Origin of the sequence: Gemmatirosa kalamazoonensis (genome assembly GCF_000522985.1) — a bacterium.
Taxonomy (GTDB): Bacteria; Gemmatimonadota; Gemmatimonadetes; order Gemmatimonadales; family Gemmatimonadaceae; genus Gemmatirosa; species Gemmatirosa kalamazoonensis.
Map to the genome: position 1 here is coordinate 1 of NZ_CP007130.1, position 57,671 is coordinate 57,671.

Consider the following 57,671-nt stretch of genomic DNA (forward strand, 5'->3'; position numbering starts at 1 on the left):
AGGTGTCGCACTGATGCCCCGGCCGCTCCCCGACGGAACGTCGCTCGTGTACGCCGTCTCTCGCTCCGGTGCCGCGAATCCCGCGAGCCTGAGCCTCGTGTCGCTGGCGACGGGCGAGACCACGCCGTTGGACGTGAGCGCATACGCGCCGTTAGGCACCCGCGGCGCGTGGCTCCTCGTCGAGCGGCGCGACGGCGTCACGGGGAGCATCGCGGCGGTGCCGTTCGACGCGCGGCGCCGACGGGTCGGGACGACGTCGGTGACGCTCGCGCAGGGGCTGACGTTCCGGACGACCGTCGGGCTGAACGCGTCGCTCGCCGACGACGGCTCGCTGGTGTACACGCGCGGCGTGCCGGGCCGCCGACTGGCGATCACCGACGCCGGCGGCGCGATCACCGCGACGTTCCCGGAGACGCGCGGCTTCTTCGACCCGCACGTGTCGCCCGACGGGCGGCGCGTCGCGGTCGTCGTGGCCGAAGCGGGCGGCGCCGACGCGCCGACGGCCGACGTGTGGGTCTACGACGTGGGGTCGGAAACACCCAGCCGGCTCACCGCCGGACAGCTCGTGCGCTACGTCGCGTGGGCGCCCGGCGGGACGCGGCTCGTCTACGTGCAGAACCCCGTGCGCGGACCGTCGGAGATCTGGACGGTGTCCGGCGACGGCAGCGGCGCGGCCGAACGGCTCTACGCCGCGCCCGAGGGGGTCCGCATCCAATCGCCGCCGTCGTACGTCGACGACGGACGCGCCGTGATCTTCGAGGCCATCGACCAGCGCACCCGGCGGCACGAGATCTGGCGCGTGCGCCTCGACTCCGCCGGCGGTGCCGCGGGCGCGCCGCTCCTGCGCTCGCCGTTCGACCTCGAGGACCCGCAGGTCTCGCCCGACGGCCGTTGGCTCGCCTACAGCTCCGACGAGACGGGGCAGCTGGAGGTGTACGTCCGCGCATACCCCGCGCTCGACCGGCGCGTGCGCATCTCCGCGGCGGGCGGCATCGCGCCGACGTGGGCGTCGGACGGGCGGCGGCTGTTCTATCAGGAGTCCGAGACGAGCGGCGGCCTCCTCGCCGCCGCGGTCGCGGCGGCGAGCGGGTCGCTCGCGGTGACGGAGCGTCGCGAGGTGCTGGCCACGTCGGGTGGCGAGCGGCCGATCGCCGGGTGGGGGGACTACGACGTGCGGCCCGGCGGCGCGGGGTTCGTCCTCGTCCGCCCGGTCGAGGAGCGCGGCCAGGAGCTCGTGCTCGTGCAGCACTGGGACCGCGAGCTGCGCGCACGCGCCGGCGGACGATGACGGACCGGGAGACCCTCGACATGCCTAACGACGACCCGTACCTGCGCGGCAAGCACGCGATCGTGACCGGCGGCAGCCGCGGCATCGGCGCCGCGATCGCCGCCGAGCTGGCCCGCGCCGGCGCCGACCTCACCATCCTGGCGCGCTCCACCGCGCGCCTCGACCAGCAGGCCGAGCGCCTCCGGGCGCTCGGCGCGCAGGTGACGGCGCTCGAGTGCGACATCGCCGAGGAGGCGAGCGTGCGCGCCTGCTTCGCGCGCGCCCGCGACGAGCGCGGCGACGCGTACGTGCTCGTGAACAACGCCGGCATGGCGGAGGCGGCTCCGTTCGGCGCGACGTCGCGCGAGCTGTGGGACCGCACGCTCGCCGTGAACCTCACGGGCGTGTTCACCTGCACGCAGCAGGTGCTGCCCGCCATGCTGCGGGCGCGCGCCGGCCGCGTGGTGAACGTGGCGTCGACGGCGGGGCTCCGCGGCTACAAGACGATGTCCGCGTACTGCGCGTCGAAGCACGGCGTGGTCGGCCTCACGCGCGCGCTCGCCGCCGAGACGGCGAAGCACGGCGTGACGGTGAACGCCGTGTGCCCCGGCTACGTCGCGACCGACATGACCGAGCACGCGGTGTCGAACGTGGTGCGCGCACTCGGCAAGTCGGAGGAGGACGCGCGAGCGATGATCGTCGGCACGGTGCCGCGCGGCTCGCTCATCACGCCGGAGGAGGTCGCGAGCGCCGTCCTCTGGCTCTGCCGGCCGGAGGCGGGCGCCGTGAGCGGCGTGGCGCTGCCGATCGCCGGAGGAGAGATGCCGTGAGCGACATCTGGCCGCACCACTTCGCGTGGCGAGTCGAGGGACGCGTCGGCGTCGTCACGTTCGACCGCCCGGAGCGCAAGAATCCCCTCACGTTCGAATCCTATCGCGAGCTCACCGACACGTTCGTCGCGCTGCGCGAGGCGCGCGACGTGCGCGCGGTCGTGCTCACGGGCGCGGAGGGCAACTTCTGCTCCGGCGGCGACGTGCACGAGATCATCGGCCCGCTCGTCGCCATGAAGCGCGCCGGCGACGACGCCGGGCTGCTCGCGTTCACGCGCATGACGGGCGACCTCGTGAAGGCGATGCGCGCCTGCCCGCTGCCGATCGTCGCCGCGGTGGACGGCGCGTGCGCGGGCGCGGGCGCGATCCTCGCCATGGCGAGCGATCTGCGCATCGGCACGGCGCGCAGCCGCGTCGCGTTCCTGTTCGCGCGCGTCGGGCTCTCCGGCGCCGACATGGGCGCGTGCGCGATGCTGCCGCGCATGATCGGCTTCGGGCGCGCGACCGACCTGCTCCTCACCGGCCGCGACATGAAGGGCGACGAGGCGCAGCAGTGCGGCTTCTACAATCGCCTCGCGGCGCCGGAGTCGCTGCTCGACGACGCGCTCGCGCTCGCGCGGTCGCTCGCCGACGGCCCCGCGGCCGCGCACGCGGTGACGAAGCGCTGCCTGCACGAGGAGTGGGACATGGACATCGAGTCGGCCATCGACCACGAGGCGCGCGAGCAGGCGGCGTGCATGCGGCACGAGGACTTCGAGCGCGCGTACCACGCGTTCGTCGAGAAGCGCGCCCCGGACTTCCGAGGCGACTGACGTGCGGCGTCGTCGCATTCACGACTCCACTCCGGCGTGTTCTCATTCAACGAATTCTCGGAATTCACTGAATTGAAACCCCACGTCGTGGAATCTTTCCAGCTGCGAGGAAGCCTGCCTGTGGAAACGCTCGGCTGGCCGTTCTTCGAAGACCGCCACCGCGCGCTCGCCGCGGAGCTGCACGCGTGGGCCGAGCGCGAGCTGCCGGCGCAGCACGGCGACGTCGACGCGGCGTGCCGAGACGTCGTGCGCCGGTTGGGCGACGCGGGCTGGCTGGGCCACGCCGTGCCGCCGCTCGACGTGCGCACGCTCTGCCTCGTTCGCGAGACGCTCGCCCGCGTCGACGCGCTGGCCGAGTTCGCATTCGCGATGCAGGCGCTCGGCAGCGGGCCGATCTCGCTCTACGGCACGGCGGCGCAGCGCGAGCGGTGGCTGCCGCGCGTCGCGCGGGGCGAGGCGATCGCGGCGTTCGCGATCTCCGAGGCCGACGCCGGATCCGACGTCGCCGCGATGCGCACGGTCGCGCGTCCTGACGGCGACGCGTGGATCATCGACGGCGAGAAGACGTGGATCTCGAACGCCGGCATCGCCGACCAGTACGTGGTGTTCTGCCGCGTCGCGGATGCCGAGCGCGCGTACGTCGCGCTCCTCGTCACGCCGGACGACGCGGGGTTCTCGGTGACCGCGCGCATCGACACCATCGCGCCGCACCCGCTGGGCACCGTGCGCTTCGACGGCTGCCGGGTCGACGCGGACCGCGTCGTCGGCGAGCCCCGGAAGGGGCTGCGCGTCGCGCTCGGCACGCTCGACGTCTTCCGCACCACGGTCGGGGCGGCGGCGCTCGGCCTCGCGCGGCGCGCGCTCGACGAGGCGCTCGCGTTCGCGGCGGCGCGGCGCATCTTCGGCAAGGCGCTGGCCGAGCATCAGCTCACGCAGGCACGGCTGGCGCGCATGGCGACGGAGATCGACGCGAGCGCGCTGCTCGTCTACCGCGCGGCGTGGACGAAGGATGGCGGCGCCGCGCGCGTGACGCGGGAAGCGGCGATGGCGAAGATGTACGCGACCGAGGCCGCGCAGCGCGTGATCGACGACGCGGTGCAGCTGCTCGGCGGCCGTGGCGTGACGAGCGGGCATCCGGTGGAGCGGCTCTACCGCGAGATCCGCTCGCTGCGCATCTACGAGGGCACCACCGAGGTGCAGCAGCTCGTGATCGCGCAGCAGATCCTGGAGGCCCACGCGAACCCGATCGAGCGATGACCACCGGTCACGTGGACACGTTCTGCGCCGACAACCTCCCGCCGCGCGAGCTGTGGCCGGTGCGCGACTGGACCGGCGTGCCGGAGCTCGCGTATCCCGCGCGGCTGAACTGCGCCGCGGAGCTGCTCGACCGCATGGTCGCGACGGGGCACGCGGACCGCGTGGCGCTGCGCTGGCCCGGCGGCCGCTGGACCTACGCCGAGCTGCTGGAGACGTCGAACCGCATCGCGAACGTGCTCGTGAACGACCTCGGGCTCGTGCCCGGCAACCGCGTGCTGCTGCGCGGGCCGAACGCGCCGATGCTCGCCGCGAGCTGGCTCGCCGTCGCGAAGGCGGGCGGCGTCGTGGTCTGCACGATGCCGCTGCTGCGCGAGCGCGAGATCCACTACATCGCCGAGAAGGCGAACGTCCACATCGCGCTGAGCGACGCGCGCGTGGCACCCGAGTGCGACGCCGCGTTCGCCGGCATCGGCACCGTGACGTGCTACGGCACGGACGACGGTTCCGGGCTCGAGCGCCTCATGCGCCGCGCGCCGTCGACGTTCGGGAACTGCGACACGGCGGCCGACGACATCGCGCTCATCGCGTTCACGTCGGGGAGCACGGGGCAGGGCAAGGGCACGATGCACGAGCACCGCGACGTGCTCGCGATCACCGACTGCTTCCCGCGCTACGTCTTGCAGCCCGACGCCGAGGACGTGTTCTGCGGCTCGCCGCCGCTCGGCTTCACCTACGCGTTGGGCGGGCTCCTCCTGTTCCCGCTGCGCGTCGGCGCGAGCGCGCTGCTGCTGGAGCAGGCGTCGCCGCCGCACCTCGCGAAGGCGATCGCCGAGCACCGGCCGACGGTGTGCTTCACCGCGCCGACCGCGTATCGCGCGATGTGCGGCATGCTGGGCGAGCACGACGTGTCGAGCCTGCGCAAGTGCGTGTCGGCCGGTGAGACGCTGCCGCGCAGCGTGTTCGACGCGTGGAAGTCCGCGACGGGGCTCGACATCATCGACGGCATCGGCGCGACGGAGATGCTGCACATCTTCATCAGCGCGTCGGGCGCCGACATCCGCCCGGGCTCCACGGGCCGGGTCGTTCCGGGCTACGAGGCGCGCGTGGTGGACGACGACGGCGACGAGGTGCCCGACGGCACCGTCGGTCATCTCGCCGTCCGCGGTCCGACCGGGTGCCGCTATCTCGCGAACCCGGATCGACAGCGCGAGTACGTGCGCGACGGATGGAACTTCACCGGCGACTCCTACCGGCGCGATGCGGACGGCTACTTCTGGTACCAGGCGCGGACCGACGACATCATCGTGTCCGCCGGCTACAACATCGCGGGCCCGGAGGTGGAGAACGTGCTGCTCGAGCATCCCGCGGTGGCGGAGTGCGCGGTGATCGGCGTGCCCGACGAGGAGCGCGGGCACATCGTGAAGGCGGTCGTCGTGCTGCGCGGCGCGCACGACGCGGGCGCGGCGATGGCGGCGGAGCTGCAAGAGTTCGTGAAGGCGCGCATCGCGCCGTACAAGTATCCGCGCGCGGTGGAGTTCGCGCACTCGCTGCCGCGCACGTCCACCGGCAAGCTGCAGCGCTACCGGCTGCGGGGAGGGGAGCCGCGCGCATGACGGGGTCCGATTCCGTACCGCTCCGCCCACGCGACTGGGCGGCGCCGCGCGGCTACACCGACGGGATCGTGGCGAGCGGCCGGCTGGTGGTGCTCGCCGGACAGATCGGCTGGAACCCACAGACCGCCGCGTTCGAGACGGACGACTTCGCGACGCAGGTGCGGCAGGCGCTGGCGAACGTCGCGCGCCTGCTCGACGAGGCGGGCGCGCAGCCGCGCCATCTCGTGCGTCTCACCTGGTTCGTCACCGACCGCGCCGCGTTTCTCGCGTCGCGCCGCGACGTCGGGGCGGCCTACCGCGAGCTGTTCGGCCTGCACTACCCACCGATGTCGGTGCTGTTCGTGTCGTCGCTCGTCGAGGAGCGCGCGAAGGTCGAGATCGAGGCGACGGCCGTTCTTCCCGATTGAAGTGATCGACGGCATCCGCGTCACCGACTGCCACATCCACATCCACCCGTGGCGCGAGCTGCGCGACGACGTGCTGGAGGTGCTGCGCCGCGGGCAGGACTTCGAGCGGCTCGTGGAGGTCATGTACGACCCGCGGCTGCTGCTCGAGATCATGGACGCCGAGGGGATCGACCGCGTGGGGCTCGTGAACTATCCCGCGCCGGAGGTGATGGGCACCGACCTGCGCACGATCCTGCACGCGGCGCGGTACGCCGAGTCGGCGCCAGACCGCATGATGTGGTACGGCGGCGTACACCCGCGCCACACCACCGATCCCGCGGGCGACGTCGACCGGCTGGTCGAGATGGGCATGCGGATGCTGAAGGTGCACCCGAACCATCAGGCGCTCCCGGCGAACGCCTACGCCGACGGGCTCGACGCGCAGGCCGAGATCTACCGCCGCTGCGAGGCGTTAGGCATCCCGGTGCTGATCCACACCGGCACGAGCGTGTTCCCGCGCGCGCGGTGCAAGTACGGCAACCCGCTCGAGATCGACGACGTCGCGATCGACTTCCCGGATCTCCGCATCGTGCTCGCGCACGGCGGCCGTCCGTTCTGGATGCGCGAGGCGTTCTTCGTGCTGCGGCGGCACGCGAACGTGTGGTTCGACCTCTCCGGCATCCCGCCGAAGCTGCTCCCCGAGTGGTTCCCGAAGCTCGCGGAGCTGGAGCACAAGCTGCTCTGGGGGAGCGACTGGCCGAGCCCCGGCGTGACCGGCATGCGGCGCAACGTCGACCAGTTCCTCGCGCTGCCCTACGCGGCGTCGCTCAAGCGCGCGGCGCTGGAGACGAATCCGGAACGGCTGCTTCCGCCGCTGCCTCTGACGGGCGGCCTCGGGTCGCGGTAAGTTCGCGGTCCCACCCGACATCCGGGCGCGGACCGCCGTCCCACGAGATGCACCTCGGAGGGAAGCATGCGCCGCCTCACGCACCTAGCCGTATTCTGCCTCGTCGCCGCCGTCGCCTGCGCGAAGAAGGACACCGCCGCGAACTCGACCGCCGCCGACACGACCACGCCCGCTGCGGTGGCCGCCCCCACGCCTCCGCCCCCGGCGCCGCTCACGCTCGCCGACGTCGCCGGGAAGTGGAACATGCGCGCCGTGCCCGACAGCGGCGACACCACCGCGACCACCTACGTGATGACGGCGACCGCCGACTCCACGTGGACGCTGCAGTTCCCGAACGGCCTGAAGGTCCCCGTGAAGGCCATGGCGTCCGGCGACAGCATCACCGTGCACGCGGGACCGTACGCGAGCGTGCGCCGCAAGGGCATGCAGGTCACCACCGACGGCGCGTTCCGGCGGCAGGGCGACCGCCTCACCGGAACGTCCACCGCGCACTACAAGACGACGCGTCCCGACTCCGTGCTGCACCTGCGCGTCGAGGGAACGAAGGCGCCGTGAGGCCTGGCGCGCCGGCGCGTCACCGCGCGCCGGCGCTCGCCGGCTCGACGCGAACGGGCACCGACTTCGAGATCGGTGTGTTGCTCCGCTCCGCCGTGCGCTCCACCGGCACGAGCACGTTCGTCTCCGGGAAGTACGCCGCCACGCAGCCGGCGGGGATGTCGTAGGGCACCACGCGGAACCGCCGCGCGCGCCGCACGCGCCCCTCGCAGGTGCTCGTGACGTCCACCGCCGCGCCTGCCGCGAGCCCGCGCGCGCGCATGTCGTCGACGTGCATGAACAGCACTCGGCGCCCGCCGCGGATGCCGCGGTAGCGATCGTTCGGCGCGTAGACCGTGGTGTTGAACTGGTCGTGGCTGCGCACCGTCGTCAGCAGCAGCTCGTCGGGCGCGAGCTCGATCCGCGGCAGCGCGTGCGTCGTGAAGTGCGCGCGTCCGGTCGCCGTGACGAACCGCCGCTCGCGCGCCGCGTTGGGCAGATGGAACCCGCCGTCCTGCCGCACGCGCACGTTGTAGTCCGCGAACCCCGGGATCACGCGCTCGATCGCGTCGCGCACGCGATCGTGGTCGGCGGCCATGCCCTCCCAGTCGACCGTGGTCCGCGTGCCCAGCACGGCGCGCGCGAGCCGCGCGACGATCGCCGGCTCGCTCAGCAGGTGCGGCGACGCGGGGTCCAGCGTGCCGCGCGACATCTGCACGACGCCCATCGAGTTCTCGGTGCTCACGAACCGGTCCCCGTCGCGCTCCGACCGGCCGAGGCACGGCAGCAGCAGCGCGCGCCTGCCGGCGACGAGGTGCGCGCGGTTCGGCTTCGTCGCGACGTGCACCGTGAGCCGGCAGCGGCGGAGCGCCTGCGCCACGTACTCGGTGTCCGGCGTCGCCTGCAGGAAGTTGCCGCCCATCGCGACGAGCACCTTCACGCGGCCGGCGTGCATGGCGTGGATCGTGTCCACGGTGTCGAGCCCCGCGGAGCGCGGCGGCGTGAAGCCGAACTCCCTGCCTAACGCGTCGAGGAACGCCGCGCGTGGCCACGCCGTGATGCCGACCGTGCGGTCTCCCTGCACGTTGCTGTGGCCGCGCACCGGACAGAGCCCCGCGCCCGGCACGCCGATCTGCCCGCGCAGCAGGTGCAGGTTCACGATCTCCTGGATGTTCGCCACCGCGTGCACGTGCTGCGTGAGCCCCATCCCCCAGCACGTGATGGTGCGGCGCGAGCGCGCGAACACGTCGGCCGCGCGCTCGATGTCGCCGCGCGGCACGCCGCCCGCCTCCACGATCGCGTCCCACGGCGTGTCGCGGATCGCCTCGACGTACGCGTCGAAGCCGTGCGTGTGCTCCGCGACGAACGCCTGGTCGATCGCGCCACGATCGAGCACCGCCTTGCCGATCCCCTGCAGCACCGCCACGTCGCCGCCCACGCGCACGCGCAGGTGGAAGTCGGCGAGCGGCGTGCCGCGGCCGAGCAGGTCGCGCACGTCCTGCGGGTGCTTGAACCGCTTCAGCCCCGTCTCCACGAGCGGGTTGATCGCGACGATCGTCGCGCCGCGCCGCTTCGCCTGCTCCAGCGTGGCGAGCATGCGCGGGTGATTCGTCCCCGGATTCTGCCCGACGATGAAGATCGCGTCGGCGCGCGCGAAGTCCTCGAGCGTGACGGTGCCCTTGCCAACGCCGATCGTCTCACCGAGCGCGGCGCCGCTCGACTCGTGGCACATGTTCGAGCAGTCGGGCAGGTTGTTCGTCCCGAACTGCCGCGCGAACAGCTGCCACAGGAATGCGGCCTCGTTGCTCGTCCGGCCGGACGTGTAGAACGCGGCCTCGTCGGGCGACGCGAGCGCGTGCAGCTCCCCGGCGACGATCGCGAACGCGTCGTCCCAGCTCACGCGCTCGTAGCGATCGGCGCCCTCGCGCAGCAGCATCGGCTCGGTGAGCCGTCCCAGCTCGCCGAGCCAGTGGTCGCTGTGGTCGGAGAGCTCGGACACCGTGTAGCGCGCGAGCACCTCCGGCGTCGCGCGGCGCGTCGTCGCCTCCCACGCGACGGCTTTCGCGCCGTTCTCACAGAACTCGGCCACGTGGCGCGGCCCGTCGGGATCGGGCCACGCGCACGACTGGCAGTCGAAGCCGCCCTTCTGGTTCACGCGGCGGAGCGTCCGCACCGCGCGTGCGGTGCCCATCTCGTCGCGCGCGTAGCGCAGGCTCACGGTGATGCCGGGCAGCCCCGCCGCGACGTCGGCGGGCGCGCCGACGCGGATGGCGTCGAGATCCTCCTCCGGTGGCTGCGCGCGGACGCCGCGGTCGTCGGTCATCCGTACGTCGCCGCGGCGGGATTCGGGAAGACGTCGGCGTCCTCGCTCGGCCGATGCAGGCACGCGAAGTCCTTCTCCACCGCGATGCGCAGCGGCTCCGCGGATCCGTTGGGCTGCTCCACCTCGATGCCCTCGTCGTCGCTCGTGATCCAGCGGCGCGCGGCGGCGTCGGGCAGCGCGACCCGTAGGCGGCAGCCGTCGAGGTCCGCGCGCGCGGCGTCGAGCCCCTCGCGCACCTCGACCGCGTAGTGCAGCGCGACCCCGGGGGCGAACGCGACTTCCTCTTCCACCCGGCCGGACTCGTCGAGCAGGGCGATCTCGCGCTGTGTCAGGCGCACGCGCAGCGTGTTCCCCTTGATGCGGAGCTTCATGGGAGTGACATGGCTGAGGATCCGACGACGGCGCCGCGCACCCGGCCGGCGCCCGCGTAGACGTTGAAGCGGCCGTCGCGCACGAAGCCCAACAGCGTTAGGCCGCTCTCCGAGGCGAGCGATACGGCGAGGCTCGACGGCGCGCCGACCGCGGCGAGCACCGGCACGCCGGCCATCACCGCCTTCAGCACGAGCTCGAAGCTCGCGCGCCCGCTCACGAGCAGCACGCGGTCGCGCGCCGGGAGCCGCCCGGCGAGCAGCTCGGCGCCGACCACCTTGTCGACCGCGTTGTGCCGCCCGACGTCCTCGCGCAGCGTGAGCAGCGTGCCGTCGGCGGCGAACAGCGCGGCCGCGTGCAGACCGCCGGTGCGCGCGAACACCGCCTGCGCGTCGCGCAGCGCCGCCGGCAACCGGTGCACGACGGCGGCATCGACGCCGGGCTCGCCCGCCGCGAGCGGCCACGTGGGGATCGGGCGCAGCGCGTCGATCGACGTCTTGCCGCACACGCCGCACGCCGACGTGGTGACGACGTGTCGGTCGAGCCGCGACAGGTCGGGGGCGCCGCCGAGCGTGACGCGGATCGCGTTAGGCACGGGACGCGACACCGGGCCGCAGCGTCGCACGTCGAGCACCTCGGCGCGGCCGCGCACGACGCCCTCGCCGACGAGGAAGCCCACCGCGAGCTCGGCGTCCTCGAGGTCGCCGCCGGGCGTACGCATGGTCACCGAGAGCGTGCGCGGCGGGCCGGCCGCGTGGCGCCCGAGCTGCACGCGGATCTCGAGCGGCTCCTCCACGGCGAGCACGTCCAGCTCCTCCCGCCGCTCGTCGCCGCGGACGCGGTCGATCGGCACCTCGATCACGCGCTCCTGCCTCATGAGTGAACTATACGATGCGCCCCTCGTCGCGGGAGAGCGACTCGGCGGCGGCGAGGTCCTCGGGGGTGTTCACGCTCAGCAGCAGGACGGCGGGATCGCCGTGGCGCGCCACCTCGTCGGCGTCGAGCCACGCCGTGCGCACGGACTCGGCCAGCGCCCGGGCGCGCCGCTCCCCTGCGTCGAGCAGCCGCTCGGCGGCGCCGAGACAGGCGCGCGTGTAGAGCGCGCACAGCGGCTCCGCCCCGTCCGGGCCGCGCGGCACCACGGCGTCGACGTCGGCGCGCTCGCGGTCGCGCAGCTCGCGCAGCAACGCCGATGTGACGAACGGCATGTCCCACGCGACGACGAGCGCCGCGTCGGGGGCGTGCGTCAGCGCGGTGTGCAGCCCGCCGAGCGCGCCGAGCGCGGGGCGGACGTCGCGCACCACGCGCACGTCGGGAAGCCACGCGCGCGCGTCCTCGTCGTTCGCGACGAGCAGCAGCTCGTCGCACGCCGGACGCAGCGCGCGCGCGATGCGATCGACGATCCGCTCGCCGCCGACGCGTGCGAGCCCCTTCGGCGCGCCGCCGAAGCGCGTCGCGCGACCGCCGGCGAGGATCACGCCCGTGACCGGTCGAGCGAGCACGCTCAGCGCTCCGGCACGCGGAAGCGCACCGAGCGCAGACGGAAGATCCCGTCGCGCGCGTCGGGCCACACCGCGACGAACTCGCTCGCGCCGACCGCCGCGAGCCCGTGATACTCGCCGCCCGACGGGAACCGATCCACCACGCCGGCGCCGCTCGCCGCCGCCGTCGGGCACGACGCGGCGCTCGACAACCGCTGCGCCGGCAGGAACGTCGCGCCGCCGTCGCGCGACGCCGTGCCGTAGAGGTGCCAGCAGCGCCCCGTCGCGTCGTCGCGCGCGTCCACCCACGTCACCGCGAGCACGCCGCTCGCGCTCACCGCCATCGTCGGCGTCTTCGCCCACGCCGAGTCGGCGCCGCCGTCGATGCGACGCACGGGCGTCCAGCGCTCGCCGCGGTCGTCGGAGCGCGCGAACAGCACGCCGTGGTTGCCGTTCGCCTCGCAGGTGAAGAACAGCCGCTCCGGCACCGCGTCGCGCCGCGGCGACGCGGCGAGCGACGGCCACGCCGTGTTGCGCGTGCGCGAGCACGACTCGGCGATCAGCAGCGGCTCGGTGAACGTCGCGCCGGAGTCACCGGAGACGACGAGCCACGCGCGTCGCCGCTCCAGCCGCCGCCCGCTCGCGTCGCCGTGGTCGATCGTGCCGACGACGAGCGCGCCGTCCGCGAGCACGAGCGGCGTGATGGCCTCCTGCTCGACGTTCGTGAGCACGAGCCGACACCGCTCGACGAACGTGCGGCCGCCATCGGTGGACCGCGCGACGTACACCGCGGGACGCGGCCGCCGTCCCGGATCGCGCCGTCGCGCGGAGCCGACGAGGTACACGGTCTCGCCGCGTGCCGCGAGCATCGCGTGATCGAACCATCCCGGCACGGCGAGGCTCGGCGCGCTCCACGTCCGGCCGTCGTCGGCCGAGCGGCGCACGACCGTTAGGCTGTCGGCGCCGTACGACAGCAGCGCCGATCCGTCGCCGGTTGCCGCCGTCCACGCGTCGCCGCACCCCGTCGGGCCGCTCAGCCCCAACCGCGTCACGGTCCACGATCGCCCGCCGTCGGTGCTCGCCAGCGCCATGCAGTCCATGCTCCCGTCGTCCGCGGAGAGCGGCACCATCGCACCCACGACCAGTCGACGCGGGTCGCTCGGCGCGGTCGAGAGATGCGGCTCGACGACCGGGTACGCGAGCGGCGGTCCCACCGGCCGGTCCGGCTCGACGACGAGCTGCGCGCGAGCGGCACGCGCGTGGGCGAGCACCGCGAGCGGCACGAGAGCGATGAGGTGTATGCGCATACGTTCGTGAGACGCCGTGAGCTAGACTGTGGTTCGAAGCCTATCGCGCGCGCCCCCCGAACGCCTTCACCACCGCGCATGACCCCCGAAGAGTTCCGCGCCGAGGCGCACCGGCTCGTCGACTTCATCGCCGACTACCGCCGCGACGTCGAGCGCCACCCCGTGATGGCGCAGGTCGCGCCGGGCGACGTGCGCCGCGCGCTCCCCGCCGAGCCGCCGGAGCGCGGGGAGCCGTTCGACGCGATCCTGCGCGACGTCGAGCGCGTGATCGTGCCGGGACTCTCGCACTGGCAGCACCCGCGCTTCTTCGGCTACTTCCCGTCGAACGGCCTGCTCGCCAGCGTGCTCGGCGACTTCCTGAGCACGGGGCTCGGCGTGCTCGGGCTCTCGTGGCAGTCGAGTCCCGCGCTCACGGAGCTCGAGGAGGTCGCGTGCAACTGGGCGCGCCGGATGTTAGGCCTCTCCGACGCGTGGAGCGGCGTGATCCAGGACACCGCGTCGACGAGCACGCTCGTGGCGCTGCTCTGCGCGCGCGAGCGCGCGTCCGACTTCTCCGAGGCGCGCGGCGGGCTGCAGGAGACGGGCGCCGCGCCGCTCGTCGTGTACTTCTCCGAGCAGGCGCATAGCTCGGTGCAGAAGGCCGCGCTGCTCGCCGGCTTCGGGCGAGCGCATCTGCGTCTGATACCATGCGACGCCGCGTACGCCATGCGACCCGACGCGCTGGCCGAGGCGATGGCGCGCGACGTCGCGGCCGGGATGCGCCCATGCGCGGTCGTCGCGACGACGGGCACGACCACCACCACCGCGCTCGACCCGCTCGCGCCGATCGCCGCCGTCGCGCGCGCGCACGGCGTGTGGCTGCACGTCGACGCGGCGATGGCCGGGTCGGCGATGATCCTGCCCGAGTGCCGCTGGATGTGGGACGGGGTGGAGAGCGCCGACTCGCTCATCGTCAATGCGCACAAGTGGCTCGGCGCGGCGTTCGACTGCACGCTGTACTTCGTGCGCGACCCGCAGCACCTCGTGCGCGTGATGTCGACGAACCCGAGCTACCTGCGCTCCTCGGCCGACGCGGAGGTGAAGAACTTCCGCGACTGGGGGATTCCGTTAGGCCGCCGCTTCCGCGCGCTGAAGCTGTGGTGCCTCGTGCGCGAGCAGGGAGTGGAAGGGCTGCGGGCTCGCCTGCGCCGTGACCTCGAGAACGCGCGGTGGCTGGAGGCGCAGGTGCGCGCGGACCGCGACTGGCGCGTGCTCGCCCCGGCCCCGCTGCAGACGCTGTGCGTGCGCCACGCGCCCGCGGGCCTCGACGGCGACGCGCTCGACCGGCACACGCTGGCGTGGGTCGAGCGCGTCAACCGCTCCGGCGAGGCGTACCTCACGCCGGCCATGCTCGACGGGCGGTGGATGGTGCGCGTGTCGATCGGCGCGTACCCGACGGAGCGTGCGCACGTGGACGCGTTGTGGACGGCGATGCGCGCCGCCGCTCACGCCACCGACGAGACCCAGGCCGCCTCGTAGTCGCACGTCGGGTGCTTCGCGCACCGCCACACCGCCTCCGCGGGTACGGCCGTCGCGTCCGGCGTGACCCACCGCTCGAGCACCACGCCGCCGCACTTCGGGCACCCCGCCTTCCGCCGCCGCGCGCCGACGGGGAGGCGGAACCGGCACTTGCGGTCCTCGCACGCGTAGAACGGCGCGCCCGCCGCCGGATCGTCGGGCGTGAGGATCCCGAGCTTCGCCGCGCCGCACTTCGGGCACGTCTTGTCCGTCGCCTCGCGCCGGAGCGCCGCCTTCTTCGATCCCGCCGTTCGCGCTGCCGCTTTCGATGCCGCCTTCTTCGATTCCGCCGTTCCCGTCCAGTCGGCATACGTGCACGGATCGGGGTCCGCCCCGTACCGCACGCATCCCCAGAACGGCGCCTTCTTGCCGATCTTCTTCTCGATGAGCGCCGAGCCGCACGTGGGGCACGCGCCGGGGCGCACCTTCGCGCGCACGTCGCGCGTCATGCGGCACGCGGGACACGCGAGGAAGCTCCCCTTGCCGGTCTTGCGCGCGATCTTGCGGTAGTTCGCCTCGCCGCATCGGTCGCAGCGCGTCGTCGTCTCCTCGCCGCGCCCGCCGCCGGTGCCATCGGCGCGCCCGCGCGCGCGCAGCCCGTGGGCGGCGCGGTACTCGGCGCCTAACGCGTGCGCCCGCCGCATCGCCTCGCGGAACGCGTCGTACCACGCGCGCAGGTACGTCGGGCGCGTCGCGTCGCCGCGCTCGATCGCGTCGAGCTGGCCCTCCATGTCGGCCGTGTAGCGCTCCGTGACGAGCTCCGGAAACGCGTGCGACAGCAGACCGTCGACCTGCATGCCGAACTCGGTCGGCTGCAGGAACTTCTTCCCGCGTCCGCCGGCGATCTCCTGCACGTACTGCCGCTCCAGCAGCGTCGCGATGATGCTCGCGAACGTCGCCGGCCGGCCCACGCCGCTCGTCTCGAGCTTCTTGATCAGCGCGCCCTGGTCGTAGCGGCTTGGCGGCGTCGTCTGCTTCTCGTGCACGAGCAGGTCGGTCGGCGACAGCACCTGCGCCGGGGCGAGCGCGGGCAGCTCCACGTCCTCCTGCCGTGTGTACGGGCCCCAGAACACGAGGAACCCCGGGTCGCGCAGCACCGACCCCTCGGCCGCCCACGGCACCGGGCCGGAGTCGATCATCACCGTCGTGCGGTCGAACGTGGCCGGCTTCGACTGCGACGCGAGGAAGCGCGCGCGGATCATGTCGTAGAGCTGCTTCGCCTGGGCCGGCGCGCTCTCGCCGTTCGGCGCGAGCTTGGTCGGACGGATCGCCTCGTGCGCGTCCTGCGCGCCGGCCTTCGCGCGCGCGCGCGGCGCGCTCGGGGGGAGTGCCTCGGGATGGTGCGCGCCGATGAACGCGCGCGCCATGTCCACCGCCTCGTCGCCGACGCGCGTCGAGTCGGTGCGGTGATACGTGATCATCCCCGCCTCGAACAGCGCCTGCGCCGCGTCCATCGCCTGCTTCGCCGAGAGCCGCAGCTTGCGGCTGGCGTCCTGCTGCAGCGTCGACGTCGTGTACGGCGGCGGGGGGCGCCGCTCGGTGCGACGCGCCTCCACGCTCCGTACCTGGTGCGCGTGCCTGCGCGACTCGGCGAGGGTGGCCTCGGCTTCCTCGCGCGACGCGAACTGCTTCGGGACGAGGCGGGACTCTGGACTCGGGACTCGGGACTCGTCCCCCCCGAGTTCCGAGTCCCGAGTCCCGAGTCCAGAGTCCTGCGCGGCGGGGACGAACGCCGTGAACCCCTCGGCGTACTGCGCCTCGAGCGTCCAGTACGTCCGCGCGGCGAACGCCAGGATCTCGCGCTCGCGCTCGCACAGCATGTGCAGCGCCGGCGTCTGACAGCGGCCCGCGCTCTGCGCCCCCGCCGGCCAGCAGATCTCCTTCGAGCAGTCGAAGCCGACGATGCGGTCGAGCACGCGCCGCGAGCGCTGCGCGTCGACGCGCCGTGCATCGATGGCACGCGGCTGCGCGACGGCGCGCTTGACCGCGCTCTCGGTGATCTCGCGGAACTCGATGCGCGACGACGCGCGCGCCGGGAGGCCGAGCCGCTTCGCGAGGTGCCACGCGATCGCCTCGCCCTCGCGGTCGGGGTCCGAGGCGAGCAGCACCGCGTCGAAGCGCCCCGCCTTCACGTCGCCCTTCAGCGCCTTCACGACGTCGGCGCCCTTGCCGCGCAGCACGTACGACTCCTCGAGCGTGGCGAGGTCGACGCCGTACTCCTTCGGCGGCAGGTCGGCGATGTGGCCGAACGACGCCTTCACGACGTAGTCGGAGCCGAGGAACGAGGCGAGCTTCTTCGCCTTGTTCGGCGATTCGACGATGACGAGAGTGCGGGGCACGACGGAGCTGCGGTGGGCCATCAGGGCCGTTCGACGCCGCCCTCGTAGTACGGGGTTCGTTCGGGCGTCGCTGGAAAGCTAGCCGACGACGCGATCCCCGGCAAACGCACGCGTGCGGTCAACCGTGCTCGACGAACCGCCGTTTCACGAGCGGCAGCAGCTCGTCGAGCGGCATCGCCCACACGGCCTCGTTGAAGATCTCGACCTCGATCGGCCCCATGTAGCCCGCGCGCTCCACCGCCGCGCCGATGCGCGCCAGGTCGATCACGCCGTCGCCCATCATGCCGCGGCCGAGCAGCACGTTCGTCTGCGGCACGAGCCAGTCGTTCACGTGATACGCCACGAGCCGCGGCGCCGCGGCGTCGAGCTCCTCGTACAGCTCGGGATCCCACCAGATGTGATAGACGTCGGCCACGACGCCCACGATGCCCCGTGGGAAGTGCTCGGCCAGCCGCCGCGCCTCACGCAGCGTGGTGATGCACGACCGCTCCCCGGCGAACGCGGGATGCAGCGGCTCGATGCCCAACGTCACCCCGCGCTCGGCCGCGTACGGCACCACGGCGGCGATGCCGTCGGCCACCATCGCGCGTGCCGCGCCGATGTCCTTGTCGGGCGCCGCGCCGCACACGAGCACGAGCACTTCAGCGCCTAACGCCGCGGCCTCGTCGACCGCGCGCAGGTTGTCCTCGATGCGCCGCGCGCGCTCCTCCGCCGTCGCCGCCGGGAACATCCCGCCGCGGCACACGCTCGACACCGTGAGCCCCGCGTCGCGCACCAGCCGCACCGCGACGTCGAGCCCCGTCTCCGCGATCTTGTGCCGCCACAGCGACACGTACGGGATCCCGTGTCGCGCGCACGCCTCCACCACCTCCGGCAGCGAGGCCCGTTCGGCGGTGGCCTGGTTGAAGCTGAGACGCATCATTTCCATTGCGCTACCATGATTTGCAGAGGGCGTAGCACCGAGTCGCTAGGGCCTATGGAGATGATGGTAACGCGATGAACATGATGCGTGATGCCGTTCCTCACGCCTCGATCCCCGCAACGGCGAGCACCTGCCGCATCCGCGTCGCCGCGAGCCCCGGGTCGCGCAGCAGCCCCGCCGCATCGGCCAGCCGGAACAGCTCCGCGAGGTGCGGCACCGAGCGCCAGCTCTCGGCGCCGCCAATCATGCGGAAGTGCGACTGGTGCCCGTTCAGCCACGCGAGGAACACGACGCCCGTCTTGTACGCGTACGTCGGGCGGCGGAAGATGTGGCGCGACAGCGGTACCGTCGGGGCGAGCGCGCAGTCGAACGTCGCGCGGTCGCCGCGGTCGAGCGCCTGCAGCGCGGCCGACGCCGCCGGCGCGATCGCGTCGAAGATGCCGAGCAGCGCGTCGCTGTGCCCGTGCTCGTCGCCGGCGATGAGGCGGTCGTAGTTGAAGTCGTCGCCCGTGTACATGCGCACGCCCGCCGGCAGCCGCCGCCGCATCGCGATCTCCGCGTCGGCGTCGAGCAGCGAGATCTTGATCCCGTCCACCTTCGCCGCGTGCTCGCCGATCACGTCGAGACACGTCGCCATCGCTGCGCTCACGTCGCGCGTGCCCCAGTAGCCGGCGAGCTGCGGGTCGAACATGTCGCCGAGCCAGTGCAGGATCACCGGCTGCCGCACCTGCGACAGCACGCGTCCGTACACCCGGCGGTAGTCGTCGGCCGAGCGCGCCGCGCGGGCGAGCGCGCGGCTCGCCATGAGGATCACGCGGCCGCCGTGCCCCTCCACGAAGCCCACCTGCTCCTCGTACGCGCGCGACACGTCGTCGAGCGTGACCGATTCGTTAGGCACGAGGTGGTCCGTGCCGGCGCCGCACGCCACGGTGCCCCCTTCGGCGCGCGCCTCGGCGATCGAGCGCGCGATCAGCTCGCGCGCCGCGTCCCAGCCGAGCCCCATGCCGCGCTGCGCCGTGTCCATCGCCTCCGCCACCGCGAAGCCGAGCGACCAGAGATGCCGGCGGAAGGCGAGCGTCGCGTCCCAGTCGATCGCCTGGTCGGCGAGCGGATCCCGCGTCGCGAGCGGATCGGCGACGACGTGCGCGGCGGCGTACGCGATGCGCTGCTGGAACGGCCCCGTGGGGCGCGGCCACGACGTCGGCTCGCGCAGCGTGTAGGCGGCGAGTGCGCCGTCGTCGGTGGGAAGGCGCAGCGTCTCAGGCATACGCGCCCACGCCCGTCCCCCGGGCCTCGGTCGGCGCCCCGCCTAACGTCAGCTCCGGCACGTCGAGCCAGCGGCGCTCGGCCCACGACTGCAACCCCAGCTCGGCGAGCTGCACGCCTCTCGCGCCCTCCAGGAAGTCGTGCGGGAACGGCGTGTCCACCGCGACGTGCCGCAGGAACGCCTCCCACTGCACCTTGAACGCGTTGTCGAACGTCCCGTTGTCCGGCACCTCCTGCCAGTGCTCGAAGAAGTCGAACGGGTTCGGGATGTCCGGGTTCCACACCGGCTTCGGCGTGTTCGCGCGGTGCTGCGACTTGCAGCCGCGCAGCCCGGCCACCGCGCTGCCGTGCGTGCCGTCCACCTGGAGCCACAGCAGCTCGTCGCGGTACACGCGCACCGCCCACGACGAGTTGAACTGCGCGACGATGCCGCCCTCGAGCTCGAACGTGCCGTACGCGGCGTCGTCGGCCGTCGCGCGGTAGCGCCGCCCGCGCTCGTCCACGCGCTCCGGGATGTGCGTCGCCCCGTAGCACTGCAGCGCCTTCACCGGGCCGAACGTGTGATCGAGCACGTAGCGCCAGTGCGCGAACATGTCGACGATGATCCCGCCGCCCTCCTCGGCGCGGTAGTTCCACGACGGCCGCTGCGCGGGCTGCCCCGCCCAGTCGCCCTCGAACACCCAGTACCCGAACTCGCCGCGCACGCTGAGGATGCGGCCGAAGAAGCCGCCGTCGATGAGGCGCTTCAGCTTGAGGATCCCCGGCAGGAACAGCTTGTCCTGCACCACGCCCTGCTTCACGCCGCGGTCGCGCGCGAGCCGCGCGAGCTCCAGCGCCTCGGCGGTGCTCGTGGCGAGCGGCTTCTCGCAGTAGACGTGCTTGCCGGCGGCGATCGCGCGGCGCACGTTGTCGGCCCGCGCGCTCGTCAGCGTCGCGTCGAAGTAGATCGGGTCGCGCGCGTCCGCGAGGCACGCGTCGAGGTCCGTGGACCATCGCGCGACGCCGTACCGCTCCGCGAGCGCGCGGATCTTCCCCTCGTTCCGTCCGACGAGGATCGGATCCGGCATGAGCGCGTCGCCGTCGCCTAACGGTACGCCGCCCTGCTCGCGGATCGCGAGGATCGACCGGACCAGGTGCTGGTTCAGCCCCATGCGTCCGGTGACGCCGTTCATGATGATGCCGATGGGCCGCGTGGCCATGCGTGATTCTCGGTGTGCGATGGGAACGACTGTGTCCGCCGATGACGAGCAGTCTCAGGTCGCGCGTGCGGGCGCCGGCTCCAGCACCGGGTCCTGCGCGCGCGCGGGGCGGGGAAGCAGCGCGATCGCGACCGCGCCGGTGAGCGCGAAGCCGATCAGCGCGGCGAAGCCGGACGCGTAGCTGCCGCTGACGTCGCGCAGGCGGCCCACGAGCACGGGCGCGAGCGCCTCCGCCACGCCGTCGGCCGTGAGAATCACGCCCATCGCGCGGCCGAGCACGCGCACGCCGAACAGCTCGGCCGCCATGAGCGGGATCACCATGTACTCGCCGCCGAGCCCGAGCCCGAACACGATGGCGAACGGATACACGGTGCGCGGCGACGCGCCGAGGAACAGCAGCGGGATGGAGCCGGCGACGAGCACGTAGATCAGCAGCATCACGTGCTTCTTCGGCAGCCGGTCGGCGAGCCATCCCATCGCGAGGCGTCCGACGAGGCTCGACGCGAGCACGAGCGACGCGACGCGCGCCGCGTTCCCCTGCGAGTAGCCGTGATCGAGGCTGAGGAACAGCTTCAGGTTCTGGTTCGTCCCGCCGACGGCGGCGATGGAGCACATGCTGCCGAGGAGCAGCAGGTAGAACGCCGGCGCGCGCAGCACGCCGCCGAGCGGTGGCGGCGGCGCGGCGGCCGCGCGCGGGTCGCCCGATGCGTCCGGCGGCGCCTCGCGCACCAGGAGCACCATCGGCATCGCCACGACGACGATGACGATGCCTAACGCGCGCAGCGCGCCCTGCCAGCCGAAGCGCGCCGTGAGCCACACGCCGAGGAACGGCACGAGCGCGCCGCCGAGCCCGATGCCGAGGTACGCGAGCCCCATCGCGCGGCCCCGCGCCGTCGTGAACCAGCGCGACAGCAGCACCTGGTTCGGCAGCGGGCCGCCGCACACGTAGCCGATCGCGTTGCAGAGATAGAAGAAGTAGAAGCCCGTCAGCGACCGGATCGAGCCGAGGCCCACGAGCGCCACGCCGGCGAGCAGCACGCCGGCGATCATGAGCCGCCGCGGCCCGAAGCGGTCGACGAACCAGCCGGCGGCGAACCCGAACAGCGGGCCGACCACGAGCTTGCTGAGCGCGTTCCCCGACGTGACCTGGGCGCGCGTCCACCCGAAGTCCTTCACCATGAAGTCGTAGAAGAACGGCAGCCCGTAGAGCGCCAGGCCGACGATCGCGAACAGCGACAGGAAGGCGGTCGCCGCGGCCTGCGCCTGGCCGCGAGTCGGCGGGCTGGCAGGGACCTGCTCGGGCATGGCGTCGCTCGGGGCGGGGGAGGACGACGACCGTCGTCACACGGGAATGCGGCCGCCTAGCGGTATCGCGGCGGGCACTTCATCGTTTAACCGCGTCGAAGCTCACCGTCCGTCCGGCGTCTCGCAAGAGTGCCACACCGCGCGAACCCAGACTCCGATGCGCCGTCTCGTCACGACCGGACGCACCCTGCTGGTCGCCGCGCTCGTCTCCGGAGCCGCCGGCGCGCAGTCCGTCGCCCCGGCGGACCTCTCGAAGCTCTCCCCGGCCGCGTTCCGCGACGACGAGCTCGATCTGCCGTACTACCTCGCGCACTTCCAGCGGCTCGCGAACGCCGTCGCGCTCGACGGGCCGCGGCGTGGGTTCATCGACGTCGCCGTCTGGCGGAGCCCGAAGGACAACAAGCCGTACAACGCCAGGATCATGGAGAACGTGCTCGCCCTGGCGTACTTCTACACGCTCGACCGGCCGTGGAACCCGTATCGTGGCGACACCGCGGTGCGCGCGCGGCTCGAGGCGGCGCTCGACTTCTGGGTGCGCAGCGAGAGCCCCGACGGACGCTTCAGCGAGTACGCGCCCGAGCAGTGGAGCCTCGCGCCCACGGCGTTCGCCACGAAGTTCATGGGCGAGACGCTGCGCCTGCTGCACGACCCGAAGGCGCCGCGGATCGACGCCGCGCTGCTCCGCGGCGCCGCCGAGGCCGACCGGCGCGCGATCATGGCGACGCTCACGCGCCCCGACCTCGCGGAGCACGGCGCGCGGTACACGAACCAGTTCGGCAACGTGTGGGGCGGCGCGCTCGCCTACCTCGCGCTGTACCCCGATCCGGCGATGCGTCGAGCGTTAGGCGCGTGGCTCGCGCGCGCCGAGACCGAGCACCAGAGCCCGGTCGGCTACTTCTACGAGGCCGACGGGCCGGACTGGGGCTACGACCTCGACACGCACCACAGCGACTTCCTCATGGCGTGGCAGTACGCGCGCGGCACCGACCTCGCGCGCTACTTCGTCGACCCGACGCGTCGCTGGTACGAATGGCTCGGCTACAACGTCGTCCCCGAGCCCGGCGAGTCGGCGCTCACGCTGAACCGCTCCATCGAGTCGCGGCAGCAGCACGCCGTCGTCGACGAGGCGGGGCCGGCGGAGTCGCAGACCGGCAACCCGCTCGCCGAGGTGGTGCTCGAGGCGCGCGTGCTCGGTCCCACGCGCGAGACGCTCGCGCGCCGCGCCGCCGAGCGCCGCGCGGCGCTCGTGCGCGACTGGCCGCGCGTCGACACGCTCGCCGTCGGCGAGTTCCGCGCGTTCTCGCCGTACGCGTTCCTGCACCGCGCGCAGGTGCGCTGGTATCCCACCGACGCGCAACGCGCCGCCGCCGTCGAGCGGCTGCGTCCGGTGTCGGAGTCGCGCTTCACCCATCAGCGGGTCGACGCGCGGCGGCCGATCGTGTTCAGCTACGTGCGCCGTCCGTCGTACTACGCGGCGTTCACCGCCGGCGACGTCGTCACCGCGCAGCAGCGCTACGGGTTCGGGCTGCTGTGGATCCCGGGCGTCGGCTCCGTGTTGCAATCGCAGACCGGCGGTGGCGTCACGGCGTGGGGCACGCGGCGCGCGGACACCACGGTCGTGTACGAGGCCGCGACGTTCGACGCCGCGTACCGCGTGGCCGACAGCACGCTCGGGCCGGCGCCCGGCGTGCGCGACCTGCCGGCCGGCGACCTCGCCGTGACGTATCGGTTAGGCAGCCGCGGCACGAAGCGCATCCTGTTCGACGACCGCGGCGTGCACGTGTCCGTGTCGCACGCCGGCGCGTTCGCCGAGCAGCTCCCGCTGCTCGTGCTGCCGTCGGACTCGGTGACCACGCGGCCGGGGGGCGTGGAGCTGCGGCGGGGCGGGGCGCGCTTCACCGTGCGGTGGGCGCCGGCGAGCACCGCTCAGGTGACCTACACCGACGAGCGGTCGGGCGCGCGTCGTGTGGTCGCGGTCGTCATCCCCGCCTCCGACTCGCTCCGCTACGACCTCGAGATGCTCGGCGCGCCGCCGTGATTCCCTCTTGCCAGTTAAACGTTTCAGAACAAATGTGCAGCACCCCACGCCGAGCCCTGCCCGCCTCATGCCTGCCCTCACCCTGCGCGACGTCGCCACCCACTGTGGCGTCTCCACGGCTACCGTCTCGGCCGTCGTCAACGGCGCCGAATGGGTGTCGCCGGCGACGCGGGTGCGCGTCCAGCGCGCCGTCGACGAGATGGGCTACCGGCCGAACCAGTTCGCGCGCGGGCTGAAGACCCAGCGCGGCTACGCCGTCGGCGTCATCGTCTCCGACCTCACGAACCCGTTCTTCACCGAGGTCGTGCGCAGCCTGAGCCACGCCCTGCACGCCGGTGGGCGCGCGCACTTCCTCTGCGACACCGACCACCGGTCGGATGTCGGCGAGAGCTCGCTGCGCATGCTCGCCGACAACCACGTCGTCGGGCTCGTGCTCATCGGCGACAGCGTGCCCGGCGATGCGGTGCGCCGCTACGTGCGGCGGCGCGGGCACGTCCCCATCGTCGCCATCGAGCGCGACTACGACCTCGAGGGCGTGAGCACGCTGCTCGTCGACTCCGAGCTCGGCGCGTACACCATGGTGCGCCATCTCCTGGGGCAGGGGCACCGGCGCATCGCGCTCATCACCGGCCCGTCGCTCGGCGGCGGCAGCGCGACGTTCGGGCGGGAGCAGCGGCTGCACGGCTACCAGCGCGCGCTGCGCGACGTCGGCATCGATCCCGACCCGGGGCTCGTCGTCGAGGGGAACTTCCGCTACGCCGGCGGGCAGCACGCCATGCGCCGGCTGCTCGCGAGCGGCCGCATCCCCGACGCCGTCTTCGCGTCGAACGACATGATGGCGCTCGGGGCGATGAGCGTGCTGCGCGACGCCGGGCTCCGCATCCCCGACGACATCGCCATCGCCGGCTTCGACGACATCCCGCCGGCCGCGCTCACCACGCCGGGGCTCACCACCATGGCGATGCCGATGAGCGAGCTCGGACGCGCCGCCGCGCAGCTGCTCGGCGAGCGGCTCGTCGGCTCGGGGCTCGACGTGGTGCGCAAGGTGTTCGACCCTCAGCTCGTGGTGCGGCACTCGTCCGGACATCACGCCGGCGCCCGCCAGTCCGCCTGACCCCCTCGCTCGAATCGATGCATCCCATGCCGACGTTCACCACGCCGCTCGCTCGTCGCGCGCCGTTCCGGATCCTCGCCGCGCTCGCGCTCGCCGCGTGCGCCCATCGCGGCGCCACCCCACAGCCGACCGGCCCGAACGCGCTGTCGAGCGCCGAGCGCGCGGCCGGCTGGCGCGCGCTCTTCGATGGCGAGACGCTGCGCGGGTGGCGCGGGGTCGGCTACGACAGCGTGCCCGTCGGGCACTGGCGCGTGGTCGACGGCGCGATCGAGAAGATCGCGACGAAGAACGTCGCGCGACGGCCGGACGGGCTGCCGGTCTCCGGGGGAGACCTCATGACCGTCGACACGTACGGCGACTTCGAGCTGGCGTGGGAGTGGAAGGCGACGCCGGGCGCGAACAGCGGGGTGAAGTACAACGTCTCCGAGGCGCTGTCGACCGGGCCGCAGAAGGACAGCCACTCGGCGATCGGCTTCGAGTACCAGATGATCGACGACGACCGGCATCCGGACGGGAAGCTGATCAGGCACAAGACGGGCGATCTCTACGACCTCATCTCGTCGAACGAGCGGAAGCACGTGCGGCCGATCGGCGAGTGGAACGAGTCGCGGGTGGTGTTCCGCGGCATGCACGGCGAGCACTGGCTCAACGGCGAGAAGGTCGTCGAGTACGACCTCGGCACGCCGGCGATGCAGGCGGCGGTCGCGGCGAGCAAGTACAAGGTCTATCCGTGGTTCGCCGAGCGGCGTCGCGGGCACATCGTGCTCCAGGACCACGGGGACGAGGTGTACTTCCGGCACATCCGGATCCGCGAGCTCGATGGCGCCGGCCGGTCGGCGACGCGCTGATGCGCGGTTCGCCCGCCAGTTCGTGACGGACCGTCGGCGGCCGGGGTCTGCGACCGAGTGAGTGTGTCGCGGCACCCCGCGCGGCGCGCGAACGAGGTTGACGGGAACTGGTTAATCGATAAAGTTGGCACGCGACGCAGCCGACGCCTCCATCCCTACCGTGGTGTGCCGCGTCACTCATCGGCACGTGCTCGACTCCGGCCGGGTCTGGCCGGGAATAGTTAGTTAGACGTACAATACGTGCCGCGTCGCGCGGTCCTGCCGCGCGAAATGGCTGTCCTTCCGGCGAGAACGGGAACTCGCCGCTTCGCCCCGCCGCGTGGAGTCCGGTCCGACGTCGGTCGTCGGTGCCGCCGCCACGCGGCTTCGGATGCGCGAAGCGCGGCCCCCGACCCAACGCATAGATCGTCGTGCCTGCGTCTCACGCAGGTCGATCTGTCCCGACATCGTACGATCCCAAGTCCTTGGGCCCGGATGCCGTCGGGTGTCGTCGCTCACTCCTGTTTCGGAGGAAGGCCACTCATGAAGCGTTGGCTGATCGCCTGCGGCCTGGCGGGTCTCAGTCTGTTCTCGACCTCCTCGCTGCGCGCACAGGGCACGACCGGACGCGTCACCGGCGTGGTCACGTCGAAGGAGTCGGGACAGCCGATCCAGGGCGCATCCGTGGCCATCGTCGGCACCCGCTTCGGCGCGCTGACGAACGACCAGGGGCGGTACACGGTCTCGCTCGTGCCCGGCCTCTACAAGGTCCGCGTGACGCTCATCGGCTACGGCCCCGTCCTCATGGACAGCGTACCCGTCACCGCCGGACAGACCACCACGGCGAACTTCGAGCTGACCAAGCAGGCGCTCCAGCTCACCGCGGTGACCGTCGTCGGCTACGGCACGCAGGCGAAGCGCGACGTCACGGGCGCCATCGCCTCCGTGAAGGCCGAGGAGATCAAGCAGACCCCGACGACGAACGCCATCGAGGCCATCAAGGGGAAGGTCCCCGGCGTGGACATCGTCACCACCGGCTACAAGCCCGGCGACGGCGTGCGCGTCCGCATCCGCGGCCAGCGCTCCATCCTCGCGTCCAACGACCCGCTGTACGTGCTCGACGGCGTGCCGATGGCGGGTGGCATCGGCGACCTGAACCCGGCCGACATCGAGTCGATCGAGGTGCTGAAGGACGCGAGCGCCACGGCGATCTACGGCTCGCGCGGCGCGAACGGCGTCGTGCTCATCACGTCGACGAAGGGCAACGCCGGCAAGACGAAGATCTCGTACGACACGTACTACGGCGCCGAGGACGCCGCGAAGAAGGTCCGCGTCTTCAACGGCCCCGAGTTCGCCGAGTACAAGCGCGAGGCGTACCGCGCGTCGGGCGACTACGCGAAGTGGTGCGGCACGGCGATGCAGTGCGACGAGGGCGACAAGAACATGTTCTACGTCGAGGAATACAACGCCTTCAAGGCGGGGATCTCGACGGACTGGCAGGACCTGATCCTCCGCACCGGCGGCCAGGCCAGCCACCAGCTCTCGATCACCGGCGGCAACGACCGCACGCAGTACGCGGTCAGCGGCAACATGGTGCGCGACAACGGCATCGTCCTCGGTCAGAACTTCGACCGCAAGTCGATGCGCGTGAACCTCGAGACGCAGGCCAACTCGCGGCTGCGCTTCGGCGGCTCGGCGCTCGTGCTGCGCAGCAAGCAGAACGTCGGCCGCGGCGACGGGCTGTACGGCGAGACGCTCGCCGACGCGCCGCTCTCGGTGCCGTACGACAGCGCCGGCAACGTGATCTTCAAGCCGACGCCCGACTCGCAGCGCGACAACCCGCTCAGCGACGTCGTGAACTACATCAACCGGACGTTCCGCACGCGCGCGTTCGGCACGATGTTCGGCGAGGCGAAGCTCGCGGAGGGGCTCAACTTCCGCGTCAACTTCGGCCCCGACATGACGTTCGCCAAGCAGGGCACGTTCATCGGCGCGCAGACGCAGCAGAACCAGGGCTCCGGCGCGAACGCGTCGATCGGTGAGGACCGCGTCTTCGACTGGACGCTCGACAACATCCTCACGTACAAGCGCGAGTTGGGGCAGAACCACCGCATCGACGCGACGCTCCTGTACTCCATCGAGCGCAACACGACCGAGTCGATGGACGAGGGCGTGTCGGGCCTCCCGTACGAGAGCCAGCTGTTCTACAACCTCGGATCGGCGGCCGCCGTCTCGAACATCGGCTCGGGCATCTCGCAGTGGTCGCTGCAGTCGTACATGGGTCGCGTGAACTACACGTTCATGGACAAGTACCTGCTGACGCTGACCGCCCGTATCGACGGCTCGTCGCGTCTCGCCGAGGGACGCAAGTACGCGACGTTCCCGTCGGTGGCGCTCGGCTACCGCGCCGTGGACCGGAACCCGGTGGGGCCGATCAGCAGCCTGAAGCTCCGCGCGAGCTACGGCATCACCGGCAACACGTCGGTGAATCCCTACCAGACGCAGGGCGGCCTCACGCGCACGGTGTACTCGTGGGGCAACACCGGCGCGTTCGGATATCGTCCCGGCTCGCTCCAGAACCTCGACCTCGGCTGGGAGAAGACGGCGCAGTACGACGCCGGCGCCGACTTCGGCCTGTTCAACGACCGGCTGACCGGCACGCTCGACGGCTACATCGCGAACACGACCGACCTGCTGATGAACCGGCAGCTCCCGCCGAGCACCGGGTACTCCTCCATCACGCAGAACATCGGCGCGACGCGCAACACGGGCGTCGAGGTCGCGCTCTCGCACCGCACGCTCGACAACTGGCACGGGGTCCGGTGGACCAACGACGTCACGTTCTCCGTCGCCCGCAACAAGATCGTCAGTCTCACCTACGGCAAGGTCGACGACCCGGGGAACCGGTGGTTCATCGGCCAGCCGATCAACGGCGGCAGCAACAACGTCTGGTACGACTACAAGATGCTCGGCATCTGGCAGCTCGCCGATTCGCTCGAGGCGAAGAAGTACGGTGAGAAGCCGGGCGAGATCCGCGTGCAGGACGTGGACGGCGACGGCAAGATCAACACGAACGACCTGCAGATCCTCGGGAACACGTTCCCGAAGTGGAACGGGAGCTTCAACAGCCGCGTGGACTGGAAGAGCTTCGACCTCTCGGCGCAGGTGGTGACGCGCCAGGGCTTCATGGTCCAGAACACGTTCCGCACGAGCAACAGCACGCTCGCCGGCCGCTACAACGGCATCTGGGTGAACTACTGGACGCCGACGAACCCGGGCGGTACGGACCCGCGGCCGAACAAGAACCAGGAGAACCCGACCTACGGCGGCGTGCGCGCCTACGAGGACGGCTCGTTCACGCGGCTGCGCAACGTGACGCTCGGCTTCACGCTGCCCAAGAACCTGTCGCAGCGCTTCGGCTCGGACCGCACGCGCATCTACGGCACGGCGCAGAACCCGATCACGTGGACGAACTTCACGGGGCTCGACCCCGAGGGTCGCACGAGCGCGGGCACGCCGTCGTACAAGATGTTCCTCCTCGGCGCCACCTTCGGCTTCTGAGGTGACCCCGTGACCACTCCGAAGACTCACTCCGCGATGCAGAAGCTCGCCCCTCTGGCCATCGCCGCGGCGGGACTGCTCGCCGTCGGCTGCGCCGACCTCGCCGAGAACCCCATCTCGGGCATCACCGCCTCGTACTACGCGACGCCGCCGGGTTTCGACGCGGCCGTGAACGCGAGCTACACACCGCTGCGCGACTGGTACGGGCAGCAGATGGGGATGACGTTCACGACGTTCGGCACCGACGAGTTCACGAACGGCTCGGATGGCAGCTACAAGCACTTCAACACGTACACGACGCAGCTCAACGGCGACGACTCGTACATCCGCGACTTCTGGCGGCTGACGTATCGCGCGGTCAACACGACGAACACGGTGCTCGACGCCGCGCCGACGGCGAACGTGCCCGATGCGACGAAGAAGGTGCGCGTGGCGGAGGCGAAGTTCCTCCGCGCGCTCTACTTCTTCAACGCCGTGCGCACGTGGGGCGACATCCCCATGCCGCTGAAGGCGACGGAGGGCCCGCAGACGGAGGCCACGCGCGAGCCGGTCGCGAAGGTCTACGACCAGATCGTCAAGGACCTCACCGAGGCCGCCGCGGACCTGCCGCCCAGCCAGCCGCAGTACGGCCGCGCCACGAAGTACGCCGCGCAGCAGCTGCTCATGACGGTCTACCTGACGCGCGCCGCGTCGGGCGACTTCCAGAAGGCCGCGGACCTCGGCAAGGGCATCATCAACTCGGGCGCCTTCTCGCTGCTGCCGAAGTACTCCGATCTGTGGGTGATGAGCAACGAGCGGAACTCGGAGATCATCTGGTCGGTGCAGTTCACGCCCGACCTGCTGACCACCGGCCCGGGCAACTCGTCGCACCTGTACCACACGATGGCGTACGATCTCGAGGCGGGGATGGTGCGCGACATCGCGAACGGCCGCCCGTTCCGCCGCTTCCGGGCCACGACGTGGATGTACGGCAACTTCGACCGCTCGAAGGACACGCGGTACGAAGACAGCTTCACCTCGGCGTACATCTCGAACAACCCGAACAACATCCCGAAGGACGCGAGCGGGAAGCCGCGGTGGAGCGTCGGCGACACGGCGTTCTACCTGTCGCCGGTGGAAGTCGACGCGGCGGAGCGCGCGAAGCACTCGTACGTGATCTACGCGCCGTCGCAGTACACCGAGGCCCGGTTCCCGTCGTTCAACAAGAAGTTCATCGACCCGCTCCGCGCGCTCGTGAACGACACCACCGGCTCGCGCGACTGGTTCGTCATGCGGCTCGCCGACACGTACCTGCAGACGGCCGAGGCGCTGATCCGCGACGGCAAGAACGCGGAAGCGGTGCCGTTCATCAACACGGTGCGCGAGCGTGCGGCGAAGCCGGGCGTCGCGAAGTCCAGCATGGACATCACCGCCGGTGAGGCCACGCTCGACTTCTTGCTCGACGAGCGGGCGCGCGAGCTGGGCGCGGAGATGACGCGCTGGTTCGACCTCGTACGGACGGGCAAGCTCATCGAGCGCGTGCAGAAGTACAATCCGCAGGCGGCGCCGAACATCAAGCCGACGCACCTGCTGCGCCCGATCCCGAACGAGCAGATCACGCTCACGAGCAACAAGTTCCCGCAGAACCCCGGGTACTGACGGCGCTCCACGGATGACGGCATCGACGGCGGACGCGGAGGCGGGTTCCTGGAGCCTCCGCTCGGCCGAGGCAGGCCGGCGCTGGCTCGGACGACTCGGGCCGGCCGCCGGCCTCGTGCTCGTCGTCCTCACGTTCGCGCTGCTCTCCGACGCGCCGGCTCGCTACCTGTCGCCGTTCAACCTGCGGATCGTGCTCTCGCAGACGGCGATCGTGGCGGTCGGCGCGATCGGCATGACGGCCATCATCGTCAGCGGCGGCATCGACCTCTCGGTGGGCGCGGTCATCGCGCTCACGGGGGTCATCACCGCGCTGACGCTCGGCGCGGGATGGCCGCCGCTGCTCGCCGTGGCCGCGGCGGTGCTCGCCGGCGGCGCGGTCGGCTTCGTGAACGGGCTGCTGGTCACGGGGCTGCGGGTGGTGCCGTTCATCGCGACGTTAGGCATGCTCGGCGTGGCGCGCGGCGTGGCGAAGTGGCTCGCCGGCGAGCAGGCGGTGGACGTCGCGCCGAACCCGGTGAACGATCTGCTCGTGACGGTGCCGCGCCAGCGGTGGATGGTGCTCGCGCCGGGCGTGTGGCTCACGATCGGGCTGGCGATCGTCGCGGCGTTCGTGCTGCGCAACACGGTGTTCGGGCGTCGCGTCTTCGCGCTCGGCTCCAACGAGCACGCGGCGCGCGCGATGGGGATCGACACGGGTCGGCTCACGCGGCTCACCTACGCGCTCGCCGGGCTGCTGTTCGGCCTCGCCGGCGTGATGCAGATGTCGCGGCTGCGCCAGGGCGATCCGACGGTGGCGAACGGCGCGGAGCTCGACATCATCGCCGCGGTGGTGATCGGCGGCGGAAGCCTGAGCGGCGGAGAGGGGAGCATCCTCGGCTCGATGATCGGCGCGCTGATCATGGCGTTCCTGCGCAACGGCTGTCAGCAGATGGGATGGCCGAACTACATCCAGGAGATCATCATCGGCGCGATCATCGTGCTCGCCGTCGCGCTCGACCGGCTGCGTGCGCGCGCCGCGGAGCACGCATGACGGACGCGCACGTGCACTTCTGGGATCCGTCGGCGCTGCACTACCCGTGGCTCGAGGAGCTCCCCGCGCTGCGCCGCGCGTTCGGTCCGGACGAATACGCGACGGCGGCCGGCGACGCGCCGGTGGAGCGGCTCGTGTTCGTGGAGTGCAACTGCGTCGCCGAGGAGAGCGCACGCGAGGTCGCGTTCGTGGAGCGGCTGGCCGAGCGCGAGCCCCGGATCGCCGGCATCGTGGCGTTCGCCGACGTCGCCGCGCACGGTGCGGCGGCGCTCGACGCGCTCCCGGACTCGCCGCTCGTGAAGGGCGTGCGCCAGAACATCCAGGGCCAGCCGTCCGGCTTCTGTATACGGCGTACATTCGTCGACGGCGTGCGCGAGGCGGCGCGGCGCGGGCTCGCGTTCGACCTCTGCGCGACGCACGACCAGCTCGGCGACGTGATCGCGCTCGTCGAGCGGTGCCCGGACGCGCGCTTCGTGCTCGATCACTGCGGCAAGCCGGCGATCCGCGCGCGGGCGATCGACACGTGGGGTCGCGACCTCGCGACGCTCGCCGCGCACGACGGCGTGTGGTGCAAGCTCTCCGGGCTGCTCACCGAGGCGGGCGCGGAGTGGACGCAGGACGACCTGCTGCCGTACGCCGAGCGCGTCGCGGAGCACTTCGGTCCCGCGCGCATGCTCTACGGGAGCGACTGGCCGGTGCTGACGCTCGCGGGCACGTACGCGCAGTGGTACGATTTCACACGGCGCGTGGCGAAGGATTGGAGCGGCCCGGAGCGCGACGCGTTCTATTCGGGAAACGCGGCTCGAGCGTACGAACTATGACATCGAACCGCAGAGGACGCAGAGGACGCAGAGGAAACCGCCGGAAAGGTTCTCCGCTGCGTCCTCTGCGTCCTTCGCGGTGAATACACAGTGACCCACGACCTCACGAACAGGACCGCCGTCGTCACCGGCGCCGCGTCGGGCATCGGCCGAGCAATCGCGCTGCACTTCGCCGCGGCGGGTGCGCGCGTGGCGGCGCTCGACGTGAACGACGACGCGCTGCGCGAGCTGGTCGCGGAGGCGGAGCGCGACGGCGGCTCGGCGGCGGCGTTCCCGTGCGACGTGCGCGAGCAGTCGGCGGTGCTCGAGACGTTCCGCGTGGTGGCCGAGCGGTTCGGGCCCGTCGACGCGCTCGTGAACAGCGCCGGCGTCGCGCACGTGGGCACGGTGGAGAGCACCGAGGAGGCCGACTTCGATCGGCTGTACGCGGTGAACGTGAAGGGCGTCTACAACTGCCTGCGCGCCGTCGTGCCGAGCATGAAGGGGCGCGGCGGTGCGATCCTCAACGTCGCGTCGGTCGCCGCCGTCGTCGGCATCCCGGACCGCTTCGCGTACTCCATGACGAAGGGCGCCGTGCTCACGATGACGTACTCGGTGGCGCGCGACTACGTGGCGCACGGCATCCGCTGCAACGCCATCTCGCCGGCGCGCGTGCACACGCCGTTCGTCGACGGCTTCCTCGCGCGCAGCTACCCGGGCCGCGAGCCGGAGATGTTCGAGGCGCTCTCCCGCACGCAGCCCATCGGCCGCATGGGACGCCCCGACGAGATTGCGGCGCTCGCGCTGTTCCTCTGCTCCGACGCGGCGGCGTTCATCACCGGCAGCAACTACACCATCGACGGCGGGTTCGTCTCCCTCAAGATGTGAGGCCATGAAGCTGATCCGATTCGGCGCGCCGGGGCGCGAGAAGCCCGGCGTGCTCCTTCCCGACGGCCGGCGCGTGGACGCGTCGAGCTTCATCGTCGACTACGACGAGGAGTTCTTCGGATCCGACGGGCTCGCGCGGCTCGAGCGGTGGCTGCGCAACGCCGGCGCGTCGGCGCCCGAGGTGCCGGCCGACGCGCGACTCGGCCCGCCGGTCGCGCGGCCGAGCAAGATCGTGTGCATCGGGCTCAACTTCCGCGACCACGCGGCGGAGACGGGCGCGAAGATCCCCGAGGAGCCGATCGTGTTCCTGAAGGCGACGAGCGCGCTCGCCGGGCCGGACGACGACGTGATCATCCCGCGGCACAGCGAGAAGACCGACTGGGAGGTGGAGCTCGGCGTCGTCATCGGCAAGCGCGCGAGCTACGTGTCGGAGGCCGACGCCATGTCGCACGTCGCCGGCTACGTGCTGCACAACGACTACTCGGAGCGCGCGTTCCAGCTCGAGCGCGGCGGCCAGTGGGTGAAGGGGAAGAGCTGCGACACGTTCGCGCCGTTAGGCCCGTTCCTCGCCACGCGAGACGAGATCGCCGATCCGCACGCGCTCCGCATGTGGCTCCGCGTGAACGGCGAGACGATGCAGGACGGCACGTCGGCGGACATGATCTTCGGCGTACCGAAGCTCGTGAGCTACCTCTCCGAGTTCATGTCGCTGCTCCCGGGCGACGTCGTCTCGACGGGCACGCCGGCGGGCGTGGGGCTCGGCATGAAGCCGCCGCGGTTCCTGAAGCCCGGCGACGAGGTGGAGCTCGGCATCGACGGACTCGGCACGTCGAAGCAGCGGCTGCGCGCCTGCCGGTGATGCCGACGGCGGGCACGCGGCTGCGCGACCGCGCGGTGCTCATCACGGGCGCGAGCACCGGCATCGGCCGTGCGTGCGCGCTGCGCTTCGCGCGCGAGGGCGCGCGGCTCGCGCTCGCCGACGTGCAGGTGGAAGGGGGCGAGGCGCTCGCGCGCGAGATCACCGCGGCCGGCGGCACCGCGTGCTTCGTGCGCGCCGACGTCGCGCGCCGCGCCGACAACGAGCTCGCGGTGGACGCGTGCGTCGACCGCTTCGGGCGGCTCGACGTGCTGTTCTGCAATGCGGGCGTGAACCTGCCGAAGCGGCTTCCCGACTCGGACGACGACGACATCGCCCGCGTGCTCGGCGTGAACGTACTCGGCCCGCTGTACGCGGCACGCCACGCGATCCCCGTGATGCAGAAGCAGGGCGGCGGCTGCATCCTGTTCACGGCGAGCAAGACGGGGCTCGTCGCGCAGACCGACTCTCCGGTGTACTGCGCGTCGAAGGGCGCGGTCGTCATGCTCGCGAAGGCGCTCGCGCTCGACTACGCGACGCAGGGCATCCGCGTGAACGCGCTGTGCCCGGGGATCATCGAGACGCCGATGCTCCGGGAGTTCGCCGACGCGATGGACGATCCCGGGGCGGCGTGGGCGCGCTACTCGGCCGCGCAGCCGATGGGACGGCTGGGCACCGCGGAGGAGTGTGCGGACGCCGCGCTGTGGCTGGTGTCCGACGAGTCGTCGTTCGTCACCGGCGTCGCGCTGCCGGTCGACGGCGGGTTCACGGCGATGTGAGCGGGGATGGACGCATGGACAGGAGACGGCGGCAGATGGCTCTTCCTTTCGTTTCGGACAGGATGAACAGGATGGAGAGGATGACCAACGGCACCAACACCAACAGCAAAGGCACTGCTGTTGGTGTTGGTGCCGTTGGTCATCCTGTCCATCCTGTTCATCCTGTCCGAACGAAGCGCACCAGCATCCTGTCGCTTCTCTTCGCGCTGGTCATCCTGTCGAGCAGCGCGGCCGGCGCGCAGAACGCCCCGCCGTCGGTGGTGGCCGGCATCCCGGTCAACTACGACGAGGCGAAGGTCGGCACGTACACGCTCCCCGACCCGCTCGTGCTGAACGACGGCACGCGGGTGCGCGACGCGATGACCTGGTGGGTGCGGCGGCGCGACGAGGTGCTGCGGCTGTTCGAGACGAACCAGTTCGGGCGCGCGCCCGGCCGACCGCCGGGCATGCGCTTCGAGCTGCTCGACTCGGCCACGACCACGTTCGACGGCTACGCGACGCGTCGGCAAGTGCGCATCCATCTCGCGCCGGGGAACGAGCGCCCGTTCGTCGACGTGCTGCTCTACGTGCCGCGCGGCCTCCGGGCGCGCGTCCCCGTGCTGCTCAACGTGAGCTTCTCGCCGAACCGCAGCACCGTGGTCGACAGCGGCATCGTCGGCGGCGACTCGTCGTGGGCGCGTGACGGCAAGCGCGTGGCGGCGCCGCCCGCCGGCCGCGGCGCGTTGAACCCGCGCCCGTTCCTCGCGCAGGGGATCGGCGTCGCCACCGTGTACTACGGCGACATCGATCCCGACTTCGCGGGCGGGCTGCCGTACGGCGTGCGCGCGGCGTATCTCAAGCCCGGGCAGACGACCGTCGCGCCGGACGCGTGGGGCGCGATCGCGGCGTGGGCCTGGGGGCTGAGCCGCGTCATGGACTACCTCGAGACCGACCCCGACGTCGACGCGAGGAAGGTGGCGCTCGTCGGCGTGTCGCGGCTCGGCAAGACGGTGCTGTGGGCCGCCGCGCGCGACGAGCGGTTCGCGCTCGTGATCGCGAGCTGCTCGGGCGAGGGCGGCGCGGCGCTCAGCCGGCGCGACTACGGCGAGACGGTGGCGCACATCACGCACCCGACGCGCTACGGCTACCAGTTCGCCGGCAACTACGCGACCTACGCGAGCCGCGTCGACTCGCTCCCGATGGATGCGCACATGCTGCTCGCGCTCGTCGCGCCACGTCCGGTGCTGCTGCAGACGGGCGACACCGACTTCTGGTCCGACCCCAGGGGCGAGTTCCTCGCCGCGGTCGCGGCGGAGCCGGTGTTCAACCTGTTGGGCGCGCGCGGGCTCGACACGAAGGAGATGCCGCCGGTGGGGACGGCGATCTTGCACACGTTAGGCTGGTACGAGCACGCCGGCGGCCACGGCACGATCCCGTCGGACTGGGACGTGTTCCTGCGCTTCCTCCGGCTGCACTTCCAGGGCGTCGCGCCGTGAGCCGGATCACGATCACGAGCGTCACGACGCACGACGTCCGCTTCCCGACGTCGCGCGCGCTCGACGGCTCCGACGCGATGAACCCCGACCCGGACTACTCGGCGGCGTACGTGGTGCTCGGGACCGACGCGCCGGGGCTCGAAGGGCACGGGCTGACGTTCACGATCGGGCGCGGCAACGAGCTGTGCGTCGCGGCGATCGACGCGCTCGCGCCGATGGTGCGCGGCGTGACGCTCGACGACATCACCGCGGACATGGGCGCGTTCTGGCGGCGCGTCGTCGGCGACACGCAGCTGCGCTGGGTGGGGCCGGAGAAGGGCGTGCTGCACCTCGCCACCGCGGCGCTCGTGAACGCGGTGTGGGACCTGTGGGCGAAGGCCGAGGGGAAGCCGCTGTGGAAGCTGCTCGTCGACCTGTCGCCCGAGGAGATCGTGCGGTGCGTCGACTTCCGCTACGTCACCGACGCGCTCACGCCCGACGAGGCGCTCGCCATCCTGCGCCGCAACGCCGGCACGCGCGCCGAGCGCGAAGCAGAGATGCGGCGCGACGGGTATCCCGCGTACACGACGTCCGCCGGCTGGCTCGGGTATCCCGACGAGAAGATCCGGCGGCTGTGCGCCGAAGGGGTGGCGGCCGGATGGAACCACTTCAAGATCAAGGTGGGGCGCGACCTCGCCGACGACCTGCGGCGCGCGGCGCTCGTGCGCGAGGCGATCGGTCCCGACCGCAAGCTCATGGTCGACGCGAACCAGGTGTGGGACGTCGGCGAGGCGATCGCATGGATGGGCGAGCTGGCGCGCTTCGACCCGTGGTGGATCGAGGAGCCGACGAGCCCCGACGACGTGCTGGGACACGCGGCGGTCGCGCGTGCCGTCGCGCCGATCGGCGTCGCGACCGGCGAGCAGTGCCAGAACCGCGTCGTGTTCAAGCAGCTCATGCAGGCGAACGCGATCCGCTTCTGTCAGATCGACGCGTGCCGGCTCGGCGGGGTGAACGAGGTGATCGCCGTGCTGCTCATGGCCGCGAAGTTCGGCGTGCCGGTGTGCCCGCACGCCGGTGGCGTGGGGTTGTGCGAGTACGTGCAGCATCTCGCGATCTTCGACTACGTGTGCGTGAGCGCGTCGCTGGACGATCGCATCGTGGAGTACGTCGATCACCTGCACGAGCACTTCGTGCACCCGGTGGTGATCCGCGGCGGCCGCTACGTGCCGCCGACCGCGCCGGGATACAGCATCACGATGAAGCCCGAGAGTCTGCGCACGTACGCCTACCCCAACGGCCCCGCGTGGTCCTCATGAAGACGCTCACACGACTCACCGTCGCGCTGCTGCTCGCCGCGACCGCCGGTGCGCAGCCGAAACCCGAGACGCCGGCCCAGCGCGACGCGCGCATGCAGTGGTGGCGCGAGGCGCGGTTCGGGATGTTCATCCACTGGGGGCTCTACGCCGTGCCCGCGGGCTCCTACAAGGGGGAGCGCCTGCCGAACATCGGCGAGTGGATCATGAACAACGCGCACATCCCGGTGGCGGAGTACGAGCAGTTCGCGCAGCGCTTCGACCCGGAGCAGTTCGACGCCGACGCGTGGGCGCGCACGGCGAAGGCGGCCGGGATGAAGTACATCATCATCACGTCGAAGCACCACGACGGCTTCGCGATCTTCGACTCCAAGGTGTCGCGCTACGACATCGTCGACGCGACGCCGTATCACCGCGATGCGCTGAAGGCGCTCGCCGCGGCCGCGCACCGCGAGGGGCTCAAGTTCGGGGTCTACTACTCCATCATGGACTGGCATCACCCCGACGCGCAGGCGCCGAACTACCCGGAGTACAACTCGCGCACGAAGACGAACCCGAACTTCGCGCGCTACGTCGAGACCTACATGAAGCCGCAGCTCCGCGAGCTCGTGACGCAGTATCCCGAGATCGACGTGCTGTGGTTCGACGGCGAGTGGATCCCCGACTGGAGCGATGCGCAGGGGAAGGCGCTGTACGACTGGCTGCGCACGTTGAAGCCGAGCCTCATCATCAACAACCGCGTCGGCCACTCGCGCAACGGCATGCAGGGGATGAGCGCGAGCGGCGACGCGCCCGGCGACTTCGGCACGCCCGAGCAGCAGGTGCCGCCCGAGGGGCTCCCGGGCATCGACTGGGAGACGTGCATGACGATGAACGACACGTGGGGCTTCAAGTCGTACGACGACGACTGGAAGGACACGAAGACGCTCGTCCGCACGCTCGTCGACGTCGCGTCCAAGGGCGGCAATCTCCTGCTCAACGTCGGGCCGACGGCCCAGGGGCTGATCCCCGCGCCGAGCGTGTCGCGCCTGCGCGAGATGGGCGACTGGATGCGCGCGAACGGTAACGGCGAGTCGATCTACGGCACGACGGCGAGCCCGTTCGGGCTGCCGGCGTGGGGACGGTACACGACGAAGGGCGCGAAGGTCTACGCGCACGTCTTCGACTGGCCGAAAGACCGCAAGCTCACGCTCACCGGCGTGACGAAGCGCCCGTCGCGCGTGTCGCTGCTCGTCGACGGCAAGCCGCTCGACGTGACGCAGGGTGCCGGCGGCGCGTTCGTCGTCACGCTGCCACCGGTGGCGCCGAGCACGATCGCGTCCGTGCTCGTGCTGGAGGGGACACGATGACAGGATGCCGGGCGCTCTTCTTTGGACAGGATGACAGGACGGACAGGATGAGAACCTCTTCTAAGAGAGAGCAACTGCAACAGCCTTCTTGGTGTTGTTCATCCTGTCCGTCCTGTCATCCTGTCTGAACGAACGGCAGCCCGTCCTGTCCATCTTCACGCGCGAGGGGTGATGCGAGCAGCGGTGCTGGTGGACGTGAACCGCATCGAGGTGCGCGACGTCCCGCGTGCCGTGCTCGCGCCGCACGAGGTGCGGGTGCGCGTCGGCGCGGTGGGGCTGTGCGGCACCGACGTGCACATCGTGGAGGGGCACGCGAACTATCACCGCGACGCGCACGGCCGCGTCGTGCCGCTCGCCTCGTGCCCGCAGATCCTCGGCCACGAGATCGCCGGCGAGGTCGTGGAGATCGGCGCGGACGCGCGCGGGGTGCGCGTGGGCGAGCGCGTGATCGTCGACCAGGGACGCACGTGCGTCGGCGAGCGGCGCACGCCGGTGTGCGAGTACTGCGCGACCGGCGACTCGCACCAGTGCGAGTGGTACGCCGAGCACGGGATCACCGGGCTCCCGGGCGGCTTCGCCGAGGAGATCGTCGTGCCGGCGGCGAACGTGGTGCCGCTGGCGTCGGACCTCGACCTCCTGCGCGCCGCGCTGGCGGAGCCGCTGGGCTGCGTCGTGCACTCGACGGAGACCGTGCTGCGCGCGCCGTCGCGCTACCGGCTCGCCGGCGATGCGGCAGCCGTGCGCACGGTGGTGCTGTGCGGTGCCGGACCGTCGGGGCTCCTGTTCGTGCAGTACCTGCGCAACGTGCTGGGCTTCGACGGCACGCTGCTGGTGTCGGAGCCGAGCGCGCGGCGCCGCGTGCTGGCCGAGCGGTTCGGCGGCGAGACGATCGATCCGACGTCGACGCCGCTCGCCGACGCGGTGCGCGACCGCACGGAGGGCCGCATGGCCGAGCTGCTGATCGACGCATCGGGCGCCGGCGCGGTGATCGCCGCGGTGCCCGAGCTCGTGCGCAAGCAGGGCACGGTGCTGTTCTACGCGCACGGCCATGCCGGCGTCGATCTCAGCGTGATGAACGGCGTCCAGTTCCTCGAGCCGACCATGCTCTCCCCGTGTGGCGCGTCCGGCGGCTTCGAGCCCGACGGCCGCCCGACGACGTACGTGCGCGCGCTGCGCATGATCGAGAGCGGCCGTATCGACGTCGGCTCGCTCGTGACGCATCGTTACCACTCGCTCGACGCCGTGCCGCAGGCGTTCGCCGGCGATCACCGGCTGCCGGAGTACGTGAAGGGAGTCGTGGTGCTGTAAACGACAACCGCCGAGCCAACATGACCAGACGATCTCTGATCGCCGTCGCCGTAGTCGCACTGCTCGCCGCCTGCAGCAAGAGCGCCGACAGTGGAAAGGGTCCGCTCACCATCGCGGTCATCCCGAAGGGCACCACGCACGAGTTCTGGAAGAGCATCCACGCCGGCGCCGAGCAGGCGGCGCGCGAGCTGTCGGCGCAGGGCGACTCCGTCGTCATCATCTGGAAGGGCCCCATCCGCGAGGACGACCGCGAGCAGCAGGTGCAGGTCGTCGAGGGATTCGTGAGCCAGGGCGTGAAGGGGATGGTGCTCGCCCCGCTCGACCGGCAGGCGCTCGTCCGCCCTGTCGAGGAGGCGCAGCGCGCCGGCGTGCCGACCGTCGTGATCGATTCGCGGCTCGACACCGATTCCATCGTCGGCTACGTCGCCACCGACAACCTGAAGGGCGGCCAGCTCGCCGCCGACCGGCTCGGCGAGCTGTTAGGCGGCAAGGGCAAGGTGCTCGTGCTCCGCTATCAGGAAGGCTCGGCGAGCACGATGGAGCGCGAGCGCGGCTTCCTCGAGGAGCTGAAGGCGAAGTACCCCGGCATCACGCTCGTCTCGTCGGACCAGTACTCGGGCCCCACGCGCGAGACGGCGAAGCGCGCCGCGGAGAACCTGCTGAACCGCTTCGGCGCCGACCTGCAGGGGATCTTCACGCCGAACGAGTCGTCCACCATCGGCATGCTGCTCGCCCTGCAGGACATCGGCAAGGCGGGCTCGGTGCGGCTCGTCGGCTTCGACGCGGGACAGACGCTGCTCACCGCGCTCCGCGCGAAGCAGATCCAGGGGCTCGTCGTGCAGAACCCGATGCGCATGGGCTACCTCGGCGTGAAGACGATGGTGGATCACCTGCGCGGCCGCCCCGTGTCGAAGCTCGTCGACACCGGCGTGATGCTCGTGACGCCGGAGAACGTCGACTCGGCGCAGGTGCAGCAGGTCGTGAGCCCGCCGATCGCGAAGTACTTGCCGGGCGGATGAGCGACGCCCTGCTCGAGATCACCGGCGTCGCGAAGCGATTCGGCGCCACCGTCGCGCTCGACGGCGTGGACCTCGCGCTGCGCGCCGGCGAGGTGCACGCGCTCGTCGGCGAGAACGGGGCGGGGAAGTCCACGCTCATGGGCGTCCTCGCTGGCGCGCTGCGCCCCGATCGCGGCACGATGCGGCTCGCCGGCGCGCCGTACACGCCCGGCTCGCCGCTCGACGCGCGGCGGCGCGGCATCGCGCTGATCCACCAGGAGCTGTCGCTCTGCCCACACCTCACGGTGGCCGAGAACGTCGTGTTGGGCGCCGAGCCGACGCGGCGTGGGCTCGTCGACCGGGACGCCGCGCGCGGTCGCACGCGTGCGCTGCTCGCCGAGTTCGGGCACCCGGAGATCGAGCCCGATCGACCCGTGCGCGCGCTGTCGATCGCGGCGCGGCAGGTCGTGGAGATCTGCCGCGCGCTGAACGCGGATGCGCGCGTGCTGCTCATGGACGAGCCGACGAGCTCCTTCCAGCGCGCCGACGTCGAGCGGCTGTTCGCGCTCGTCAGGCGGCTCGCCGCGCGCGGCATCGCGGTCGTCTACATCAGCCACTTCCTCGAGGAGGTGCGCGAGATCGCCGACGCGTACACCGTGCTGCGCGACGGCCGATCGGTGGACAGCGGCCGCATCGCCGAGGTGACGAACGAGCGACTCGTCGCGCGCATGGTGGGGCGCGAGATGGGCGGCATGTTCCCGGCGCGCGCGTCGCACGAGCGCGGCGAGGTGCTGCTCGCGGTGGACGGTCTCGCGGCGCCGGGGCTCGCGCACGCGAGCTTCGAGATCCGACGCGGCGAGATCCTCGGCGTCGCGGGGCTCGTCGGCGCGGGGCGCACGGAGCTGGTGCGCGCACTGTTCGGGCTCGCGCCGGCGCAGTCGGGGCGCGTCACGCTCGGCGGTCGCGCGCTGGCGCTGCGCGGCGCGCCGGACCGACGGATCGACGACGGGTTCGGGTATCTGAGCGAGGACCGGAAGGGCGAGGGGCTCGCGCTGCCGCTCTCGATCGCCGACAACGTGTGCGCGACGCGCCTCGACGCGTGCACGCGCGGCGGCGGCATCCTCGACCTCGGCCGGCAGCGCACCCGCGCCCGCCGGTGGATCGACGCGCTCGGCGTGCGCGCGTGGGGGCCGGAGCAGCGGGTGCGGACGCTCTCGGGCGGCAATCAGCAGAAGGTGGCCCTCGGCCGTTTACTTCATCAGGAGGCCGACGTGCTGCTCCTCGACGAGCCGACGCGCGGCATCGACGTCGGCAGCAAGGCGCAGGTGTACGATGCCGTCGCGCGCGCCGCCGACGCCGGCAAGGCGGTGCTGCTCGTCAGCTCGTACCTGCCGGAGCTGTTCGGCCTCTGCGACCGGATCGCGGTGATGTGCCGCGGGCGACTCTCGGCGGCGCGCCCGGTGTCGGAGTGGACGCCGGAGACGGTGCTCGCGGCCGCCGTCGGTGCCGACGCCGCCTGACACGAAGATCACACGGAGGACAATACGATGGACTCGCTGACCCGGCGCCGCTTCCTGGAGCGCCTCGGCCTCGCGCTCGCCGCGGTCCCGTTAGGCGCGGCGACGGCGCGGGCGGCCGACGCCCCGCGGCGCCGCCTGCTCGTGTTCACGAAGTCGAGCGGCTTCGAGCACTCGGTGATCAAGCGCGGGGCCGACGGCTCGCCGTCGCTCGTCGAGCGCGTGCTCACCGAGATGGGCGCGAAGCACGGCTTCGACGTCACGTGCACGAAGGACGGCAGCGTGTTCGACACGAGCGCGGTCCGCGACAACGACGCGTTCTTCTTCTTCACGAGCGGCTACCTCACCGACGTCGGCACCGACAAGCACCCGGCGATGAGCGACGCCGGCAAGGCCGCGCTGCTCGACGCGGTGCGCGGCGGCAAGGGATTCGTCGCGTTCCACGCGGCGACGGACAGCTTCCACACGCTCCCCGACCCGACGGACCGCTCGAACCGCTACGTCGCGCACGGCGACGCGACCGATCCGTACCTCAAGATGCTCGGCGGGGAGTTCATCCTGCACGGCAAGCAGCAGAAGGCGTGGGCGCGCGTCGTCGACGCGAAGTTCCCCGGCATGGACGGCTACGGCGCCGAGCGCGTGGAGCGCATGGGCGAGTGGTACTCGCTGAAGGACTTCCAGCCCGACCTGCACGTGCTGATGGTGCTCGACACGCAGGGGATGGAGGGCGCCCCGTACCAGCGCGGCCCGTATCCGGTCACGTGGGCACGCGCGCACGGTCGCGGCCGAGTCTTCTACTCCGCGCTCGGTCACCGGGAGGAGGAATGGACCGAGACCGCGATGCCGACGATGGTGTTAGGCGCCCTCCGCTGGGCGTTCGGCGACGCGAAGGCGTCCATCCCGCCGAATCTTTCGAGCGTTGCGCCGCGCGCCGCGGAGATCCCGCCGAAGAGCTAGCCGTAGCTGATCGCGCTCCGGCTGGGCTCCACGTACGAGTTCTCGTGGGACTGAAGAAGGACTGAAGGAGGACTGAAGCAGGACAACAACAAAGAAGTTGTGGTTGGTCCTTCTTCAGTCCTCCTTCAGTCCTTCTTCAGTCCTGACGAACCACGTACGTGGAGCCGTGCGCGGCCACGACCGCCGAGAAGCTCACGCTTCCTGACCCCCCGCGGCCGACCCTCGGCCCCTCGTCGCGACCCGCCACGCGGCGTACGCGAGCGCGCCGAGCGGCAGCAGCACGCCGGAGGCGGCGATGGTGCGGGCGAGCAGGATGACGAAGTTGCGCCACGCTTCGCGCAGCGCCTCGGCGAGGGGATGCGGCGTCGGCGACGGGCCGAGGATGGGCGGGCGCTCGTGCACGTTGATGGCGAGGGTGCTCGTCGCCGAGTGCGCGCGCAGCCACCGCATGCGGCCGTCGTAGCGCTCGATCTCCTCGCGCACGCGCGCGAGCTCGCGCTCGACGGCGAGCACGTCGGTGAGCTTGCCGGTGCGCTCGGCGAGCAGCGCGACGAGGCGTGCCTCGAGGCGGCGCGCGTTCGCCTCGCGCGCGGCGACGTCGACGTACTCCTCGCCGACGTCGGCCGCGGTGACGTTCACCGCCTCGACACGCCCGATCGGGCCGAGCGCGTTCACCAGCTCGTCGAAGCGGCCGGCCGGCACCTTCAGCTCGAGCGTGGCCGATCGCACCTGCGCGCGGCCCGCGGCGAGCGACGCGTTCGCGACCACGCCGCCGACCTGCGACGCGATCGTGCGCAGGCGACTCATCGCGATCCGGACCGAGTCGACCTCGATGGACGCGGTGCCGGTGCGCACGACCATCGTCGTCGCGAGCTCCGACGCGGCGGCCGCGCTCGGGAGCGTTGCCGGGCTCTCGGCGTCGGCGTCCGCGGGAGGCGGCGCGGCGGCCCCTGCGGCGGCGAACGGTGCCTCGATGGGTGGCGCGGCCAGGGATGGCATCGCTCGCCGTCGTTCGGCGACGACCGTCTTCGGCGCGGCGTCGGCGGCGACGGTCGCCGCGGGGGTGGCCGCGTCGCCGGCGGCGGAAGGGCCACGATCGGCGGTGCCGCAGGCGAGGGCGACGAACGGCAGCGCGCCGGCGGCGACGCGGCGCAGGCAGGGAGTCAGTGTGGAGGTTCGCATGTCCTGGAGACGTGCGACCCGACGCGGCTTGCACATGGAGAGGGCAGGAGGGCAGGAGGGCAGGAGGGCAGGAGGGCAGGAGACCGTCGTGGCTCTCCTGCCCTCCTGCCCTCCTGCCCTCCTGCTCTCCTGCCCTGTCGCCCTCCTGCCCTGTCGCCCTTACGGCTTCGGCGGCCGCTTCAGGCGGATGAGGATCACGCCGTTCGCGCCGCGCGAGCCGTAGGCGGCGAGCGAGCCGGCATCCTTCAGGACCTCGACCGACTTCACGTCGCGCGGGTCGAGGTCGGTCATGATGGTGCTGCCCGTCATCGGGATGCCGTCGACGACGTAGAGCGGCTCGCCGTCGGACTTCAACGACCGGTCGCCGCGGATGCGGACGGAGACGTTCCCGTTGCCGAGCCGGCGCACCTCGAGCCCCGGCACGTGCCCTTCGAGGAGGTCGGCCATCGTGGTCGCGGTGCCGCGCGGGGCCTTCTCGGCGTCGACCGAGCCGATCGAGCCGGTGACGTTGCGCCCCGCCTGGGTGCCGTACCCGACCTGGACGGAGTCGCTGGTCGAGGCGGGGCTGGCGTGCGCGACGGAGGTGCCGCCCTGATGGCAGGCGGCGAGGGCGAGGGCCGCGGCGGTGGCGGCGGAGGCGAGCCGAAGCCCGTGCGCACGTGCACTGCGTGCACTGCTGGTCATCTGAGCCTCCAGGCTCACGAGACGTCCGGGCGTCGTGGCGCTCGGTGCAGGAAAGTGCGGGCTACGGTATGCCCGCGCCGGCCGGATCGCAATGCATACGCAGCCCACGAGCGCGTTGTTGCGGCCGCTGCGAGCGACGTCGGCTGACGTGCGTCACGGACCGCTCGGGGACCACTATTGCTGGTGCTCCGTACCCCGCGTACATTGGGCGCGCGCCTCGGCTTAATCGTTTAAGCCGCTCACCGCGCCCCCACCCTCCGCGCTACGAGACCCGCGATGTCCGAGGAATTGTTCGTTCGACGTACATTCCTCCGGGTCGCCGCCGCCGGCACTGCCGGCGCGGCCCTCGGCCTCCCCCGCGCCGCCCGCGCGTCCACGGCGTCCGCCGCACCCGACGCCCCATCCGCCGCCGCGCCGGGGCCCACGGCCCCCGTTCGCCTCGGCGTCGCCAGCTACTCGCTGCGGAAGTTCCCGCGCGCGAAGGCGATCGAGATGACGAAGGCCCTCGGCGTGAAGTGGATCAACCTGAAGTCGGTGCACCTCGACTACGATCTTCCCGCGGCCGACATCGACGCGGCGCGCCGGGAGATCGAGGCCGCCGGGCTGACCATCGTCGGCGGCGGCACCATCACGTTCGACAAGGACACCGACGACGGCGTGCGCCGCTACTTCGAGTACGCCAAGCGCGCCGGCATGCCGGTCATGGTCGCCACGGGCGCCCCCGAGGTGATGCCGCGCGTCGAGCGGTTCGCGAAGCAGTACGACATCCAGGTCGCGATCCACAATCACGGCCCCGAGGACAAGCACTTCCCGTCGCCGTACGACGTGCTGAAGCTCGTGAAGAACATGGACCGGCGCATGGGGCTGTGCATGGACATCGGCCACTCGACGCGCGCCGGCGCCGACATCGTGCAGGCTGCCGCCGACGCCGGCCCGCGGCTGCTCGACATGCACGCGAAGGACCTCAAGGACGGCACGGCGAAGGAGAGCCAGTGCATCGTCGGCGAGGGCGTGCTCCCGATCGCCGATCTGTTCCGGCAGCTCGTGAAGCAGCGGTACGCGGGCGTCGTGAACCTCGAGTACGAGATCGACGCCGACGACCCGCTGCCCGGCATGCAGCGCTCGTTCGCCTACATGCGCGGCGTGCTCGCGGGCATCACGCCGTCGGCACGCAAGGCCTAACGCCGAACGAATCCGCGTGGTCTGCGTAATCTGCGGATGACGTGCGCTTCAATGCACGACCCGCAGATTACGCAGATTACGCAGAGTGGACTTCACCCGAGTAGAGGTGCCATGCGCTGGTCCAGCATCGCAAGCCTGGTGGTTCTCGTCGCGCCGGCGCTCGGCGCACAGCCGCGGGTGACGAAGGATGGGGCGAACGTGCAGCTCGTCGCGCGCGAGGCCGACCGGCGCGTGGACGTGCTCGTCGACGGCAAGCCGTTCACGTCGTTCCTCTATCCGGCGAGCCTGCCGAAGCAGGTGCTCTACCCGCTCCGCGCAGCGAGCGGCACCGAGGTCACGCGCGGCTGGCCGCTCGACCCGCGCCCCGGCGAGCGCGTCGACCACCCGCACCACATCGGACTGTGGTTCAACCACTCCGACGTGAACGGGCTCGATTTCTGGAACAACTCCGACGCGATCCCGGCGGCGCAGAAGAACAAGTACGGCTCCATCGTGTTCCGCGGCATCGACACGGTGCGGAGCGGCAGGGGCGAGGGCGTGCTCGTGGTGCGCAGCGACTGGGTGACGCCGACCGGCAAGACGCTCATGCACGAGACGACGCGCTACGCGTTCCACGCGGCCGGCGACCTGCGCGGCGTCGACCGCACGACGACGCTCGTGGCGACCGACACGACGGTGACGTTCCACGACAACAAGGACGGCACGCTCGGTCTTCGCGTGCGGCGCGAGCTCGAGCAGCCGGCCGACAAGCCCGAGGTCTTCACCGACCCGAGCGGCAAGGCGACGGCGGTGCCGGTGCTGAACAATGAGGGCGTCACGGGCCGCTACCGCAGCGCGGAAGGGCTCGAGGGCGACTCGGTGTGGAGCACGCGCGCGCGGTGGACGTCGCTCGGCGGCACCGTGAAGGGCGAGCCGATCACGATCGCCATCATCGACCACCCGAAGAACTACAACTTCCCCACCTACTGGCACGCGCGCGGCTACGGCCTGTTCGCGGCGAATCCATTGGGGGCGAAGGACTTCACGAAGGGGAAGACGGACGACGAGTTCACGCTGAAGCCCGGCCAGTCGGTCACGTTCCGGCACCGGGTGGTGATCTTCGACGGACCGACCACGCCGGACCGGATCGAGGCGCAGTTCAAGGAGTTCTCCTCGAAGTGATCACCGGAGGTCGGAGAACGGCAGCGGGTTCAGGAGCACGGAGCTCGTCACCGTGGTGATGCCGCGCTCGTCGATCCACCGCGGGTCCTTCTGGATCCGCTGCCACTCCGGATGCGCGCGGAACGCGGCCCATGCCGTCGCGCGCGCCGCGAGGTCGTCGAACGTGAGCATGTAGGACAGGCTCGGGAGGCGCGTGGCGTACAGGTTCTCGCCGAAGAACACGGGCGTCATGCCGATGGAGCGGAACAGCGCGATCTCCGCCTCGTCGAACATGGCGATCTTCTTCGCGAGCGTCTCGGCGTTGCGCGACTCGTACGTGCGGAGCTCGAAGATCCGCGGCGCGCGTCCGGCGCTCGTCGGCGGCACCTCGACGGCGGGGTGCCCGGCGAAGGCGCGCATGAGCCGCGCCTCGTACCGGACGTAGGGTGGCTGCGCGTCGCCCTCGAACGCGCGCCGCGCTTCCGCGTACGCGGAGTCGGCCGCGAGGCGCTGCGGCACCGCGAGCGCGTCCGCCGCCGACTTGTACTCGAGCAGGATCGTGATCGACTGGCCGAGCATCCCGACCTCCGGCGTGAACGCGCCGAACGCGCCCGCGCCGGCCCGGCGGAGCGCCGGGATCATCGCGTCGGTGAAGAACGCGCGAATGCGGTTCGGCGCGAGGTCGCTGCGCGTCTCGTACACGCGCAGCTCGTAGTGCCGCCGGTCGTCCGCGGCAGCGGCGGCGGCGAGGCCGGACGGCGCGAGCGCGCTCGCGGCGCCCGCCTTCACGAAATCACGACGGTCCATGGCTCGATCGGGTGTGGGACGGTTGGTCGATCTGCCTAACATGCGCGCGGCGGCGGCGCTCCTCAACACCGCGCGCGACGGTGGGGACTCTCATGACCAGGACGGAGACGTGACGACGAACGCGCGTGCCCCCGAAGCACCGGCCCTCACTCCGCGCGGCGTCGCGCCGCTCGTGCTGCACCCGGACCGCTACTTCGATCCGGATCCCGCCATTCGCCGCGTCGCGCGCGCGCTGTACGAGGAGACGCACGCGCTACCGCTGATCTGCCCGCACGGCCACGTCGATCCGGCGATCCTCGCCACGAACGCGCCGTTCCCCGAGCCGACCGCGCTGCTGCTCGTTCCGGATCACTACATCTTCCGGATGCTCTACTCCCAGGGCGTGCCGCTCGACGCGCTCGGCATCCCGACGGTCGACGGGAGCACGGTGGAGACCGACGCGCGGAAGATCTGGCGGCTGTTCGGGAGCCACTACTACCTGTTCCGCGGCACCCCCACGGGGATCTGGCTCGACAACGAGCTGCACGACGTGTTCGGCGTGCGCGTGAAGCTCTCCGCGGAGTCCGCCGACCGGGTGTACGATGAGATCGCCGAGAAGCTCGCGAGCCCCGAGTTCCGGCCCCGCGCGCTGTTCGAGCGATTCGACATCGAGGTGCTCGCCACCACCGACGCGGCGAGCGACCCGCTGCCGCATCACCAGGCGATCCGGGCGAGCGACTGGGCGTACGGCGCGCGTCGCGTGGTCCCCACGTTCCGCCCCGACGCGGTGCTGCGGATCGCGCGCCCGTCGTGGCCGCACGAGCTGGCGGCGCTGGCGCGGGCGCACGGCGCGCCGATCACGTCGTTCGAGGCGTTCCTCGCCGCGCTCGCCGAACGCCGGCGCTACTTCCAGACGCTCGGCGCGACCGCCACCGACCACGCGGTGCTCGAGCCGTGGACCGCGCGCCAGACGCCGGAGACGATGGAGGCGCTCTTCCAGCAGGCGCGCCGCGGCGAGGCGACCGCGGCCGACCAGCGCACGTTCGAGGCGCACCTCTTGATCGAGCTGGCCCGGCTCTCGACCGAGGACGGGCTCGTGATGCAGCTCCATCCGGGCAGCTGGCGCGACCACAACGCGCCGATCGCCGCGCGCTACGGCCCGGACAAGGGCGCCGACATCCCGGTGGCCACCGAGTACACGCGCAACCTCCAGGCGCTCCTGGCCGCGCACGGCAACGATCCGCGGCTGACGCTGATCCTGTTCACGCTCGACGAGACGACCTACGCGCGGGAGCTGGCGCCGCTGGCGGGGCACTATCCGGCGCTGAAGCTCGGGCCGGCGTGGTGGTTCCACGACAGCCTGGAGGGGATGCGGCGCTACCGGGAGCAGGTGACGGAGACGGCGGGGGTCTACAACACGGTGGGGTTCAACGACGACACGCGGGCGTTCTGCTCGATCCCGGCGCGGCACGATCTGGCGCGGCGCGTGGACGCGAACTGGCTCGCCGGGCTCGTCGCGCGGCATCAGCTCGACCTCGCCGACGCCCGCGAGCTCGCCCGCGCCCTCGCTTACGACCTCGCGAAGCAGACGTACAAGTTCGGGTAGAGGCGATGGGCGTCAGGCGAGTACCTCCGGGATTCGACGGCGATCTGCTTGGATCTCGCGATAGCTTTCAGCCCTGCGCGTCTCGCCTCTATCGCGAGATCCTTCGATCGCCGTCCGATCCCCATGTGTAGTCGCCTCGGCCCTGAGTCCCGATGCCCTCGCTGACAGGTTGGCTGCCGCTTCTGCTGATCGCCGCTCCGTTAGGCGCCCAGCCCGCATCGCGCGCGTTCGACGTTCGCACGTTCGGCGCGACCGGCGACGGACACACGATCGACAGCGACGCGATCAACAGGGCCATCGACGCCGCCGCGGCCGCGGGCGGGGGCACGGTGTATCTCGGTGCCGGCACGTACGCGAGCTATTCGGTGCGGCTCAAGAGCCACGTCGCGCTCTACCTCGATCGCGGCGCGACGCTGCTCGCCGCGGACACCGCGAACGGCCGCGGCTTCGACGCGGCGGAGCCGGGACCCGGCAACGAGTACCAGGACTACGGCCACAGCCACTGGCACAACTCGCTGATCTGGGGCGAGGACGTCGAGGACGTGTCGATCGTCGGGCCGGGGCGCATCGACGGGAAGTCGCTCAACCGCGGCATCAGCCGCGACACGCCGCACGTCGGCAACAAGGCGATCGCGCTGCTGCGCGCGAAGAACGTACTGCTGCGCGATCTCACGATCTATCGCGGCGGCCACTTCGGCGTCCTCGCCACCGGGGTCGACAACCTCACGATCGACAACCTCACGATCGACACGAACCGCGACGGCATCGACGTCGACGCGTGCCGCAACGTGCGGATCTCGAACACGAGCGTGAACTCGCCGAACGACGACGCGATCGTGCTGAAGGCATCGTACGCGCTCGGCGCCACCCGCGGCACCGAGAACGTCACCCTCACGAACAGCGTCGTGACCGGGTTCGCCGTCGGCTCGGTGCTCGACGCCACGTACCGGCCGTTCACCGACGGTGCAGCGAACCGCGACGGGCCGACGGGGCGCGTGAAGCTGGGCACCGAGTCGAACGGGCCGTTCCGCAACATCACGATCTCCAACATCGTCTTCGACAACTCGCGCGGCCTCGCGCTGGAGTCGGTCGACGGGTCGATCATCGAGGACGTGACGGTGACGAACCTCACCATGCGCCACGTCTTCACGTCGCCGATCTTCCTGCGGCTCGGCTCGCGCATGCGCGGCCCGAAGGAGCTGCCGGTCGGCACGCTGAAGCGCGTCACGATCAGCAATGTCGTCGCCTCCGACGTCGACCCGCGCTACGCGTCGACGATCACCGGCCTGCCGGGGCACGCGGTGGAGGACGTGACGCTGCGCGACGTGCGCATCGTCTACCGCGGCGGCCTGTCGCTGGAGACCGCAGCGAAGCAGCCGTCCGACATGGTGCGCTCCGGGGAGCGCGGCGGCGGTGGTCCGCGCAGCGATCCGTACGCCGTGGCGGAGCAGGAGAAGGTCTACCCGGAGCCGAGCATGTTCGGCATCGTGCCGGCGTCGGCGTTCTACGTGCGGCACGTGACGGGGCTCACCATGGACGGCATCGACGTGAGCTTCGAGCAGCCCGACACGCGACCCGCGTTCGTGCTCGACGACGTGCACGACGCCGAGTTCCGCGGCGTGCACGCGCCGAAGATCGCCGGCACGCCGACGTTCGTGCTGCGCGGCGTGAGCGACTTCCGCACGTTGTTCTCCCGGCCGGTCGCGGACACGTACGTGAAGCAGACGACGTCGAAGAGCTTCTGAGCGTGTCTCACGCGGAGCCGTGGAGAACGCGGAGCACACCGACATGAAGACCTGGCCGTTCTCCGCGTTCTCCGCGGCTCCGCGTGCGATGCTCGTCGGCGCGCTCGTGACGCAGGTCGCGCGCGCCGATGACCTGCCGGCATGGGCGTCGAAGGTCGGCACGCGGCGGCATCCGGTCGCGACGCGCGTCTGCTCGGCGAACGCGCGCGGCGCGGTCGGTGACGGGGCCACGAAGTCCACCGCGGCGATCCAGCGGGCGATCGACGAGTGCTCGGCGGCCGGCGGCGGCGTGGTGCGGTTCGACGCGGGGAGCTACGTCACCGGCGCGCTGTTCGTGAAGCACGACGTCGAGCTGCGCGTCGACTCGGGCGTCACGCTGCTCGGCAGCCAGGACGACGCGGACTATCCCGTCATGCCAACGCGCGTCGCGGGGATCGAGATGCCGTGGCCCGCGGCGCTCATCAACGTGAACGATCAGCGCAACGTGAAGATCGCCGGCCGCGGCACGATCGACGGGCGCGGGCAGAAGTGGTGGGACAAGTACTGGACGCTGCGCCGCTCGCTGTACGAGCCGCAGGGGCTGCGCTGGGCGGTGGACTACGACGCGCAGCGCGTACGCCTCGTGGTCGTGTCGCGCTCGTCGGACGTCACGATCGAGGAGGTGAACCTTCGTCGCTCGGGCTTCTGGACGGTGCAGCTGCTCTATTCGGATCACGTCACGGTCGACGGCATCAGCATCGCCGACAACGGCGGGCCGAGCACCGACGGCGTCGACATCGACTCGTCGGAGTGGGTGCTCGTGCAGCGCACCGACATCGCGAACAACGACGACACGATCTGCCTCAAGGCCGGGCGCGACGCCGACGGGCTGCGCGTGAACCGGCCGACGCAGTACGTCGTCATCCGCGACAACGTGGCGCGGAAGGGCGCCGGCGTCGTGTCGTTCGGCTCCGAGACGTCGGGGAGCATCCGCCACGTCGTCGCGCTGAACAATCGCGGCACGGGGACGAACGCCGGCATCATCTTCAAGTCGGCGCGCACGCGCGGCGGCGTGGTGGAGGACGTGCTGGTGCGCGGCCTCGTGCTGGAGAACGTGCCGACCGCGTTCTCGTTCACGCTCGACTGGAACCCGAGCTACAGCTACGCGACGCTGCCGAAGGACTCGACGAACGTTCCGGCGCACTGGCGCGTGCTCGCGACGCCGGTGACGCCGGCCGAGCGCGGGCTGGCCGAGTTCCGCGACATCACGATCGAGCACGTGCGCGTGACCGGAGCGCGTCGCGTGTTCGTCGCCGCCGGGCTCCCGTCGAAGCCGATCCACGACGTACGCTGGCGCGACGTGCAGGCCGAGGGGCAGGCCGCAGGCAGCATCGAGTGGGCACGCGGCTGGACGATGACCGACGTGACCGTGCGCGCGGCCGACGGCCAGCCCGTGCGCATCACCAACAGCGAGCGGGTGCAGGCGCCCGCAGGAGACGGCACGCGATGACGCTCTCGCGTCGGAGATTTCTCGAGTCGGCCGCCGCGGGGGCGGGGGCCGGACTGTTAGGCACCGCGGCCGGCGCGCAGTCCGCCGAGGGGCGCGACTACTACGAGCTGCGTGCGTACCATCTGCGTCGCGGCCCGCACGAGCGGGCGATGAGCGACTACGCGCGCGACGCGCTCGTTCCCGCCCTGCGGCGCGCCGGCACGGGGCCGGTCGGCGTGTTCAACGTCGCGATCGGTCCCGACTCGCCGACGCTGTACGTGCTCATCACGCACCCGACGATGGACTCCGTGGCGACGCTCCCCGAGCGGCTCGCGGCCGACACGGAGTACCGGCGCGCCGGCGCCGCCGTCCTCGACGCGCCCGCCGCGGACCCGCCGTACGAGCGGATCGAGAGCTCGCTCATGGTGGCGTTCGCCGGCCACCCGCGGCTGGCGCTGCCGCCGCAGCTCGCGGCGGGGAAGGGGCGGCTGTTCGAGCTCCGGCGCTACGAGAGCCACAGCGAGCCCGCGAGCGCGACGAAGATCGACGTGTTCAACCGGTGGGAGGCCGCCATCTTCGCGCGGCACTCGATGCACGCGGTATTCTACGGCCAGACGATCGTCGGGGCGAAGATGCCGAACCTCACGTACCTGCTCGCGTTCGACGACATGCGCGACCACGACGCGCGGTGGGGCGAGTTCGGGTCCGATCCGGAGTGGCGCGCGATCGCCGCGAAGCCGGAGTACGCCGATCCCGCGATCGTATCGAGCATCAGCAACGTGTTCCTCAGGCCGACGGCGTACTCGCAGATATGAAAGGGTGATGGCGACGAGGCGAGTACTCTGGGGATCCAAGTGCGATCGAAAGGATCTCGAGATCCCGTTCATCGCCGTCGGATCCCCAGGGTACTCGCCGAGCGCCTCGAACCAATCCTTGGAGGACAGCCGTGATGGATCGTCGCCAGTTCGTGACCGCCCTCGGCACGACGCTCGCCGCGGGGTGCGTGCACCGGACATCGGCATCGCCGTCGTCCGGACGGGCGCCGTTGTCGTTCTCCACGCTCGGCTGCCCGAACTGGACGTGGGCGCAGATCCTCGACTTCGCCAAGACGCACGAGTTCGCGGCGATCGAGCTGCGCGGCATCCAGCAGGAGATGGATCTCACGCAGCGCCCCGAGTTCGCCCCCGCGCGTCTCGCGCAGTCGAAGCGTGAGGTCGCCGACCACGGGCTGCGCATCGCGTGCCTCGGCTCGTCGGCCGAGATGCACGTGCCGGAGAGCCCGCGGCGCACCGCGTGGCTCGACGAGGGCCGGCGGTTCATCGACCTCGCGCACGCGCTCGACGCGCCGTACGTGCGGGTGTTCGGCAACAAGTGGGTCGCGGGCGAGGAGCGCGACCGCACGCTCGACCGGGTCGCCGCGGGGCTCCGCACGTTGGGCGACCACGCGAAGGGCTCGGGCGTGACCGTGGTGCTGGAGACGCACGGCGACTTCACCGACTCGCCGACGATCGTCGACATCATGCACCGCGCCGACTCGCCCACGGTCGCGCTGCTCTGGGACGCGCACCACACGTTCGCGTTCTCGCACGAGGATCCGGAGGCGACCGCGCGGCAGCTCATGCCGTGGGTGCGGCACGTCCATCTCAAGGACTCCGTGCCGGCGGGAAGCGATCGACGCTACGTGCTCACGGGCCGCGGCGACGTGCCGGTGCGCGAGCAGGTCGAGGTGCTCGTGCGTCACGGCTACCGCGGCTACTACAACTTCGAGTGGGAGAAGCGCTGGCACCCGGAGATCGAGGAGCCCGAGGTGGCGTTCGCGCAGTACGCGCAGGCCGTGCGCGAGTACCTCCGCGGAGCGCGCGCCTGACGATGCCCGACGGCACGACGCTGCTGGCCGAGCGTCTCCGCGCCGCGTTCGAGCAGACGCCGGTCAGCACGGTGGTGTACGACGCGAGCGGGCGGCCGCTCGCCGTGAACCCGGCGTTCGAGCGTCTGTGGGGTGCGGCGCTGTCGGACGTGCCGGCGGAGTACTCGGTGCTCGCCGATCCGCAGCTCGAGGCGGCGGGCGTGCTCCCGCTCATCCGCCGCGCCTTCGCCGGCGACGCCGTCACGCTCCCGGCGCTTCGCTACGAGATGGCGAGCACGGTGGGGCGCGGCCGCGTGCTGTGGACGCAGGCGCATCTCTATCCCGTGCGCGGCGCGTCCGGCGCCGTCGAGCAGGTCGTGCTCACGCACGAGGACGTGACGGCGCGCCACGAGGCGGAGGAGGCGCTGGCAGAGGCGGCGGCGACCGCGCGCCGGCAGCAGGCGCTCAGCGCGGCGCTCGCCGTCGCGTCCACGGTGGCCGACGTGGCCGCGGCGGTGGTGGAGCACGCGACCGCCGTGTTAGGCGCCACCGGCATCGTCATCGCGCGGCTCACCGAGCGCGGCGACGAGATCGAGATCGTGCGCGCCGGGGCGATGCCCGACGACGTGCGCGACACGTGGCGCCGCTTCCCGATCGGCGCACCGGTGCCGATCGCCGACGTCGCGCGCACGGGCATCCCAGTGTTCCTCGAATCGCGCGACGACTGGGCGACACGCTACCCCGACCTCGCGCCGACGCTGGAGGCGCTCGGCCAGCACGCGAACGCGGTGATGCCGCTCGTCGCGGACGGCCGCGTGCTCGGCGTGCTCGGCGCCGCGTACGACGCGCCGCAGCGGTTCGACCACGACGCCCGCGCACGCGCCGGCGCCGTCGCGCTGCAGTGCGCGCAGGCGCTCGAGCGCGCGCGGCTGTTCGAGGCGGAGCGCGCCGCGCGCGCCGAGGCGGAGGCGGAGCGGGAGCGGCTGAACACCGTGCTCGCGCAGCTGCCCGTCGGGGTGGTGATCGTGGAGGCGCCGTCGGGACGCATCACGGCCGCGAACGAGGCGGTGGAGCGCATCTGGGGGCAGCGCCCCGCCACCGCCTCGGTCGAGCGCTACAGCAACGAGTGGACCGGCTTTCACGCCGATGGCCGGCGGCTCGCGTCCGAGGAGTGGCCGCTCGCGCGCGCCCTGCGCGGCGGCGAGCGCGTCATCGGCGAGACGGTGGAGATCGAGCGTCCCGACGGCGGCCGCGCGCTGCTCGACGTCAGCGCCGAGCCGGTGCGCGACGCGACCGGGCGCGTGACCGCCGCCGTCGCCGTGCTCGTCGACGTCACCGCACGCGTGCGCGCTCGGCGCGAGATGGAGCGGCTGCTGCACGAGAGCGAGCGGGCGCGCGCCGACGCGGAGGCCGCGCGCGGGGCGGCGCACGCCGCGAACCAGGCGAAGGCGCAGTTCCTCGCCGTCATGAGCCACGAGCTGCGCACGCCGCTGAACGCGATCGGCGGCTACGCGGAGCTCCTGGAGCTCGGCATCCGCGGGCCGGTGACGCGCGAGCAACTCGAGGACCTGCGCCGCATCCAGCAGAGCCAGCGGCATCTGTTAGGCCTCATCAACGACGTGCTGAACTACGCGCGCATCGAGGCCGGAGCGGTGCACTACGACGTCGCCGCCGTGCACGTCGCCGAGGCGCTCGCCGCGGCGGAGGCGCTCGTGATGCCGCAGGCGAGCGCGAAGGGGCTCACGCTCGTCACCACGGGCTGCCCGCGCGACGAGCTGCTCGTGCACGCGGACGCGGAGAAGCTGCGGCAGGTGCTCATCAACCTGCTGTCGAACGCGGTGAAGTTCACCGACCGCGGCGGGCGTGTTGAGCTCGACTGCGACGCGACGGACGACGTGGTGCGCGTGCGGGTGCGCGACACCGGCGTC

The 57,671-nt window shown here is 71.8% G+C and carries 47 protein-coding genes (1 of these 47 running past the window's edge); 34 read left to right on the plus strand and 13 right to left on the minus strand.

Annotated features, from left to right (window positions below; all coding sequences use genetic code 11):
* Positions 1–13: 13 nt before the first annotated feature.
* The 8 genes from J421_RS27960 (at position 14) to J421_RS27995 (ending at position 7,627) form a co-directional block, all read left to right on the plus strand.
* Positions 14–1,288 (plus strand): TolB family protein, encoded by a 1,275-nt coding sequence (locus J421_RS27960; protein ID WP_104023421.1) that lies wholly within the window; start codon positions 14–16, stop codon positions 1,286–1,288.
* A gap of 20 nt (positions 1,289–1,308) precedes the next feature.
* Positions 1,309–2,097, plus strand: coding sequence for an SDR family NAD(P)-dependent oxidoreductase (locus J421_RS27965; RefSeq protein WP_025414419.1), 789 nt, complete (start codon positions 1,309–1,311; stop codon positions 2,095–2,097).
* On the plus strand, positions 2,094–2,909 hold the full coding sequence (locus tag J421_RS27970; RefSeq protein ID WP_025414420.1) for an enoyl-CoA hydratase family protein: 816 nt from the start codon (positions 2,094–2,096) through the stop codon (positions 2,907–2,909). Before J421_RS27965 ends, J421_RS27970 begins: the two co-directional genes overlap by 4 nt.
* Before the next feature lie 120 nt (positions 2,910–3,029).
* The gene (locus J421_RS27975; RefSeq protein WP_025414421.1) at positions 3,030–4,166 is read left to right on the plus strand and encodes an acyl-CoA dehydrogenase family protein; all 1,137 of its coding nucleotides are present in this window, start codon (positions 3,030–3,032) and stop codon (positions 4,164–4,166) included.
* Positions 4,163–5,779, plus strand: a complete 1,617-nt coding sequence (locus J421_RS27980; protein ID WP_025414422.1) for an AMP-binding protein — start codon at positions 4,163–4,165, stop codon at positions 5,777–5,779. Before J421_RS27975 ends, J421_RS27980 begins: the two co-directional genes overlap by 4 nt.
* The gene (locus J421_RS27985) at positions 5,776–6,186 is read left to right on the plus strand and encodes a RidA family protein (protein ID WP_025414423.1); all 411 of its coding nucleotides are present in this window, start codon (positions 5,776–5,778) and stop codon (positions 6,184–6,186) included. Before J421_RS27980 ends, J421_RS27985 begins: the two co-directional genes overlap by 4 nt.
* Before the next feature lies 1 nt (position 6,187).
* Positions 6,188–7,072, plus strand: coding sequence for an amidohydrolase family protein (locus tag J421_RS27990; RefSeq protein ID WP_025414424.1), 885 nt, complete (start codon positions 6,188–6,190; stop codon positions 7,070–7,072).
* A gap of 66 nt (positions 7,073–7,138) precedes the next feature.
* Positions 7,139–7,627: a hypothetical protein gene (locus J421_RS27995; protein ID WP_025414425.1), complete on the plus strand. Its 489-nt coding sequence runs from the start codon at positions 7,139–7,141 to the stop codon at positions 7,625–7,627.
* Positions 7,628–7,646: 19 nt separating this feature from the next.
* Here the strand turns inward: J421_RS27995 and J421_RS28000 are convergent, their stop codons facing one another.
* The 5 genes from J421_RS28000 to J421_RS28020 are packed head-to-tail and all read right to left on the minus strand — an operon-like array spanning position 7,647 to position 13,086.
* Positions 7,647–9,929 (minus strand): FdhF/YdeP family oxidoreductase, encoded by a 2,283-nt coding sequence (locus J421_RS28000; RefSeq protein ID WP_025414426.1) that lies wholly within the window; start codon positions 9,927–9,929, stop codon positions 7,647–7,649.
* Positions 9,926–10,300, minus strand: coding sequence for a DUF7009 family protein (locus tag J421_RS28005; protein WP_025414427.1), 375 nt, complete (start codon positions 10,298–10,300; stop codon positions 9,926–9,928). Before J421_RS28005 ends, J421_RS28000 begins: the two co-directional genes overlap by 4 nt.
* Entirely contained in the window at positions 10,297–11,175 is an 879-nt protein-coding gene (gene fdhD / locus J421_RS28010; RefSeq protein ID WP_025414428.1) for a formate dehydrogenase accessory sulfurtransferase FdhD, read from the minus strand. Before fdhD ends, J421_RS28005 begins: the two co-directional genes overlap by 4 nt.
* Before the next feature lie 7 nt (positions 11,176–11,182).
* Complete coding sequence (gene mobA, locus J421_RS33215; RefSeq protein ID WP_158508944.1) at positions 11,183–11,800, minus strand: molybdenum cofactor guanylyltransferase; 618 nt, start codon at positions 11,798–11,800, stop codon at positions 11,183–11,185.
* A gap of 2 nt (positions 11,801–11,802) precedes the next feature.
* Positions 11,803–13,086 (minus strand): sialidase family protein, encoded by a 1,284-nt coding sequence (locus J421_RS28020; RefSeq protein WP_025414430.1) that lies wholly within the window; start codon positions 13,084–13,086, stop codon positions 11,803–11,805.
* A gap of 78 nt (positions 13,087–13,164) precedes the next feature.
* Between J421_RS28020 and J421_RS28025 the strand changes: the two genes are divergently transcribed.
* Positions 13,165–14,604 (plus strand): pyridoxal phosphate-dependent decarboxylase family protein, encoded by a 1,440-nt coding sequence (locus tag J421_RS28025; RefSeq protein WP_025414431.1) that lies wholly within the window; start codon positions 13,165–13,167, stop codon positions 14,602–14,604.
* Here J421_RS28025 and topA read toward each other — a convergent pair.
* The 5 genes from topA to J421_RS28050 all read right to left on the minus strand — a co-directional run bounded on the left by topA (position 14,571) and on the right by J421_RS28050 (position 21,674).
* Positions 14,571–16,982: a type I DNA topoisomerase gene (gene topA / locus J421_RS28030; protein WP_158508946.1), complete on the minus strand. Its 2,412-nt coding sequence runs from the start codon at positions 16,980–16,982 to the stop codon at positions 14,571–14,573. The genes J421_RS28025 and topA overlap by 34 nt on opposite strands.
* Positions 16,983–17,100: 118 nt before the next feature.
* On the minus strand, positions 17,101–17,910 hold the full coding sequence (locus J421_RS28035; protein ID WP_025414433.1) for a sugar phosphate isomerase/epimerase family protein: 810 nt from the start codon (positions 17,908–17,910) through the stop codon (positions 17,101–17,103).
* A 94-nt stretch (positions 17,911–18,004) separates the two neighbouring features.
* On the minus strand, positions 18,005–19,171 hold the full coding sequence (locus tag J421_RS28040; RefSeq protein WP_025414434.1) for a dihydrodipicolinate synthase family protein: 1,167 nt from the start codon (positions 19,169–19,171) through the stop codon (positions 18,005–18,007).
* The gene (locus J421_RS28045) at positions 19,164–20,369 is read right to left on the minus strand and encodes a Gfo/Idh/MocA family protein (protein ID WP_025414435.1); all 1,206 of its coding nucleotides are present in this window, start codon (positions 20,367–20,369) and stop codon (positions 19,164–19,166) included. Before J421_RS28045 ends, J421_RS28040 begins: the two co-directional genes overlap by 8 nt.
* A gap of 54 nt (positions 20,370–20,423) precedes the next feature.
* The gene (locus tag J421_RS28050) at positions 20,424–21,674 is read right to left on the minus strand and encodes an MFS transporter (RefSeq protein WP_025414436.1); all 1,251 of its coding nucleotides are present in this window, start codon (positions 21,672–21,674) and stop codon (positions 20,424–20,426) included.
* 157 nt (positions 21,675–21,831) lie between these two features.
* Here J421_RS28050 and J421_RS28055 point away from each other — a divergent pair, with 157 nt between their 5' ends.
* From J421_RS28055 to J421_RS28135, 17 genes are all read left to right on the plus strand, one after another.
* Positions 21,832–23,712, plus strand: a complete 1,881-nt coding sequence (locus J421_RS28055; RefSeq protein WP_025414437.1) for a LytR C-terminal domain-containing protein — start codon at positions 21,832–21,834, stop codon at positions 23,710–23,712.
* A gap of 67 nt (positions 23,713–23,779) precedes the next feature.
* Entirely contained in the window at positions 23,780–24,826 is a 1,047-nt protein-coding gene (locus J421_RS28060) for a LacI family DNA-binding transcriptional regulator (protein WP_025414438.1), read from the plus strand.
* Between the two features lie 26 nt (positions 24,827–24,852).
* Positions 24,853–25,674 (plus strand): 3-keto-disaccharide hydrolase, encoded by an 822-nt coding sequence (locus tag J421_RS28065; RefSeq protein ID WP_025414439.1) that lies wholly within the window; start codon positions 24,853–24,855, stop codon positions 25,672–25,674.
* A 522-nt stretch (positions 25,675–26,196) separates the two neighbouring features.
* A complete protein-coding gene (locus J421_RS28070; protein ID WP_025414440.1) occupies positions 26,197–29,214 on the plus strand; it encodes a SusC/RagA family TonB-linked outer membrane protein in 3,018 nt (1,005 codons plus the stop codon).
* A 9-nt stretch (positions 29,215–29,223) separates the two neighbouring features.
* Entirely contained in the window at positions 29,224–30,852 is a 1,629-nt protein-coding gene (locus J421_RS28075; protein WP_148306591.1) for a RagB/SusD family nutrient uptake outer membrane protein, read from the plus strand.
* Positions 30,853–30,865: 13 nt separating this feature from the next.
* Entirely contained in the window at positions 30,866–31,882 is a 1,017-nt protein-coding gene (locus J421_RS28080; protein ID WP_025414442.1) for an ABC transporter permease, read from the plus strand.
* Positions 31,879–32,703, plus strand: coding sequence for an amidohydrolase family protein (locus tag J421_RS28085; RefSeq protein ID WP_025414443.1), 825 nt, complete (start codon positions 31,879–31,881; stop codon positions 32,701–32,703). The genes J421_RS28080 and J421_RS28085 overlap by 4 nt, the downstream gene beginning before the upstream one ends.
* A gap of 90 nt (positions 32,704–32,793) precedes the next feature.
* On the plus strand, positions 32,794–33,570 hold the full coding sequence (locus tag J421_RS28090; RefSeq protein ID WP_025414444.1) for an SDR family NAD(P)-dependent oxidoreductase: 777 nt from the start codon (positions 32,794–32,796) through the stop codon (positions 33,568–33,570).
* A 4-nt stretch (positions 33,571–33,574) separates the two neighbouring features.
* The gene (locus J421_RS28095; RefSeq protein ID WP_025414445.1) at positions 33,575–34,429 is read left to right on the plus strand and encodes a fumarylacetoacetate hydrolase family protein; all 855 of its coding nucleotides are present in this window, start codon (positions 33,575–33,577) and stop codon (positions 34,427–34,429) included.
* Positions 34,429–35,205, plus strand: a complete 777-nt coding sequence (locus J421_RS28100) for an SDR family NAD(P)-dependent oxidoreductase (protein ID WP_025414446.1) — start codon at positions 34,429–34,431, stop codon at positions 35,203–35,205. Before J421_RS28095 ends, J421_RS28100 begins: the two co-directional genes overlap by 1 nt.
* 80 nt (positions 35,206–35,285) lie before the next feature.
* Positions 35,286–36,680 carry a glucuronyl esterase domain-containing protein gene (locus J421_RS28105; protein ID WP_236646388.1) on the plus strand — a complete coding sequence of 465 codons (1,395 nt, stop codon included), beginning with the start codon at positions 35,286–35,288 and terminating at the stop codon, positions 36,678–36,680.
* A complete protein-coding gene (locus J421_RS28110; protein WP_025414448.1) occupies positions 36,677–37,978 on the plus strand; it encodes an L-fuconate dehydratase in 1,302 nt (433 codons plus the stop codon). The genes J421_RS28105 and J421_RS28110 overlap by 4 nt, the downstream gene beginning before the upstream one ends.
* Positions 37,975–39,324 carry an alpha-L-fucosidase gene (locus J421_RS28115; RefSeq protein WP_104023593.1) on the plus strand — a complete coding sequence of 450 codons (1,350 nt, stop codon included), beginning with the start codon at positions 37,975–37,977 and terminating at the stop codon, positions 39,322–39,324. Before J421_RS28110 ends, J421_RS28115 begins: the two co-directional genes overlap by 4 nt.
* Positions 39,325–39,495: 171 nt before the next feature.
* Entirely contained in the window at positions 39,496–40,632 is a 1,137-nt protein-coding gene (locus J421_RS28120; protein WP_104023425.1) for a zinc-dependent alcohol dehydrogenase, read from the plus strand.
* 20 nt (positions 40,633–40,652) lie between these two features.
* On the plus strand, positions 40,653–41,651 hold the full coding sequence (locus tag J421_RS28125; RefSeq protein WP_025414451.1) for an ABC transporter substrate-binding protein: 999 nt from the start codon (positions 40,653–40,655) through the stop codon (positions 41,649–41,651).
* Entirely contained in the window at positions 41,648–43,150 is a 1,503-nt protein-coding gene (locus tag J421_RS28130) for a sugar ABC transporter ATP-binding protein (RefSeq protein WP_025414452.1), read from the plus strand. Before J421_RS28125 ends, J421_RS28130 begins: the two co-directional genes overlap by 4 nt.
* 27 nt (positions 43,151–43,177) lie before the next feature.
* A complete protein-coding gene (locus J421_RS28135; protein ID WP_025414453.1) occupies positions 43,178–44,104 on the plus strand; it encodes a ThuA domain-containing protein in 927 nt (308 codons plus the stop codon).
* A 192-nt stretch (positions 44,105–44,296) separates the two neighbouring features.
* Here the strand turns inward: J421_RS28135 and J421_RS28140 are convergent, their stop codons facing one another.
* Together J421_RS28140 and J421_RS28145 are read right to left on the minus strand one after the other, a co-directional pair.
* Positions 44,297–45,286, minus strand: coding sequence for a DUF4349 domain-containing protein (locus J421_RS28140; protein WP_025414454.1), 990 nt, complete (start codon positions 45,284–45,286; stop codon positions 44,297–44,299).
* Between the two features lie 159 nt (positions 45,287–45,445).
* Positions 45,446–45,970, minus strand: a complete 525-nt coding sequence (locus J421_RS28145; RefSeq protein WP_025414455.1) for a TonB-dependent receptor plug domain-containing protein — start codon at positions 45,968–45,970, stop codon at positions 45,446–45,448.
* A gap of 276 nt (positions 45,971–46,246) precedes the next feature.
* Here J421_RS28145 and J421_RS28150 point away from each other — a divergent pair, with 276 nt between their 5' ends.
* Together J421_RS28150 and J421_RS28155 are read left to right on the plus strand one after the other, a co-directional pair.
* Positions 46,247–47,152 carry a sugar phosphate isomerase/epimerase family protein gene (locus tag J421_RS28150; protein ID WP_025414456.1) on the plus strand — a complete coding sequence of 302 codons (906 nt, stop codon included), beginning with the start codon at positions 46,247–46,249 and terminating at the stop codon, positions 47,150–47,152.
* Between the two features lie 111 nt (positions 47,153–47,263).
* A complete protein-coding gene (locus J421_RS28155) occupies positions 47,264–48,313 on the plus strand; it encodes a DUF6807 domain-containing protein (RefSeq protein ID WP_025414457.1) in 1,050 nt (349 codons plus the stop codon).
* On the opposite strand, the gene J421_RS28160 is transcribed toward J421_RS28155, so the two are convergent.
* The gene (locus J421_RS28160; RefSeq protein ID WP_025414458.1) at positions 48,314–49,099 is read right to left on the minus strand and encodes an NIPSNAP family protein; all 786 of its coding nucleotides are present in this window, start codon (positions 49,097–49,099) and stop codon (positions 48,314–48,316) included.
* On the opposite strand from J421_RS28160, the gene uxaC reads away from it, so the two are divergent.
* The 6 genes from uxaC to J421_RS28190 form a co-directional block, all read left to right on the plus strand.
* Positions 49,098–50,684, plus strand: coding sequence for a glucuronate isomerase (uxaC, locus tag J421_RS28165; protein WP_236646389.1), 1,587 nt, complete (start codon positions 49,098–49,100; stop codon positions 50,682–50,684). The genes J421_RS28160 and uxaC overlap by 2 nt on opposite strands.
* Positions 50,685–50,836: 152 nt before the next feature.
* Positions 50,837–52,429, plus strand: coding sequence for a rhamnogalacturonidase (locus J421_RS28170; protein WP_104023429.1), 1,593 nt, complete (start codon positions 50,837–50,839; stop codon positions 52,427–52,429).
* Between the two features lie 43 nt (positions 52,430–52,472).
* The gene (locus J421_RS28175) at positions 52,473–53,918 is read left to right on the plus strand and encodes a glycoside hydrolase family 28 protein (protein ID WP_148306592.1); all 1,446 of its coding nucleotides are present in this window, start codon (positions 52,473–52,475) and stop codon (positions 53,916–53,918) included.
* Positions 53,915–54,712, plus strand: a complete 798-nt coding sequence (locus J421_RS28180; protein ID WP_025414462.1) for an NIPSNAP family protein — start codon at positions 53,915–53,917, stop codon at positions 54,710–54,712. Before J421_RS28175 ends, J421_RS28180 begins: the two co-directional genes overlap by 4 nt.
* 134 nt (positions 54,713–54,846) lie before the next feature.
* Positions 54,847–55,764, plus strand: coding sequence for a sugar phosphate isomerase/epimerase family protein (locus tag J421_RS28185; protein ID WP_025414463.1), 918 nt, complete (start codon positions 54,847–54,849; stop codon positions 55,762–55,764).
* Positions 55,765–55,766: 2 nt separating this feature from the next.
* Positions 55,767–57,671: the 5' portion of an ATP-binding protein gene (locus J421_RS28190; protein WP_025414464.1), read on the plus strand. It continues 219 nt past the right edge of the window; the window shows 1,905 of its 2,124 coding nt (coding positions 1–1,905); it begins with the start codon at positions 55,767–55,769; its stop codon lies off the right edge, out of view.

Bases quoted from the DNA above. Each gene is read 5' to 3' on its own strand.
- J421_RS27960 (WP_104023421.1), top strand. From the start codon at position 14: ATGCCCCGGCCGCTCCCCGACGGAACGTCGCTCGTGTACGCCGTCTCT.
- J421_RS27965 (WP_025414419.1), top strand. From the start codon at position 1,309: ATGCCTAACGACGACCCGTACCTGCGCGGCAAGCACGCGATCGTGACC.
- J421_RS27980 (WP_025414422.1), top strand. From the start codon at position 4,163: ATGACCACCGGTCACGTGGACACGTTCTGCGCCGACAACCTCCCGCCG.
- J421_RS27985 (WP_025414423.1), top strand. From the start codon at position 5,776: ATGACGGGGTCCGATTCCGTACCGCTCCGCCCACGCGACTGGGCGGCG.
- J421_RS27995 (WP_025414425.1), top strand. From the start codon at position 7,139: ATGCGCCGCCTCACGCACCTAGCCGTATTCTGCCTCGTCGCCGCCGTC.
- J421_RS28000 (WP_025414426.1), bottom strand. From the start codon at position 9,929: ATGACCGACGACCGCGGCGTCCGCGCGCAGCCACCGGAGGAGGATCTC.
- J421_RS28005 (WP_025414427.1), bottom strand. From the start codon at position 10,300: ATGAAGCTCCGCATCAAGGGGAACACGCTGCGCGTGCGCCTGACACAG.
- fdhD (WP_025414428.1), bottom strand. From the start codon at position 11,175: ATGAGGCAGGAGCGCGTGATCGAGGTGCCGATCGACCGCGTCCGCGGC.
- J421_RS28020 (WP_025414430.1), bottom strand. From the start codon at position 13,086: ATGCGCATACACCTCATCGCTCTCGTGCCGCTCGCGGTGCTCGCCCAC.
- J421_RS28025 (WP_025414431.1), top strand. From the start codon at position 13,165: ATGACCCCCGAAGAGTTCCGCGCCGAGGCGCACCGGCTCGTCGACTTC.
- J421_RS28035 (WP_025414433.1), bottom strand. From the start codon at position 17,910: ATGGAAATGATGCGTCTCAGCTTCAACCAGGCCACCGCCGAACGGGCC.
- J421_RS28040 (WP_025414434.1), bottom strand. From the start codon at position 19,171: ATGCCTGAGACGCTGCGCCTTCCCACCGACGACGGCGCACTCGCCGCC.
- J421_RS28045 (WP_025414435.1), bottom strand. From the start codon at position 20,369: ATGGCCACGCGGCCCATCGGCATCATCATGAACGGCGTCACCGGACGC.
- J421_RS28050 (WP_025414436.1), bottom strand. From the start codon at position 21,674: ATGCCCGAGCAGGTCCCTGCCAGCCCGCCGACTCGCGGCCAGGCGCAG.
- J421_RS28055 (WP_025414437.1), top strand. From the start codon at position 21,832: ATGCGCCGTCTCGTCACGACCGGACGCACCCTGCTGGTCGCCGCGCTC.
- J421_RS28060 (WP_025414438.1), top strand. From the start codon at position 23,780: ATGCCTGCCCTCACCCTGCGCGACGTCGCCACCCACTGTGGCGTCTCC.
- J421_RS28065 (WP_025414439.1), top strand. From the start codon at position 24,853: ATGCCGACGTTCACCACGCCGCTCGCTCGTCGCGCGCCGTTCCGGATC.
- J421_RS28070 (WP_025414440.1), top strand. From the start codon at position 26,197: ATGAAGCGTTGGCTGATCGCCTGCGGCCTGGCGGGTCTCAGTCTGTTC.
- J421_RS28080 (WP_025414442.1), top strand. From the start codon at position 30,866: ATGACGGCATCGACGGCGGACGCGGAGGCGGGTTCCTGGAGCCTCCGC.
- J421_RS28085 (WP_025414443.1), top strand. From the start codon at position 31,879: ATGACGGACGCGCACGTGCACTTCTGGGATCCGTCGGCGCTGCACTAC.
- J421_RS28095 (WP_025414445.1), top strand. From the start codon at position 33,575: ATGAAGCTGATCCGATTCGGCGCGCCGGGGCGCGAGAAGCCCGGCGTG.
- J421_RS28100 (WP_025414446.1), top strand. From the start codon at position 34,429: ATGCCGACGGCGGGCACGCGGCTGCGCGACCGCGCGGTGCTCATCACG.
- J421_RS28105 (WP_236646388.1), top strand. From the start codon at position 35,286: ATGACCAACGGCACCAACACCAACAGCAAAGGCACTGCTGTTGGTGTT.
- J421_RS28115 (WP_104023593.1), top strand. From the start codon at position 37,975: ATGAAGACGCTCACACGACTCACCGTCGCGCTGCTGCTCGCCGCGACC.
- J421_RS28120 (WP_104023425.1), top strand. From the start codon at position 39,496: ATGCGAGCAGCGGTGCTGGTGGACGTGAACCGCATCGAGGTGCGCGAC.
- J421_RS28125 (WP_025414451.1), top strand. From the start codon at position 40,653: ATGACCAGACGATCTCTGATCGCCGTCGCCGTAGTCGCACTGCTCGCC.
- J421_RS28130 (WP_025414452.1), top strand. From the start codon at position 41,648: ATGAGCGACGCCCTGCTCGAGATCACCGGCGTCGCGAAGCGATTCGGC.
- J421_RS28135 (WP_025414453.1), top strand. From the start codon at position 43,178: ATGGACTCGCTGACCCGGCGCCGCTTCCTGGAGCGCCTCGGCCTCGCG.
- J421_RS28140 (WP_025414454.1), bottom strand. From the start codon at position 45,286: ATGCGAACCTCCACACTGACTCCCTGCCTGCGCCGCGTCGCCGCCGGC.
- J421_RS28145 (WP_025414455.1), bottom strand. From the start codon at position 45,970: ATGACCAGCAGTGCACGCAGTGCACGTGCGCACGGGCTTCGGCTCGCC.
- J421_RS28150 (WP_025414456.1), top strand. From the start codon at position 46,247: ATGTCCGAGGAATTGTTCGTTCGACGTACATTCCTCCGGGTCGCCGCC.
- J421_RS28155 (WP_025414457.1), top strand. From the start codon at position 47,264: ATGCGCTGGTCCAGCATCGCAAGCCTGGTGGTTCTCGTCGCGCCGGCG.
- uxaC (WP_236646389.1), top strand. From the start codon at position 49,098: ATGGCTCGATCGGGTGTGGGACGGTTGGTCGATCTGCCTAACATGCGC.
- J421_RS28160 (WP_025414458.1), bottom strand. From the start codon at position 49,099: ATGGACCGTCGTGATTTCGTGAAGGCGGGCGCCGCGAGCGCGCTCGCG.
- J421_RS28170 (WP_104023429.1), top strand. From the start codon at position 50,837: ATGCCCTCGCTGACAGGTTGGCTGCCGCTTCTGCTGATCGCCGCTCCG.
- J421_RS28175 (WP_148306592.1), top strand. From the start codon at position 52,473: ATGAAGACCTGGCCGTTCTCCGCGTTCTCCGCGGCTCCGCGTGCGATG.
- J421_RS28180 (WP_025414462.1), top strand. From the start codon at position 53,915: ATGACGCTCTCGCGTCGGAGATTTCTCGAGTCGGCCGCCGCGGGGGCG.
- J421_RS28185 (WP_025414463.1), top strand. From the start codon at position 54,847: ATGGATCGTCGCCAGTTCGTGACCGCCCTCGGCACGACGCTCGCCGCG.